General features: G+C 56.3%; 92 protein-coding genes (1 of these 92 running past the window's edge). 90 read left to right on the forward strand and 2 right to left on the reverse strand.

Annotated elements, in window-relative coordinates:
* From P3T25_RS25340 to P3T25_RS25365, 6 genes are all read left to right on the forward strand, one after another.
* On the forward strand, positions 1 to 687 hold the 3' end of the coding sequence (locus tag P3T25_RS25340; RefSeq protein ID WP_429359301.1) for a hypothetical protein. Its footprint begins 1,239 nt before the window's first position; only the last 687 of its 1,926 coding nucleotides appear in the window; its start codon lies off the left edge, out of view; the stop codon is at positions 685 to 687.
* A 138-nt stretch (positions 688 to 825) separates the two neighbouring features.
* Complete coding sequence (locus P3T25_RS25345; protein WP_429359302.1) at positions 826 to 1,242, forward strand: hypothetical protein; 417 nt, start codon at positions 826 to 828, stop codon at positions 1,240 to 1,242.
* A gap of 25 nt (positions 1,243 to 1,267) precedes the next feature.
* Positions 1,268 to 1,834, forward strand: a complete 567-nt coding sequence (locus P3T25_RS25350) for a hypothetical protein (RefSeq protein WP_429359303.1) — start codon at positions 1,268 to 1,270, stop codon at positions 1,832 to 1,834.
* 38 nt (positions 1,835 to 1,872) lie between these two features.
* Positions 1,873 to 2,415, forward strand: a complete 543-nt coding sequence (locus tag P3T25_RS25355; protein ID WP_429359304.1) for a hypothetical protein — start codon at positions 1,873 to 1,875, stop codon at positions 2,413 to 2,415.
* A 411-nt stretch (positions 2,416 to 2,826) separates the two neighbouring features.
* Entirely contained in the window at positions 2,827 to 3,120 is a 294-nt protein-coding gene (locus P3T25_RS25360; RefSeq protein ID WP_429359305.1) for a hypothetical protein, read from the forward strand.
* A gap of 135 nt (positions 3,121 to 3,255) precedes the next feature.
* Positions 3,256 to 3,825, forward strand: a complete 570-nt coding sequence (locus P3T25_RS25365; protein WP_429359306.1) for a hypothetical protein — start codon at positions 3,256 to 3,258, stop codon at positions 3,823 to 3,825.
* Positions 3,826 to 4,895: 1,070 nt separating this feature from the next.
* On the opposite strand, the gene P3T25_RS25370 is transcribed toward P3T25_RS25365, so the two are convergent.
* Positions 4,896 to 5,105, reverse strand: a complete 210-nt coding sequence (locus P3T25_RS25370) for a hypothetical protein (RefSeq protein ID WP_429359307.1) — start codon at positions 5,103 to 5,105, stop codon at positions 4,896 to 4,898.
* Positions 5,095 to 5,580: a hypothetical protein gene (locus P3T25_RS25375; protein ID WP_429359308.1), complete on the reverse strand. Its 486-nt coding sequence runs from the start codon at positions 5,578 to 5,580 to the stop codon at positions 5,095 to 5,097. Before P3T25_RS25375 ends, P3T25_RS25370 begins: the two co-directional genes overlap by 11 nt.
* A gap of 79 nt (positions 5,581 to 5,659) precedes the next feature.
* Between P3T25_RS25375 and P3T25_RS25380 the strand changes: the two genes are divergently transcribed.
* The 84 genes from P3T25_RS25380 to P3T25_RS25795 all read left to right on the forward strand — a co-directional run bounded on the left by P3T25_RS25380 (position 5,660) and on the right by P3T25_RS25795 (position 44,941).
* Positions 5,660 to 6,508 (forward strand): tyrosine-type recombinase/integrase, encoded by an 849-nt coding sequence (locus P3T25_RS25380; RefSeq protein ID WP_429359309.1) that lies wholly within the window; start codon positions 5,660 to 5,662, stop codon positions 6,506 to 6,508.
* Between the two features lie 87 nt (positions 6,509 to 6,595).
* On the forward strand, positions 6,596 to 6,928 hold the full coding sequence (locus P3T25_RS25385; protein ID WP_429359310.1) for a hypothetical protein: 333 nt from the start codon (positions 6,596 to 6,598) through the stop codon (positions 6,926 to 6,928).
* 16 nt (positions 6,929 to 6,944) lie between these two features.
* A complete protein-coding gene (locus P3T25_RS25390) occupies positions 6,945 to 7,310 on the forward strand; it encodes a hypothetical protein (RefSeq protein WP_429359311.1) in 366 nt (121 codons plus the stop codon).
* 30 nt (positions 7,311 to 7,340) lie between these two features.
* Positions 7,341 to 7,598 (forward strand): hypothetical protein, encoded by a 258-nt coding sequence (locus tag P3T25_RS25395; protein WP_429359312.1) that lies wholly within the window; start codon positions 7,341 to 7,343, stop codon positions 7,596 to 7,598.
* A gap of 67 nt (positions 7,599 to 7,665) precedes the next feature.
* Entirely contained in the window at positions 7,666 to 8,082 is a 417-nt protein-coding gene (locus tag P3T25_RS25400) for a hypothetical protein (protein WP_429359313.1), read from the forward strand.
* A gap of 358 nt (positions 8,083 to 8,440) precedes the next feature.
* Complete coding sequence (locus P3T25_RS25405) at positions 8,441 to 9,658, forward strand: hypothetical protein (RefSeq protein WP_429359314.1); 1,218 nt, start codon at positions 8,441 to 8,443, stop codon at positions 9,656 to 9,658.
* A 79-nt stretch (positions 9,659 to 9,737) separates the two neighbouring features.
* Positions 9,738 to 9,902: a ribosome modulation factor gene (locus P3T25_RS25410; protein ID WP_429359315.1), complete on the forward strand. Its 165-nt coding sequence runs from the start codon at positions 9,738 to 9,740 to the stop codon at positions 9,900 to 9,902.
* A gap of 41 nt (positions 9,903 to 9,943) precedes the next feature.
* Complete coding sequence (locus P3T25_RS25415; RefSeq protein ID WP_429359316.1) at positions 9,944 to 10,096, forward strand: hypothetical protein; 153 nt, start codon at positions 9,944 to 9,946, stop codon at positions 10,094 to 10,096.
* Between the two features lie 15 nt (positions 10,097 to 10,111).
* On the forward strand, positions 10,112 to 10,297 hold the full coding sequence (locus tag P3T25_RS25420; RefSeq protein ID WP_429359317.1) for a hypothetical protein: 186 nt from the start codon (positions 10,112 to 10,114) through the stop codon (positions 10,295 to 10,297).
* A gap of 189 nt (positions 10,298 to 10,486) precedes the next feature.
* Positions 10,487 to 10,846: a hypothetical protein gene (locus P3T25_RS25425; RefSeq protein ID WP_429359318.1), complete on the forward strand. Its 360-nt coding sequence runs from the start codon at positions 10,487 to 10,489 to the stop codon at positions 10,844 to 10,846.
* Positions 10,847 to 11,210: 364 nt separating this feature from the next.
* Positions 11,211 to 11,465 (forward strand): hypothetical protein, encoded by a 255-nt coding sequence (locus tag P3T25_RS25430; RefSeq protein ID WP_429359319.1) that lies wholly within the window; start codon positions 11,211 to 11,213, stop codon positions 11,463 to 11,465.
* An 18-nt stretch (positions 11,466 to 11,483) separates the two neighbouring features.
* The gene (locus tag P3T25_RS25435; RefSeq protein ID WP_429359320.1) at positions 11,484 to 11,771 is read left to right on the forward strand and encodes a hypothetical protein; all 288 of its coding nucleotides are present in this window, start codon (positions 11,484 to 11,486) and stop codon (positions 11,769 to 11,771) included.
* Between the two features lie 310 nt (positions 11,772 to 12,081).
* The gene (locus P3T25_RS25440; RefSeq protein WP_429359321.1) at positions 12,082 to 12,354 is read left to right on the forward strand and encodes a hypothetical protein; all 273 of its coding nucleotides are present in this window, start codon (positions 12,082 to 12,084) and stop codon (positions 12,352 to 12,354) included.
* Positions 12,355 to 12,457: 103 nt separating this feature from the next.
* Positions 12,458 to 12,913 carry a hypothetical protein gene (locus tag P3T25_RS25445; RefSeq protein ID WP_429359322.1) on the forward strand — a complete coding sequence of 152 codons (456 nt, stop codon included), beginning with the start codon at positions 12,458 to 12,460 and terminating at the stop codon, positions 12,911 to 12,913.
* Between the two features lie 23 nt (positions 12,914 to 12,936).
* Positions 12,937 to 13,419, forward strand: coding sequence for a hypothetical protein (locus P3T25_RS25450; protein ID WP_429359323.1), 483 nt, complete (start codon positions 12,937 to 12,939; stop codon positions 13,417 to 13,419).
* A gap of 77 nt (positions 13,420 to 13,496) precedes the next feature.
* Positions 13,497 to 13,736: a hypothetical protein gene (locus P3T25_RS25455; protein WP_429359324.1), complete on the forward strand. Its 240-nt coding sequence runs from the start codon at positions 13,497 to 13,499 to the stop codon at positions 13,734 to 13,736.
* Between the two features lie 686 nt (positions 13,737 to 14,422).
* Positions 14,423 to 14,782 carry a hypothetical protein gene (locus tag P3T25_RS25460; protein WP_429359325.1) on the forward strand — a complete coding sequence of 120 codons (360 nt, stop codon included), beginning with the start codon at positions 14,423 to 14,425 and terminating at the stop codon, positions 14,780 to 14,782.
* Between the two features lie 189 nt (positions 14,783 to 14,971).
* Positions 14,972 to 15,283: a hypothetical protein gene (locus tag P3T25_RS25465; protein WP_429359326.1), complete on the forward strand. Its 312-nt coding sequence runs from the start codon at positions 14,972 to 14,974 to the stop codon at positions 15,281 to 15,283.
* 12 nt (positions 15,284 to 15,295) lie between these two features.
* On the forward strand, positions 15,296 to 15,550 hold the full coding sequence (locus tag P3T25_RS25470; protein WP_429359327.1) for a hypothetical protein: 255 nt from the start codon (positions 15,296 to 15,298) through the stop codon (positions 15,548 to 15,550).
* Positions 15,551 to 15,873: 323 nt separating this feature from the next.
* Positions 15,874 to 16,122, forward strand: coding sequence for a hypothetical protein (locus P3T25_RS25475; protein ID WP_429359328.1), 249 nt, complete (start codon positions 15,874 to 15,876; stop codon positions 16,120 to 16,122).
* A gap of 15 nt (positions 16,123 to 16,137) precedes the next feature.
* Positions 16,138 to 16,524 carry a hypothetical protein gene (locus P3T25_RS25480; RefSeq protein WP_429359329.1) on the forward strand — a complete coding sequence of 129 codons (387 nt, stop codon included), beginning with the start codon at positions 16,138 to 16,140 and terminating at the stop codon, positions 16,522 to 16,524.
* Between the two features lie 19 nt (positions 16,525 to 16,543).
* Positions 16,544 to 16,756: a hypothetical protein gene (locus tag P3T25_RS25485; RefSeq protein ID WP_429359330.1), complete on the forward strand. Its 213-nt coding sequence runs from the start codon at positions 16,544 to 16,546 to the stop codon at positions 16,754 to 16,756.
* 130 nt (positions 16,757 to 16,886) lie between these two features.
* The gene (locus P3T25_RS25490; RefSeq protein WP_429359331.1) at positions 16,887 to 17,069 is read left to right on the forward strand and encodes a hypothetical protein; all 183 of its coding nucleotides are present in this window, start codon (positions 16,887 to 16,889) and stop codon (positions 17,067 to 17,069) included.
* Positions 17,070 to 17,132: 63 nt separating this feature from the next.
* Positions 17,133 to 17,477: a hypothetical protein gene (locus tag P3T25_RS25495; RefSeq protein WP_429359332.1), complete on the forward strand. Its 345-nt coding sequence runs from the start codon at positions 17,133 to 17,135 to the stop codon at positions 17,475 to 17,477.
* 34 nt (positions 17,478 to 17,511) lie between these two features.
* Entirely contained in the window at positions 17,512 to 17,709 is a 198-nt protein-coding gene (locus tag P3T25_RS25500; RefSeq protein ID WP_429359333.1) for a hypothetical protein, read from the forward strand.
* Between the two features lie 103 nt (positions 17,710 to 17,812).
* Entirely contained in the window at positions 17,813 to 18,190 is a 378-nt protein-coding gene (locus P3T25_RS25505) for a hypothetical protein (protein WP_429359334.1), read from the forward strand.
* A 24-nt stretch (positions 18,191 to 18,214) separates the two neighbouring features.
* Positions 18,215 to 18,502, forward strand: a complete 288-nt coding sequence (locus P3T25_RS25510) for a hypothetical protein (protein WP_429359335.1) — start codon at positions 18,215 to 18,217, stop codon at positions 18,500 to 18,502.
* A gap of 41 nt (positions 18,503 to 18,543) precedes the next feature.
* A complete protein-coding gene (locus P3T25_RS25515; protein WP_429359336.1) occupies positions 18,544 to 18,771 on the forward strand; it encodes a hypothetical protein in 228 nt (75 codons plus the stop codon).
* 18 nt (positions 18,772 to 18,789) lie between these two features.
* A complete protein-coding gene (locus P3T25_RS25520) occupies positions 18,790 to 19,071 on the forward strand; it encodes a hypothetical protein (protein ID WP_429359337.1) in 282 nt (93 codons plus the stop codon).
* A gap of 44 nt (positions 19,072 to 19,115) precedes the next feature.
* On the forward strand, positions 19,116 to 19,397 hold the full coding sequence (locus P3T25_RS25525) for a hypothetical protein (RefSeq protein ID WP_429359338.1): 282 nt from the start codon (positions 19,116 to 19,118) through the stop codon (positions 19,395 to 19,397).
* A 193-nt stretch (positions 19,398 to 19,590) separates the two neighbouring features.
* Positions 19,591 to 19,785, forward strand: a complete 195-nt coding sequence (locus P3T25_RS25530; protein ID WP_429359339.1) for a hypothetical protein — start codon at positions 19,591 to 19,593, stop codon at positions 19,783 to 19,785.
* A gap of 55 nt (positions 19,786 to 19,840) precedes the next feature.
* Positions 19,841 to 20,431, forward strand: a complete 591-nt coding sequence (locus P3T25_RS25535) for a hypothetical protein (protein WP_429359340.1) — start codon at positions 19,841 to 19,843, stop codon at positions 20,429 to 20,431.
* Between the two features lie 361 nt (positions 20,432 to 20,792).
* Positions 20,793 to 21,239, forward strand: coding sequence for a hypothetical protein (locus tag P3T25_RS25540; protein ID WP_429359341.1), 447 nt, complete (start codon positions 20,793 to 20,795; stop codon positions 21,237 to 21,239).
* A gap of 287 nt (positions 21,240 to 21,526) precedes the next feature.
* A complete protein-coding gene (locus P3T25_RS25545; protein WP_429359342.1) occupies positions 21,527 to 21,892 on the forward strand; it encodes a hypothetical protein in 366 nt (121 codons plus the stop codon).
* Positions 21,893 to 21,935: 43 nt separating this feature from the next.
* On the forward strand, positions 21,936 to 22,220 hold the full coding sequence (locus P3T25_RS25550) for a hypothetical protein (protein ID WP_429359343.1): 285 nt from the start codon (positions 21,936 to 21,938) through the stop codon (positions 22,218 to 22,220).
* Between the two features lie 50 nt (positions 22,221 to 22,270).
* Complete coding sequence (locus tag P3T25_RS25555) at positions 22,271 to 22,480, forward strand: hypothetical protein (protein ID WP_429359344.1); 210 nt, start codon at positions 22,271 to 22,273, stop codon at positions 22,478 to 22,480.
* A 235-nt stretch (positions 22,481 to 22,715) separates the two neighbouring features.
* Complete coding sequence (locus P3T25_RS25560; protein WP_429359345.1) at positions 22,716 to 22,886, forward strand: hypothetical protein; 171 nt, start codon at positions 22,716 to 22,718, stop codon at positions 22,884 to 22,886.
* 67 nt (positions 22,887 to 22,953) lie between these two features.
* Positions 22,954 to 23,226 carry a hypothetical protein gene (locus P3T25_RS25565; protein ID WP_429359346.1) on the forward strand — a complete coding sequence of 91 codons (273 nt, stop codon included), beginning with the start codon at positions 22,954 to 22,956 and terminating at the stop codon, positions 23,224 to 23,226.
* Positions 23,227 to 23,376: 150 nt separating this feature from the next.
* Complete coding sequence (locus P3T25_RS25570; RefSeq protein WP_429359347.1) at positions 23,377 to 23,748, forward strand: hypothetical protein; 372 nt, start codon at positions 23,377 to 23,379, stop codon at positions 23,746 to 23,748.
* A gap of 126 nt (positions 23,749 to 23,874) precedes the next feature.
* On the forward strand, positions 23,875 to 24,108 hold the full coding sequence (locus P3T25_RS25575) for a hypothetical protein (RefSeq protein ID WP_429359348.1): 234 nt from the start codon (positions 23,875 to 23,877) through the stop codon (positions 24,106 to 24,108).
* 39 nt (positions 24,109 to 24,147) lie between these two features.
* Positions 24,148 to 24,393, forward strand: a complete 246-nt coding sequence (locus P3T25_RS25580; RefSeq protein ID WP_429359349.1) for a hypothetical protein — start codon at positions 24,148 to 24,150, stop codon at positions 24,391 to 24,393.
* Positions 24,394 to 24,404: 11 nt separating this feature from the next.
* Positions 24,405 to 24,716, forward strand: coding sequence for a hypothetical protein (locus tag P3T25_RS25585; RefSeq protein ID WP_429359350.1), 312 nt, complete (start codon positions 24,405 to 24,407; stop codon positions 24,714 to 24,716).
* Positions 24,717 to 25,382: 666 nt separating this feature from the next.
* Positions 25,383 to 25,907, forward strand: coding sequence for a hypothetical protein (locus P3T25_RS25590; RefSeq protein ID WP_429359351.1), 525 nt, complete (start codon positions 25,383 to 25,385; stop codon positions 25,905 to 25,907).
* Between the two features lie 215 nt (positions 25,908 to 26,122).
* On the forward strand, positions 26,123 to 26,308 hold the full coding sequence (locus tag P3T25_RS25595; protein WP_429359352.1) for a hypothetical protein: 186 nt from the start codon (positions 26,123 to 26,125) through the stop codon (positions 26,306 to 26,308).
* A 20-nt stretch (positions 26,309 to 26,328) separates the two neighbouring features.
* Positions 26,329 to 26,655 carry a hypothetical protein gene (locus P3T25_RS25600; RefSeq protein WP_429359353.1) on the forward strand — a complete coding sequence of 109 codons (327 nt, stop codon included), beginning with the start codon at positions 26,329 to 26,331 and terminating at the stop codon, positions 26,653 to 26,655.
* Positions 26,656 to 26,833: 178 nt separating this feature from the next.
* Positions 26,834 to 26,995, forward strand: coding sequence for a hypothetical protein (locus P3T25_RS25605; protein ID WP_429359354.1), 162 nt, complete (start codon positions 26,834 to 26,836; stop codon positions 26,993 to 26,995).
* A gap of 190 nt (positions 26,996 to 27,185) precedes the next feature.
* Positions 27,186 to 27,575: a hypothetical protein gene (locus P3T25_RS25610; RefSeq protein WP_429359355.1), complete on the forward strand. Its 390-nt coding sequence runs from the start codon at positions 27,186 to 27,188 to the stop codon at positions 27,573 to 27,575.
* Between the two features lie 26 nt (positions 27,576 to 27,601).
* The gene (locus tag P3T25_RS25615; protein ID WP_429359356.1) at positions 27,602 to 27,964 is read left to right on the forward strand and encodes a DUF6283 family protein; all 363 of its coding nucleotides are present in this window, start codon (positions 27,602 to 27,604) and stop codon (positions 27,962 to 27,964) included.
* Between the two features lie 19 nt (positions 27,965 to 27,983).
* Positions 27,984 to 28,166: a hypothetical protein gene (locus tag P3T25_RS25620; protein WP_429359357.1), complete on the forward strand. Its 183-nt coding sequence runs from the start codon at positions 27,984 to 27,986 to the stop codon at positions 28,164 to 28,166.
* Between the two features lie 18 nt (positions 28,167 to 28,184).
* A complete protein-coding gene (locus P3T25_RS25625) occupies positions 28,185 to 28,361 on the forward strand; it encodes a hypothetical protein (protein ID WP_429359358.1) in 177 nt (58 codons plus the stop codon).
* A gap of 14 nt (positions 28,362 to 28,375) precedes the next feature.
* Positions 28,376 to 28,537, forward strand: a complete 162-nt coding sequence (locus P3T25_RS25630) for a hypothetical protein (protein ID WP_429359359.1) — start codon at positions 28,376 to 28,378, stop codon at positions 28,535 to 28,537.
* 72 nt (positions 28,538 to 28,609) lie between these two features.
* Positions 28,610 to 28,765 (forward strand): hypothetical protein, encoded by a 156-nt coding sequence (locus tag P3T25_RS25635; protein ID WP_429359360.1) that lies wholly within the window; start codon positions 28,610 to 28,612, stop codon positions 28,763 to 28,765.
* Positions 28,766 to 28,778: 13 nt separating this feature from the next.
* On the forward strand, positions 28,779 to 29,054 hold the full coding sequence (locus P3T25_RS25640; protein WP_429359361.1) for a hypothetical protein: 276 nt from the start codon (positions 28,779 to 28,781) through the stop codon (positions 29,052 to 29,054).
* Between the two features lie 21 nt (positions 29,055 to 29,075).
* Positions 29,076 to 29,333, forward strand: coding sequence for a sulfite reductase, dissimilatory-type subunit alpha (locus P3T25_RS25645; RefSeq protein WP_429359362.1), 258 nt, complete (start codon positions 29,076 to 29,078; stop codon positions 29,331 to 29,333).
* 182 nt (positions 29,334 to 29,515) lie between these two features.
* A complete protein-coding gene (locus tag P3T25_RS25650; protein ID WP_429359363.1) occupies positions 29,516 to 29,704 on the forward strand; it encodes a DUF1737 domain-containing protein in 189 nt (62 codons plus the stop codon).
* A 19-nt stretch (positions 29,705 to 29,723) separates the two neighbouring features.
* Complete coding sequence (locus tag P3T25_RS25655) at positions 29,724 to 30,233, forward strand: hypothetical protein (protein ID WP_429359364.1); 510 nt, start codon at positions 29,724 to 29,726, stop codon at positions 30,231 to 30,233.
* Between the two features lie 182 nt (positions 30,234 to 30,415).
* Entirely contained in the window at positions 30,416 to 30,625 is a 210-nt protein-coding gene (locus P3T25_RS25660; protein WP_429359365.1) for a hypothetical protein, read from the forward strand.
* Between the two features lie 61 nt (positions 30,626 to 30,686).
* The gene (locus P3T25_RS25665; protein WP_429359366.1) at positions 30,687 to 31,265 is read left to right on the forward strand and encodes a hypothetical protein; all 579 of its coding nucleotides are present in this window, start codon (positions 30,687 to 30,689) and stop codon (positions 31,263 to 31,265) included.
* A gap of 257 nt (positions 31,266 to 31,522) precedes the next feature.
* The gene (locus P3T25_RS25670) at positions 31,523 to 32,008 is read left to right on the forward strand and encodes a hypothetical protein (protein ID WP_429359367.1); all 486 of its coding nucleotides are present in this window, start codon (positions 31,523 to 31,525) and stop codon (positions 32,006 to 32,008) included.
* A 166-nt stretch (positions 32,009 to 32,174) separates the two neighbouring features.
* A complete protein-coding gene (locus P3T25_RS25675) occupies positions 32,175 to 32,606 on the forward strand; it encodes a hypothetical protein (RefSeq protein WP_429359368.1) in 432 nt (143 codons plus the stop codon).
* Between the two features lie 20 nt (positions 32,607 to 32,626).
* Positions 32,627 to 32,842: a hypothetical protein gene (locus P3T25_RS25680; protein WP_429359369.1), complete on the forward strand. Its 216-nt coding sequence runs from the start codon at positions 32,627 to 32,629 to the stop codon at positions 32,840 to 32,842.
* Positions 32,843 to 33,017: 175 nt separating this feature from the next.
* Positions 33,018 to 33,260 carry a hypothetical protein gene (locus P3T25_RS25685; protein WP_429359370.1) on the forward strand — a complete coding sequence of 81 codons (243 nt, stop codon included), beginning with the start codon at positions 33,018 to 33,020 and terminating at the stop codon, positions 33,258 to 33,260.
* Positions 33,261 to 33,487: 227 nt separating this feature from the next.
* A complete protein-coding gene (locus tag P3T25_RS25690) occupies positions 33,488 to 33,910 on the forward strand; it encodes a hypothetical protein (RefSeq protein WP_429359371.1) in 423 nt (140 codons plus the stop codon).
* A 192-nt stretch (positions 33,911 to 34,102) separates the two neighbouring features.
* A complete protein-coding gene (locus P3T25_RS25695) occupies positions 34,103 to 34,231 on the forward strand; it encodes a hypothetical protein (protein ID WP_429359372.1) in 129 nt (42 codons plus the stop codon).
* Positions 34,232 to 34,290: 59 nt separating this feature from the next.
* Positions 34,291 to 34,572 (forward strand): hypothetical protein, encoded by a 282-nt coding sequence (locus tag P3T25_RS25700; protein WP_429359373.1) that lies wholly within the window; start codon positions 34,291 to 34,293, stop codon positions 34,570 to 34,572.
* A 447-nt stretch (positions 34,573 to 35,019) separates the two neighbouring features.
* The gene (locus P3T25_RS25705; RefSeq protein WP_429359374.1) at positions 35,020 to 35,361 is read left to right on the forward strand and encodes a hypothetical protein; all 342 of its coding nucleotides are present in this window, start codon (positions 35,020 to 35,022) and stop codon (positions 35,359 to 35,361) included.
* 493 nt (positions 35,362 to 35,854) lie between these two features.
* Complete coding sequence (locus P3T25_RS25710) at positions 35,855 to 36,160, forward strand: hypothetical protein (RefSeq protein WP_429359375.1); 306 nt, start codon at positions 35,855 to 35,857, stop codon at positions 36,158 to 36,160.
* A gap of 22 nt (positions 36,161 to 36,182) precedes the next feature.
* Positions 36,183 to 36,416, forward strand: a complete 234-nt coding sequence (locus tag P3T25_RS25715) for a hypothetical protein (protein WP_429359376.1) — start codon at positions 36,183 to 36,185, stop codon at positions 36,414 to 36,416.
* Between the two features lie 33 nt (positions 36,417 to 36,449).
* Positions 36,450 to 36,962: a hypothetical protein gene (locus P3T25_RS25720; protein ID WP_429359377.1), complete on the forward strand. Its 513-nt coding sequence runs from the start codon at positions 36,450 to 36,452 to the stop codon at positions 36,960 to 36,962.
* Between the two features lie 709 nt (positions 36,963 to 37,671).
* On the forward strand, positions 37,672 to 38,052 hold the full coding sequence (locus P3T25_RS25725) for a hypothetical protein (RefSeq protein WP_429359378.1): 381 nt from the start codon (positions 37,672 to 37,674) through the stop codon (positions 38,050 to 38,052).
* Between the two features lie 97 nt (positions 38,053 to 38,149).
* Complete coding sequence (locus tag P3T25_RS25730; protein ID WP_429359379.1) at positions 38,150 to 38,356, forward strand: hypothetical protein; 207 nt, start codon at positions 38,150 to 38,152, stop codon at positions 38,354 to 38,356.
* An 87-nt stretch (positions 38,357 to 38,443) separates the two neighbouring features.
* The gene (locus P3T25_RS25735; protein ID WP_429359380.1) at positions 38,444 to 39,373 is read left to right on the forward strand and encodes a hypothetical protein; all 930 of its coding nucleotides are present in this window, start codon (positions 38,444 to 38,446) and stop codon (positions 39,371 to 39,373) included.
* A 191-nt stretch (positions 39,374 to 39,564) separates the two neighbouring features.
* A complete protein-coding gene (locus P3T25_RS25740; RefSeq protein ID WP_429359381.1) occupies positions 39,565 to 39,741 on the forward strand; it encodes a hypothetical protein in 177 nt (58 codons plus the stop codon).
* A gap of 12 nt (positions 39,742 to 39,753) precedes the next feature.
* A complete protein-coding gene (locus P3T25_RS25745) occupies positions 39,754 to 40,203 on the forward strand; it encodes a hypothetical protein (RefSeq protein WP_429359382.1) in 450 nt (149 codons plus the stop codon).
* Between the two features lie 20 nt (positions 40,204 to 40,223).
* Positions 40,224 to 40,553: a hypothetical protein gene (locus P3T25_RS25750; protein ID WP_429359383.1), complete on the forward strand. Its 330-nt coding sequence runs from the start codon at positions 40,224 to 40,226 to the stop codon at positions 40,551 to 40,553.
* A 32-nt stretch (positions 40,554 to 40,585) separates the two neighbouring features.
* On the forward strand, positions 40,586 to 40,855 hold the full coding sequence (locus P3T25_RS25755; RefSeq protein ID WP_429359384.1) for a hypothetical protein: 270 nt from the start codon (positions 40,586 to 40,588) through the stop codon (positions 40,853 to 40,855).
* Between the two features lie 54 nt (positions 40,856 to 40,909).
* A complete protein-coding gene (locus tag P3T25_RS25760; RefSeq protein ID WP_429359385.1) occupies positions 40,910 to 41,080 on the forward strand; it encodes a hypothetical protein in 171 nt (56 codons plus the stop codon).
* A 325-nt stretch (positions 41,081 to 41,405) separates the two neighbouring features.
* Positions 41,406 to 41,747 (forward strand): DUF3876 domain-containing protein, encoded by a 342-nt coding sequence (locus P3T25_RS25765; protein ID WP_429359386.1) that lies wholly within the window; start codon positions 41,406 to 41,408, stop codon positions 41,745 to 41,747.
* Between the two features lie 50 nt (positions 41,748 to 41,797).
* Positions 41,798 to 42,028: a hypothetical protein gene (locus P3T25_RS25770; RefSeq protein ID WP_429359387.1), complete on the forward strand. Its 231-nt coding sequence runs from the start codon at positions 41,798 to 41,800 to the stop codon at positions 42,026 to 42,028.
* A gap of 35 nt (positions 42,029 to 42,063) precedes the next feature.
* Positions 42,064 to 42,333 (forward strand): hypothetical protein, encoded by a 270-nt coding sequence (locus tag P3T25_RS25775; RefSeq protein WP_429359388.1) that lies wholly within the window; start codon positions 42,064 to 42,066, stop codon positions 42,331 to 42,333.
* Between the two features lie 11 nt (positions 42,334 to 42,344).
* Positions 42,345 to 42,605, forward strand: a complete 261-nt coding sequence (locus P3T25_RS25780; RefSeq protein ID WP_429359389.1) for a hypothetical protein — start codon at positions 42,345 to 42,347, stop codon at positions 42,603 to 42,605.
* Complete coding sequence (locus tag P3T25_RS25785) at positions 42,595 to 42,918, forward strand: hypothetical protein (RefSeq protein ID WP_429359390.1); 324 nt, start codon at positions 42,595 to 42,597, stop codon at positions 42,916 to 42,918. The genes P3T25_RS25780 and P3T25_RS25785 overlap by 11 nt, the downstream gene beginning before the upstream one ends.
* A gap of 227 nt (positions 42,919 to 43,145) precedes the next feature.
* On the forward strand, positions 43,146 to 43,523 hold the full coding sequence (locus P3T25_RS25790) for an H-NS family nucleoid-associated regulatory protein (RefSeq protein ID WP_429359391.1): 378 nt from the start codon (positions 43,146 to 43,148) through the stop codon (positions 43,521 to 43,523).
* A gap of 401 nt (positions 43,524 to 43,924) precedes the next feature.
* Positions 43,925 to 44,941, forward strand: a complete 1,017-nt coding sequence (locus tag P3T25_RS25795; protein WP_429359392.1) for a CAP domain-containing protein — start codon at positions 43,925 to 43,927, stop codon at positions 44,939 to 44,941.
* Positions 44,942 to 46,776 lie beyond the last annotated feature (1,835 nt).

Genomic DNA, 46,776 nt, shown 5'->3' on the forward strand with positions numbered 1-46,776 from the left:
CCGCGCGTGTTTCGCATTACCCGTTTCGGCATCGACAGCGAATTCCTGTCCAGCCCCGAGGGCCTGGACGGCGAACGTATCGCCAACTATCTGTCTCACGTGGCGATGGAGTTGTACGGCCCGAACATCATTTCGACGTTCGCCGTCGCACAGGTGATGAAGACCTGTTACGGCTTCAACCGTGTGGCACCCGCAGTCGCGGCCATCGAAGTTGAACTGACGATGACCTACGACAGCGAGTATCGCGCGGAACTGATGGACGACCTGACGTTGCCCCGCGACAATCTGGCAGCGGCCCTGGCCCCGTACATGGGTCGCCCGTTTGAACAGGCATACCCTTGCGGCAACTACCCGGCTTTGGGCTACGGTACGGCAGAGCAACAGCGCCAGGCAATCGTCAACCGCACAGGACAAGACCAGCGCCCGCCCGCGATCAATGCGGAGCAGGCGGCACGTATTGCACCGAAGACCAAGGCCGAACGTTGGGTGACGAATTTCGTTTTGGGGATCGCCGCACTGGCCCTTGCCATGCTTGTTTCCGGTATGTGGATCGACCTTGCGCTATTCGAGTGGGCGGGTCTCGACCGCCTACACCAGATTCGTGACGGCTGCATTCTTCTGGTGATCGCACTCACGTTGAATTTCGCGACCGGACGCGTGGCCGAGCGGAACGACAAACCGGCGTGACCATACCACCGCAGAAAACGAAAAAGCCCCTCCTCAGGGGCTTTTTTTTGTGACGGCGAAATTAACGAATAATCGCAACGGCAATATGTGTCCGATAGAATAATAAAAGCATCACGCAAACTATTGGAGAGACGGGACATGAGCAACGGCAAGCAGGATGAGCAGCAGGGGGAAGAAGCGCGACCGCAGGCATCGACCACAAACGCTCCGCAATCACTGGAACGCCTGACACTACGCACGATTCGCTACCTGTGTCTGGTAGGCGAGTCCATGTTGCAGTACGTCGAATACCGGGGCGACACCGGTTTTCCGTTCAACCCGAAGCAAGCGAAGCATTGCGCCGACCGAGCGGAACACGCAGCACAGTACGCTCTCGAAGACACCGTTTCCGGCCCGCGTTTCGCGCTCGAAATGCTGATCGGGGACATTGACTGGCTCGCGCAATTCGACCTGTCCGAACTTTGGTCCGTCGCCAGCCTGGAACTCCCCGGTGTTGCCGATCTTTCCGCACTGCGCTCAGACGTGGAAACAGCACTAGCCGTCGCCCGCGCGTGACCTTCAAACCATATCCGATACTGAAATGACCACCGAACAGAACACGGACCCCATCACCCCGAGTCTCCCGGTTTTCGCAGTCGATCCCACGCAACTGCACCTTGTCATCATCAACGGGCAGGGCGGCGAACTGGCGCAAGTGCCTGTATGGCGTGCGCCGTCGCAACAGGCGGTGCTGGACGAAGCCGCTGCCCGTGGCTGGACTGTGAGTTTCGCGGTCGATATGCCGACCTTTGCGCGACTCACGCTTGTGGCACTCGACTCCGTGATGAACAAAAAGCGTGAACGCTTGCCACCGGGCGTGACGAAAACGAATCACGAATTCATGGCCGAGGGCATCGCCGGTTTCGCTGAATTCTTCATGGCGTGGGGCACCCGCGACGGCAAGCCCACGAATCCGGCATTGGGCTACGCCCGAAGCGACGACGAGCGAAACCAGGTCGTGGGCCGGATGCAGGCCGCTGGCTTCGAACCCGGCATCGTTATGCCCCTGCAACTGATCCTGGCATCGCAAGCGAATCTGCTACTGGTCCGCGACGGTCAGGCGGTCCCCGACTATGAAATCGTGTCCACGTCACAGGCCCCACTGTAAGAACCGGCAACGCGCGAACCGTTTAACAGGAGGCCCCTATGACGAGTGGCAAGGAAAAGGAGCAGTCTCAGCCGGTCACGCTTTCAGACCTGAACCCGACGCACAATCCGGCGCGGAGTCCGAACCTGTACAGGTGGATGCGCAAGCGGGTCGGGGGCACCGGCCAACTCGCGCACGTGTACCGGGTCAAGGCAGGTTCGACGGCAGAACGCCTGTTCTCGCCCGGTGCATTGCTGATCGGCCATCAGGGCGATTACGCCGGTTGCCCCGATTTTTTCGGATCGCGACTGAATGGCGTTCTGTGCAACGGCAGTCAGGAACAGGTCATGTGCTACCCCGGCCTGGCCCGTTACCTTGAATGGGTTCCCGACTTCTGGACCCGATACATCAAGGTCGGACGGTGCGCCATCGACCCCGAACACACACAGAATTTTGTGGATGCAGACCGGTTCGCCGTATCTTTACCGGGAACGCGCAGGACGTGCAAATGGTGCGGGGCGGGACAGGAGCGCCACCTGATTCCACGTCAGGTCTTCGATGAACACTGGAAAACCGTGGGCGAACGCTCACCTGATTTGTAACAGAGAGTAAATATGCGTAAAAAACGATTTTCTGGCGGGCGAGTCATCGCATTTTCGTTAACCATAGCGTTCGCGATAAATTTCGCCGTGTCAGCACCCGCGCTGGCTCAACAGCGCGTAGAAATCGCACAAACTGGCGTCGATTGGGTTGACAAAATGGGGTCGATTGTTCAGATAATCATAAATTGGGGTCAGGATTCCGTAGCGGAGAACGCAAAATCTGTAACCCCCGGCACCCCGACTAGCGCCCAGGAAAGCCTGACGCAAGTGCTTCACGCTATGATCGGTTTTTCGCAGCGGGTTGAGAACGGGGCCTCATCACTACCAGCAACACCGACGCCACCCTCAAGGAGTACCGGGCCGTAAGATAACAGTTGATAAACAGACCAGAACAAACGGGAACCCAAAAAAATGAACTCGATGCTGATGCAAGCACTATCCGACAGAACCCGGCGCGCAAGACCACTGACGACCAAGCCCACGTCCAAGCCCGTTGCAAGACCGAAAGCCACGCCCGCGCAGATCAAGAAGGCCCCGGCGAAGAAATCCGAGACCGCCGAGGAAAAGAACAGGGGCGGTCGCCCCCCGAAGCCCGACGATGAAAAACTGATTCAGAAGTCCATCCGAATGACCCGCAAGCAGTGGGCGAAGGTCAAGAAAAACGGCGGCATTGAGTGGGTGCGCAAGGTCATCGACGCGCAGTAGCAGTGCGACGCAGCAACGGCATCAGCAGGACCAGGAGGCTCCACACGGAGCCTTTTCTTTTCTTGTCGTGTAATCAAAGGTCTGCAATAGTGTGAGTTAATTCGACAACGCAGCGTAAGGCAAGGAGCCACAACGATGAAAACCAGCAGCGCCCGTACACACGGGCAAGTCAGCGAGCATCCCCGTCAGGCGGCGGCACGTTCGCCCCTTTTCGTGGTCGTGAGCCGCACGTTTTCCGGTGCGATGAAGCACGAAATTTGGGAAGCACCTGACCACGCGGCAGTGCTGGCCGACGCCAACGGTCAACGACTCGATACGCGGTTCGTCATGGATGCCAACCATTTTGCGACCATGACACAGGCAACCATGCGTTCGACCCTGGAGGCAGTCCGCGAAACCGATCCGGTGCGTCGCAACCTGCCCGACCGGGAAATCGTTGAGCAAGGAACGCTCTATCTGGTGTTTATCGTCAACGACACGCAGGCCGGGACCGGCCACTACGAGACCGGGGCTTTCGAAGCCAGGGCCGGTGAGTACGACGCGGCGGTCGCGCGGCTCAAAGATTCGGGGATCGCAAATCCCGTGGTCATACCCCTGATGCTGGCCGTTGATCTTATGGGCCACGCGTACCTCATTGAAGATGAGAAGTCGGAGCCGCATCACAGGATCGACAGTCAGACCGTCAGCCACGGTTTGACACACTAGCGCAGGACACAGGACGCGGCCCGCCAGTCGAAAGATTGGCGGGCTTTTTTGCGTCACGACGCCGCCGCGAGCCACAAAGCAAAAAGCCCCTGAATGCGGAGATTCAGGGGCTTCGTGTTTGGTGTTGTCCCGCGTGGAAGGCCCAGGCAGGTTTTCGACAACGCAGCGACAGGGAGCAGAGGGGAAGGGAGTGAAGCGAGCCGGAAACGAGTTCCGCCGTCCACTGTACCCCTCAGACGCGCTACCACGGGGACAACGGAAACCAGTTTACCCGGATGATGACATGGTTGCAAGCTCAGACCAGACGCATTGTGACAAATGCGCGTTACCGGATGCAGTTGACGTGGACGCGATGCCGCTTGACCGGTAGTTGCATTTTTTGTTTCGAATAACAGGCGAGGCTAGACGGTGCGCTCAAGGCTCGCCACCCTCCTTCATGGTGCGAAGGCCGGGGTAGTAGACGTCACATCGTTCCCACACTGACGCGTCTTTTTTCGGGCAATCGGATATGCGCGCGGCAAGGTCGGGAAGCGGAAAGTCCTCGCCATGCGAAGCAACCAGCTTCGACAGGCTATACCGTCCGCGTCGCTCGCAACGCGTGCAGGCCACGTCGAGATGACTCGCGCGAGCCGCCACTTGCCCCAGGGTAACGCATCCCTTTTTCATCGACCCAATGTGAGTATTCAACCGAGTGCCAGGAACAGCCCAATGCTCGCCCGACACATTACCGGAGAAGGAATAAAAAAAGGCCAGCATATTCGCTGGCCTGCAAAAAGTCCCGGCATTTTTGGTTGGCCGTACCGGAACCTGAGAGACACGCAGGATAGCCGGGATCGGCGCGGGTCAATCTGCCGAAATGGTGCCGTTCCCCGCCGCTAAGCGCGTTTTCGGTACACCGGTATGCGTGCTACCCGCGAATTCGCATCACGGATACCCCGTGACCGGTTCACGAATCACGGATTCATGCCCGCGTTTTCCAGTGCGCAGTCGAAAGCACAAATACAAAAAGCCCGCAAAGGGCTTTTTGTGTGCTGGATATACGGTTGTCCCGTCGCTCGCAGCAGCAGGCGTTAGCCGTTCTCTGCAAGCGCTTTTTCGAGAGCCGCGACCGCCCACGCTGGACACTCGCGCGAGCTGGCCTTTGCCGGATCGTTCAGCCATGAACGCACTGCACGCACCGAGCAGGGCCGCTGCGTCTGTTCACAGATCAGCGCCGCACTCACTGCCTGCGTGATGCCGTGGTCGGCAAGCAGTTGTTGGAAACGCTCCCTATTGCCCATTGTTCCCATCGTCCGCAACGACCACCATCATGTCGCCCTGTGCCGGTACTTCCAGCAGCGAACGAACCTGATGGTTGATCTTTCTGTCGAATTCATCCACGACGCCAGAAGGATAGGCACCCAGGTACATGCAGAAGGCAACCACGATCATGGAGACCAACGAACCGGCCCCGAGCATCCAGCAGATTGCGTGATTCACTTCGGCGGGCGTAGCCTGCCTCATTGCAGTGATAAAGTCGGTCACGTTCGACGGCCCGAGAACTTCGCACATCAGCAACGCGACAAACCAGAAAACCGGCACCTGGAGAATCGAACGGGCGAGGAAGGCGTAGGCGACGCAAATGTAGTTCCACGCCTGTCCAAGATACAGCCGTCGATCCGCGCGCACGTCCTTGACGATCTTGTTGTACACATCGGCGGGCAGCGTGCCGACCTCGATTTTGTTCACGTACACCCGCGCCACAGCATTAGTCATGGAAGCCCCGAGATTGGTTGGATTTTCGAGTAGGCACATGTGCCTATCCGTAGACGCATAATAGGCACACGTGCCTATCATGTCAAGCATCCTCGCGAACCTGCCGGTCGGGCCGTTTCGCCTGCCGCTGCGGGCCGACACCGGCACTGCCGGTTTTTCCGAGGAATCGAGGCGGCAAGCCGTGATACGCTTGAAAAAGACCCCGACCAAATCTCTCTCTGAATACGTCCATTGTCCGACCCATTCAGAGGAACACATGCCCCAAGCCGCAGCACTTCGACCGGCTCAAATCCGGCACTTACTCGCCGTCACGTCTGCAACATCGCGCCATCCTGAGCGTGATTGCCTCGTACTCCTGCTAGGTATTACGTGCGGTATGAGAGTCAGCGAAATAGCCCAAATCGAGGTTCAAGACGTGCTATTCCCTTCGGGGGCGATCCGTTCAGAGGTCAGTCTTCGCGCTGCAATCACGAAGGGTTGTCGTCAGCGATGCGTCTACCTCACGCATCCGAAAACCGTTTTGGCGCTGGAGTGCTATTTGAACCATCGCATTTCGCGGGGCATGGGAACCGAGCTATCCGCAGAGCGCTATCGCGGTCTCGCGCCACAAAGTTGCCTAGTACTTGCTGGCAAGGGCCGCAAGTTTGCGATGAACACCAAGCGACGCGTCAACGAAGCCGGGGAGCAGGTTGATTACTCGGCGTGTGACAGCCTCCAATCCCACGTCACAAAGCTCTACAAGGATGCGGGGATACGCGGTGGTTCGTCCCACTCGGGACGCCGTTCGTTCGCCAGCAACCTCGTTGAGCAAGGGCACGACATTGAGACGGTGCAGCAGCTTTTAGGTCATGCGGAACTGGAACACGTTCGGCCCTATCTGGCCGTGTCCGATAGAAAGCTACGGCAGATGTTTTGCGAAGTGTTATGAGAGCCGTCTGATGTTGGCATCCGGCGCGGCCACAGCCGAACATAAATAGGGCTTGACACCGTAACCGGCTACGGTATAATGTGATTCATGATTGGCGCACGCGTGCCGATAACAGGTACAGGGAAAAAGGAACAGGGGCGCGGTATGTACACGAAGAATCAAGATGACTTGTCCGAGTTGAACCGGCTTGTCGCCCGAGATACGGCGAATGCGGAGCCGGTGACTCGGAACGAGCGGCGGCAGATCAAGAAGCGCATACGTGAGCTTCGGGAAAGTCTCTCCGGTGCCGCTGTCGTGTCGTTGCGACAACCGGCCCGCGCCGCGACCAAGAATCACGAAGAACCCAAGCGAGGGAGCGGCTGGCCCTATCTGTTTTTCGGCGTACTGCTTGGCTTGATGTTTCTGGTTTTGATTCGATAACAGAAGGAAAATGACGATGAGAAAAATGACGGAGAAGGTAGCTGAACGCGTAACCAAAGTAGAAGAAGCAGCCGTTCGAAAGAACAAGTGGATTCGGTATGTGGGCTTCGTCGCCGTCATCGGTGCGTTGGAACTGTTGTGGATGTTGCATGACCGCCAGGCGTTCAACTATTTCTGGACGCTCCCGGCGCTTTTTGCTGCTGTCGTGATGGCGACCGGGACGCTGGAGACTGTCGAACCGTCGAGCGATAAGCGATTTGTCATCAAGGCGGCTGGATTCATCGCGACCGTAAGCCTCGTTATCGTCGCCGCGCTCGGCGTGTGCCTTGCACTGATGTCCTTCGATAATCCGATGTCAACTTTGGTGCACGCTTTCCGCTAATGCTGCGGCGACGAAACAAAGGAAAATAAAATGGCGACTTGGTATCGAGTAGCGCGCTTTCACGACGACATTAAGCCCGTCGAGGTCCACAAGGAAAGTGAAAAGACGCTGGAAATCAACAGCGGAGGTTACGTAGGCCGCCGTGCAAAGGTGTCGAACGACGAACAGTTTTTCCCAACCTACGACGAGGCCCGCGACCACCTGTTGCCGAAACTGAAACGGGCGCTGAACGCAAGCCGCAAACGAACTGTCGAGCTTGAACAGGCCATTGCCGCACTGGAATCATAAGCAGCACAAAAGGAAAAGCGCTCGCGCCGGTCTCGCGGGCTAAACAGGAAAAATCAGGCATAAAAAAATGAACAACAACACTATTTCGCAAGTACCTTTTGTGCGGAAGTCCATCGCCGGAATTCTCGCGTGGCTCTCACCAGTAGCGGGCCTGTATACGCTTTTTCTGATTGTCCCAATTGTCCGGGGCGAAGATGGCTACGTTGGTCTGACGATCATTCGCGCGATCACAAATGGAATCGTCTACGTGACAGAACGCGGAATCGGCACCGGAATGAATGCGGCGTTCGGTCAGGCTCCAGACCGGTTCGACGGCTTTGGTCACACCGTCCTGTACTGCGTAGATGGATTCGCAATCTGCGTGCTCGCGGCGTGCGTCGTCATGGCTTCGTGTTTAGCTGCAAGCCGCGCGCTGTCAGTCGGATGGAAGGGGTTTCTGCGGGAAATTCGGACGGTCGGCTTTGTGAAAGCGGTCACGCACTGACCAACCATCGGAAAATCGATATGTCATTTCATTACCTACTGCTGGTCAAGTTTGCCTGCGCAGCACTGAGCTTATGTCTTGCGGTCGCGGCAGTTCGTCGTCGGAAAGTGCGGAGTATCGCGTGGATCGCCGTTGCAGTTACAGTCGTTCCGATGCTGTGTGCTGGCTGGATCGAATGGACTCAATGGAAAGTGGTGCTTCCGAGCGACAAGGTATTTGGGCCGCTTGGCGGCTTCCTTTGGCTTTGCGCCGTGGCCGCGTTGATGGCGAGCAAGCGCCCGCCATCACTACAACACGATTGATCGGAAAATGAACACAGGCCGGTCTGTATGACGGCCCGCAATAACAGGGATAGCACATGCAAAAAGATGCTTCGGGATACGGCGACGGAATCGCCTATGTACGCGTTCAGGAAGGCTTGCACGGCGCGACCATGACGGATGCGGGGCTACGCTTGCCCTACACGCGCGAGGGTCAGTTTGGCGACGCCCGCAACACAAGTCATTGGTCCGTCAACTCCGTTGTTGCGGATCATGCGTATGGCCGCTTCAACGAAAACGCAGACGGCTCGCTGAAAGGCAACATCGTTGTCATTGGCGACCCGCGCGAAATGCCCGTCCCGGCTGGATTGGGTCAGGTCGATACGTGGTTTCGCATGGACGCCACACAGCGGGCCGATGGCTCATTGGATCGCGGCTTGACGGTCGGACACGGCGCGGTAGTCGTTGCACCTAGCGGCTTCAACGTTCCTGACGGCATCAATGTTGTGCGCTATGACGGGGGCCTTGCAGAGCGAAACGCAGCCGTAGAGGGCGTGTTGCGTGACCGGAACATCGAACCGCACCAAGCCGGTATGCGGGGCTGGACGGACGGCCAGAATCACGATGCGTGGGCGGAAAACGTCACGCGAACCCTGTACCCCGGTCAGGAAAAGGATATTCATACCGGGAGCCACGGCGGCAGCGTAGACGAATCGCTCGAAAGCAACTCAAACCGCATTGCCGCGCTAGTGGACAAGTACCGAACCGAACGCCTTCACGCGATGGGCGACGGTTCGGAAGTCCCGCTTGATAGCGTCATTCGTGAAGCAATCACCGAGCAGCGGTCGAAACTGAATGAACTGACCGCATCCCTTCCGGGGCAGGAGTCGGATCGCATCGGCGCGTTCTATGCCGCGCAGTCTGACGCGCTCACCGCGCAGGAAGCAAAGGTTTCGGGAATGTCGCTCAAATGGGAGGCCAGCTTGCGCGAGCTTGACGGCCCCGCAACCGCACTGCCGCCGCCGTTGCCTGGCATGGACAAGTCTGCGTCGATCATCGGCACAGCACTCCCGCCCCCACTTCCGAAGGAAATCGCGGGCGCGACCGTGCAGCAGCAGGCGAAGGGGCAAGACCACCAACAGCAAATGGATCGGTTGAAGGCTATCGGAAGCAATGCACTTCAACAGGCGGGCCGATCCAAGGACGGAGCCGAAAAAGCCGCGCACGCAGTAGAGAAACAGCGAGGCATGGCCGAAGGCGGCAATGCAGATCGCACGCGCGAGCGTGTGAAGACGGGCAATCAATTCGCCCTGTAATCACTGTCCGGTCTGTATGACAGCCCGAACGCAACAAGAACGTCAATCAGCACCACGGAAAATTCGGAAGCGCGCCATCATGGATGAGTTTGAGAGGCAGCAACAAGCCTACGAACGCGGCGAAACGGCATACGCTGCGGGCAAGCTGCGCGACACAAACCCGGAAGCCGACGAACTCCTTCGCGACGCATGGTTTGCAGGATGGGATCGTGCGCGCGAGGTTGATGATAATGAGAGGGGCTGATATGCGGTGCTATTGGCTCACCACCACGGAAAATGACTGCGATGAAATGGTTTGTAGAGATTGTCGAGTACGCGACCGACAAGGTTGAAAAGCGAATCGAGTGCGCAAGCGAGCATCTTGTCGAAAAGACGGACTCGGGCGCGAACCGCAACCTTGACCACGAACATTTTTTCACTCGCGTTGTCAGCGAGTAAGCAACGGAAAATCGCATGTCGAATTATCTTGAGCTAAAAGCACAGCTTGCGACGTTGGAACTCAAGCTGGATTTCGCTCGGGCGAGCGAGAAGGCCACGGCGATTCGTGAGATACGCGCAAAGATGGCCGAGTGGGATATGACAGCCGCTGATCTTCACGACAGCGCGGCTGAGAAGGCACAGGCTCGCGCAAGCAAATAAAACGGAAAATCAGCCAAGGCCGCGTCAGCGGCCTTTGTTTCAGGTATCGCCGGTTCGCGGCGTGTGGCATCGACGCATCTGGCGCAGCAGCCACCCTAATCGGGGAAAGGCTTGACACCGTAACCGGCTACGGTATAATGTGATTCATGATCGGCGCGCGTGTGCCGATAACACGGACAGGAAAAGCTCATGGACTTACTCAATGACCGCGTCTACCCGAGACAACACATCGAGCAATGGCTTGTTGAGCAAGCCAACGTCACTCGGGGAAGTCGAACATGGATGCAAGCGCTCAAGAACGCTGGGGAAACGACCTTGGGCGGCGACACTTATTTATTCGAACGCGTGAGCGACACGCATTACCGGGTACACCGGGCAAATGCTGAGGATGTTGGCGAAGTGATGGCCGTTTTGAACCAAGCTACCTCGTCGCGTGGCGAGCGTTTCCAGATGATCGCGATGGCCTCTGTTGCGGTGATCCTCTGCGCGTTCGGTCTTATTGGGATGACCGTATCGCTTGTTCGTCACTTCATACTCCATAGCTATTAAAGGTCGGAAAAGCGGCGAGGCCGCACGACAAGGAAAACGGAGAAACGATGTCTGATATTGCAAAGAATCTAATCGAAGCTGCTGCGCAGTCCCCGTATGACGCGCCGGATGTTTGGTTGCAAGCGTCCGATTTGCCCCCGCCTCCAGCGCTTGATTGGGCGCATGCCGCAGCACGCGGAATCTTGGAGGACCTGAGAGGACGAAGTGGGGTCGGCAACGAGCTTGAAGCCCTCGATGAAGACGTGCGGACTGAGCTTGTTGAGTCGGTTGCAGACATTATCCGTACAGCCCACTCAGCAGGCTAATTGCTTACACCCCGGAAAAGCGGCTAGGCCGCACGACAAGGAAAACTGTGGAGCTTCATATGAGCGAATTGACACAAGCGGAAAGGAAGTGGGTTCAGGACGTTCAGAAGGTTCTCAACAAATGTCCGTCCGAGCGCATTGGGTTCTACACGATTGGCGATTGCAATGTCAGCCTGTTCGATAAAACCAAGGAGGACCAGATAGCCGCCCGGCAGGATCGCGGCGAGGATTTTGGTCCTGCGGCCACGGCTGTTGGTGCTGTCTTCGATGAGGACTTGCTGTTTCCGAACGGCGTTTACAGTACCGCTGGCTAACACCAAGGAAAATCGGATATGGCTGAAAAAATGGAAATGCCGGTAGGCGAGTGGGCTTTTCGATTGATGTGCAAATTGTTCGCGCTCGGCGTGGCGATTTTGGGCTTCGGTGGTAGTGCGCTGATCTATTTCACTGTCCTTGGCCCACTGATCGACGGCACGCACTACAGCGAGGCCGTTTGTGTAGGAATCGCGCTTATCGCCGCCATGATGTTCGGTTCTGCACCGATGGCCGTAATGGTAGAAAAGGTGCTCTTGCGGCTACTCGGCGGGTTGCAGCCGCTTCCGCGCTCGGACAAACAGTAAGACGGAACGGAAAACAAGGTGATGACTCTGGCTACGATGATTATTTCGATTGCAACGTTGCTTACGTTACTGGCCGCGATGAGTGTTGCGCTAGTGAATCGTTGGCACGGGGAGCATTTTTCCTCGGCTGTGGAGCGCAGAAAGGTCATGGAAGCGGACGGACAAGAGCGCGATCACTATTCATTCTCGGCTTCTCGCTCGAATACGTTTATCGGCCACACCGTGGGGCGAGCCTACATCGCAGTCGCGGCAGTTCGCTATGACCGCTTGATGCGCAAGCATCGACCGGCCACAAGCGCATAGGAAAAAGATGAATAGCCAGCGACGCAAGGCCATCGAAGCAATCAGGGCAAAAATCGAAATCCTTCATGGTGACTTAGACGGTCTGATGAGTGACCTGGACCAAGAGCGGGCAGACGAACAGGGGGCCTTTGATAACCTCTCCGAAGGTTTGCAGCAGAGCGAGAAAGGTCAGAAGATCGAGGCCGCAGCCGATGAACTTCAAAACGCCGTTGATTCCCTTGATAGCGCCATGTCGTCACTAACCGAAGCAGTGGACCACATCAACACCGCAAGCGAATAACCACGGAAAATTGTCGGCGCGTGAGCGTCCTGCACCGGCCAGTAGCCGGAACCACCACTTACGGAAAATAGATCGAATGAACAAGAGCAAACTGATTGCGTCCATGTTGGCGATTGCCGCCACGTTCGGCACCGCGCACGCTTCACAGGTCATGGACGCATCTTGTCCCATCGAGAACAGCGGCACGTTTGGTGAAACCGCCACGCACAAAGCGGTGGTCTGTGCGAACGACAAATGGCAAGACCCGGCATCGCTGCCAATGACCGGCCTCCGCGTCGAAGAATTCGATGCGGGTAAGCAGACCCGGAGTATCGAGACGATGCAGACACTTGGCGTCCGCAGCGTCCACCAGTCCAGCGACGGGCAGAACCTCTTTGCGGTGATCGCGACCGTTGCATCCATCAACCCGGATAACACCGCGCACGTTGTAATGGACCTGGACGAAGGCCGCGTGAATCATCACATCGACACCACCGTGGCGCTCTCCGCTCCGACGATTGTTGCCAAGAGCGAGGACGGACACGAATACCGCATGACCGTTAAGCGCATCGGGTCGTAAATCGGAAAATCAAGGAACTAAAAATGTCGGAAGCGACCTTGTTCCACAGCACGCCCATCGAAAACCTTGAGGCTATCCTACGAGAAGGCCTGCTTGCTGCAAAGAGCGAAGCGATTGAGTGCGGCATTTTTTTGACCAACGTTAAACCCGTCAGCAGCGAGAACTTCGTCGCGTTTGAGATTGATGCACGCGGCCTAGAACTCAATGAGGACTGGACCACGGCACCGGATCAGGAAGGCGAAAAGTGGTTTGTCGTGTACGACGATATTCCGCCATCGCAGATCGTGGCCGCCCATGTCGGTTCGGATCGGAAACTGCTGGAAATGTCGGAGAACGCAGGGCAGGTCCATCAACAGCCAATGCAACAGTTGAAGGCCATCGAGCAAAAAGCGGTTCAACAGACCGGTCCCGCGAGAGAGTATTTGAGCGTGGAAAAGGCCCCTGCCGTAGCTGGTAAAGCAGCCGGATCGCGAGAGCGCGAATCACGTCCCGATCTAGCTATGTAATTGAACACGTCGCCGGTCTTTATGACGCCCCACACAGACAATCGCAGCAGACTCACCAAACAACGGAAAATTACGCCATGAGCAACGAAAACGATGATCTGTTGAAGGCCGCTCAAACCGGACACCCTGGCGGGCGCACTTCGCTCGCGCAGAGCGACACTGTTGGGCACACCGCCACTATCGGACCCACGGGCAGCGGCAAGACGTGGTTCCTGGAAAGCCTGCTGGAAAGCCGCAAGGTGAACAGCAGGGCGGCAGTCAGAGCGGCGCAGACGCCGAGCGCGCCTTACTACCGCCAATTCGATAAACGTAAGTAGGCCGGAAAATCGGAAAACTCGACACTTCTGTACCTACCGCTGAAGTTGATTCTTGGTACAACGGGCGCGGTGTTGCCACCACTTTCGAATCGATAGAGGCGTTGATGGGTAAGCGTAAGTACACCCTTGGGGACATGCAGAAGCTCGCCGAGAAACACGGTGGCCGATGTTTGGCAAGCGAATACCACAGCTCGGGGCGCAAGCTACCTTGGCGTTGCTCAATCGGCCATGAATGGGAAACCACGGCTGACAAGGTAATTGAGGGTCATTGGTGCCCGAGGTGCGCCGTCACACAGGGCGGACAGCGTAGACGGCGCTACTCGCTTGATGACATGCGGACGCTAGCCGCCGCGCGCGGTGGTGCTTGCCTGTCGGCGTCGTATCACGTGAGACGCGACAAACTCTTATGGCGCTGCGCGAAAGGACATGAGTGGATCGCGGAAGCTGGATCAGTAATCGATGGGAAATGGTGTCGTGTCTGTTCGTTGAACACACACACACTTGACGCAATGAAGATGCTCGCCCGCGACAAAGGCGGGGAATGCCTGTCAACGGCGTACCGGAGTGGTAAAGACAGGCTCCGATGGCGGTGTGCCGCTGGACACGAATGGACTGCTTTCGCGACCACTGTTATCTCTGGCGGTTGGTGCGCCAAGTGCGTAAGCCTGTCTCAGAGGAAGTACACCTTGGGCGTACTGCGCGAACGTGCCAGACAGAAAGGCGGCACGGTTCTTAGCTGTATCGATCAACCGGACAGTGCGTCTATTGCCACTGGCGACAAATATCAGTTCAGGTGTTTCGATGGGCACGAGTGGTCAGCAAGGGCGGACGGTGTTATACGTGGGAAATGGTGTAGCGAATGTCGTTATGAAGCGATGCGGCTCGGCAGGAATGCCAAATCCGTCATCCGTGGAATTGCGATTGACGTTCAATCCGGCATCGTGGCAAAGCGCCGAACGCAGGTAATCACCGAGGTCATGAAGGCGATCAGCGGCGGCGACCTACCAACGTTAGACACCCCCATCTTTGACGACAACCCGAAATGATGTTCGATCCCGAGTGTTGCGTGGCTCGACACACGATTGCCGTTCGGAAACGGCACGCGTGGCGAAGTGCATCTTTGCGAGGCGAAGCTGAAAGAGCTTGGCCTTGAGGACGAAAGCTGCGCAACGAAGCGTCGTTGTCGCAGCTACGAGCCGGTAACGGTCAAGAACTGAAATAACGGAAAACAGAATATGCCTATTAGCTTGTTGGAAATGGCCCGTTCGGCACTCGCTCGCGGTGATGCTCGCCCGTTCGATGCAAGTCAAGAATGGCATCGGGAAAATTGGCACAACGACCCGGCAGAAAATCCGCCGCCCGCCGATGATTGGGCACATCGAGCCGCGCGTGGGATTGTTGATGAACTGAGTGACGACCACGGCGCTTTGCTCGAAGATGCCCTTCATCTGGAGAGGATCGGGGAAGAAGATCGACGTGCCATTGTTGAGACGATGGCTGCAATCATCCGGCAAGCCTGGCAAGAACGCGACGCCAAGCAGGCATAGGAAAATCGGATTATGAAAAAGCTGACATTGGTATCCGGTGGTTCTCCGCCCGCGAAGGGCAGAAAGCTAGCGGGCGCACGTCGCCTTGCCGCATTGGTCTTAGTGCTGGCGATGGTTCTTATGCTCTACCTCATGGCGCATTGGGCGCTGACTGAAAGCGATCCGATTCTAAGGGCCTTCGCCGCACTTGGATTTCTGGCATGCGTGGCGGCGACCGTTATTCCGGTCGCAATGTCGCTGCGCCGATGGTTTCAGTCTGCACGCTAAAAAGATCGGAAAATCGGGGAAACGCATGCTCTCGTTGATACGTGAAGTTCTGCAAGCGGGTTCATTAGAAGACCGCCTTTACTTCGTGGGGTACAAAGGGCTTTGCCTGTCACGTCGTCTCCGCAGGCTCCTCGCGGGAAGCGCATGGCATCGAGCGTGGCTGTCTGGATACATGGGCATGTACGAGGAAGACGGAAAGCCGTTCGGGGTCTGTGATCGGCAGTGGCATCAGTATCGAAGCAGGAATGCCCCGACTAGTGTTGCAATCAAGGTTCTGCGTGTCGTTCTTCGCCCACACGCCCATTAACCACGGAAAATTGACCATGCCAACCGAAAAATTGTCCGCGACGCAACTAGCCCGGAAGTGCTACACATCGACGGGCGAAATCCAGAAGAAACTCATTCACCTCGGGTACATCGAGGTCCACAGCGGATTGCACTACTTCACGGCGCTAGGCCGAAGCGTTGGCGGCGAATACCGGAAGAATCACCCCGGCGCGAGCGATGCGGACGGACACATGGTATGGCCTATTGACCTACCGCTAGAGGCGGATGCTCCGTCCTGCCAGTAACCAACGGAAAATCAGATGAGCGAACGATTGCGTGCCCTTGGCCTTGAGCGTGCAAAATCAGACGCGGATCGTGCGCGCGTGCTTGGCGCAATCCGCCGCTTTGCCGAGTCGATTGGCGACGCAGCACTGGTAGCCGAGGTTCAGGCCGTCATGCCAGCGGCAAACCCCTTTGTGCCGCCCGAAACGTGGCGAGTGAAGTACGAGGAAGGCTTCGCGGTCGAGGCCGACGAGGGGCGCGGAACGTATATCGAAGAATCGGAGCGCTACGCTATCGAGTATTGGCAGATGTTGAGTGATGCGGAGCGACAGACCCGCATCGAAGCGCCATCGTTGGGATATGACGATGGCCGCAAGGACGCCGATGGTCTCAATTCCGTGGACACCACGACCGAACCGAATTGACGAAGGAAAATCGCACTCCATGAACAAGCGACAACTTGCAAGAGCCGTGCGCCTCTATGGCCTCGCGATGCTGTCAAATCAAGACTGCGGCGGGGCAGAGTCGGAGGACGAACGGGCGGTGATGTTAGGGGCGATTGACGCTGCTGGTGACGCGCTTCGCCGCCTGGGATACACACCGACCGAACTGCTTACCATCGGCCAGTGCATCGAGGCCGCTGCGCGCAAACAATAGACCGGAAAATCGCCCAAGGCCGCGTCAGCGGCCTTTATTTCGAGCCGGGGGAAAGGCTTGACACCGTAACCGGCTACGGTACAATGTGATTCATGGTCGGCGCACGTGTGCCGATAACAAGGGGATGACGATGACAACTGCGCAAAAGCCCGTGAAGAACATGAACTGGCACGATGACGTCAATATTTACTACGACGCCGATTCGGGAGGGCACGTGTTTGAACTGCGCACCATCGACGGTTGGGTGAGACAAGGTGTGTGGGGCGACGCCGCTATGGCGCACGAAGCCGCAGCCAAGGCGCTAGGGCTGTAACGGCGATTCGAATACTAGGAAAAGCGCTCGCGCCGTTCGCGAGCCACACAGGAAAACAGGACGATGAAAAAACTGATATTCATGCTCGCCTTGGCGAACGTAGCAACCGGCGCGATGGCAATGGACGTAGGCGGCGTCAGCGACGGCGGCGCATACGATGCTGAAGTTGCTCGGATCGTGGCGAGCGCCCCGGTGAATCATCCCGTTACGGTCATTACGCTTTCTAGTACAACGCTTCCGGGGACCGGCCTCGCAGCCACTACGCGCCCGGTTGTCGCGCAACCGATTCGGGTTGTCGATGGTGGCGTGAAAACGCCGGACGGGACGTGCTTTGACCTTGATGCTCAAGGCAACGTCAAACCTCTGAGCGGCAATTGCGTAGTGCTTCGTTCGGTGGATTCGCATTAACTCACCCCGGAAAATCATGGGAACGAGGACAAATATGATGGAAACGAACGAAGCCAACTGCGACGACTCGCGTAACGGCGTGCAGTTGAATAGTGGCTTGGGAGCACCGGAGAAAATCGCTCTTACCACCTTGATCCTCTTTTTCGGTGTCTCCGCGTTTGTGTACATCGCGAATCACGGTGCATTCATATTCTGGAAGGGCATCTTAGCTGGATTTTTTAAGCCTGATTGACCGTGCGGGTAATCGCCAACCACGCGCCCGCTACGGCGGGCCTCTCAGATCGGAAAAGCGCTCGCGGACTGCGCGGGTTAAACAGAGGAAAACGGGCTGACGGATGAAAACTGGCATTCGCATGACAATGTATTGGCTGTTCCTGTGTGGGACGTTATTTTCGGCAAGCGCAATGGCGTTTACTTCCCAATGCCCTTCCGAAGAGGCCGAACTGAGAACGGGCGGCATCGCATTCTCCGTTCCCCCAAAAACGGCGGCGGACGAGCGGCACTACGCGGCGGAACTATGCCGCATGGCGAGGCACAGCTACGGCACGGTTTTCGTTGACGCCAAGGGATGCTACTGGACGGTTAGGGAAGATTGGGCGGGCAAGCCTGAACTTGAGGAAGCTCGCGGTGTGAATTTTCAGCAACTTTGTGATGCTCGCCTTTCCTCCGCATCAATTTCTATCCATTCGTTCGACCGGTCGCGAGGCCGGTAAGACTGCTGATCGCAACCGAAAATTATGAAGACACTGACAAACGATTATCCGCGCGCCGTCGAGATTGCTGGCGGGCTGTTCGCTGTGGAGCTATCCGCTGGCGGTTGGACCGTCGCTGATGGTCTTGGCATCGTGCATTGCGAGCCGGATGCAACCGAGCTTGCAGGCTGGCACGTTCCCGTCCGCTTTGAGAGCGAGCAAGCGGCGATTACGGCCATTCACACGGGGCCGTCCGCGTGGTTCGATATTGCTGCTGATTCTGTGTGGGTGAAGCACTGCCTACAGGCGGGTGGCACTGCCATCACCGCATAGTAAATCGGAAAACGGAAAAGCCGTCCTTTTCAGAGGGAAGCATGGAATCTAAATTCACGAAGGGCTTAGCGGTACTGATAGTCGGGTTGCTCATTTGCATCGGCGCTATGGCCGAGTTTTTGATCGCATTCTCGGACAACGACGGCTATATCTCGCATTGGCTTTTCGGCTTGGCGCTCGCGATCCCCGGCGCATTCATCAGCGCTTGGGGTATGAGGCTTGAGCGGGAGCGGCGAGTAAAGCTGACGGTCATCAACGGCGGGAAGTAGCGGAAAAGGACATTCACCATGTATGACATTCTTGAAGTACTGTTTTTCCACCAGGACGGCAACGACAAGCGTACCGCGCTGGACAACCTGAACGAGACGTTCGACGGTGATTTCGAGGTCGAACAACATGAGTTCGTGGACGAATCGCGCCAGGTGATCCGCATCATCGCCACAACGGAACAATTCGAGTCGGCTACCGACTTCGAGGCACATCTACGCGAGCTTGCTGACGAAGATGAATTTCAATGGAAACTCATAGGAGCGGTGCCAGTCGGGCAGTCCGAAACCGAGTTGGTCTAACAGGACGGAAAATCACACTCCATGAAGAAACGGATTTTGATGACATGAAGAAATTAGCTTTGATGCTCACGCTGGCGAGCGTGACAATAGCCAACGCATTCGCGCAGAACCACTCGGCGCAATGTAGCCCCGCTGCACTTTCTTACCGGCTGACGACGCCCGCAGCGTTGCTACACGATCAATGTGGCCGCGATGCTGCTTGCGCAAAAAAATTTGTTTCGGATGCGGTCCCTAGCGCGGGCCTTGATCTCTCCGCATGTTCGGAACCCGAGCGGGCAGCGATCAACGATTATGTGGTCAAGGATGCACTGACTTACGGCCAGTAGCTACCCAAACATACCGGAAAATCACCCTTGGGCCGCGTCAGCGGCCTTTATTTCAGGTGTTGCCGGTTCGCGGCGGGCTGCGTTTGGTGCAGCAGCTACCCGTTCCGGGGAAAGGCTTGACACCGTAACCGGCTACGGTACAATGTAATTCATGGTCGGCGCGCGTGTGCCGATATAGCGAAGGGGAGTGGTGATGGCCCAAAGAAAGCCCGCCAAAAAGGTGAAAACGGTTCACGAATTCAACGGCGTGAAAATCGCGGAGTGGGAGAACGCTCGCAAGGGCCAGCAGTTTCAAGTGATAGACCCGCACGGCTACCACTACCGCTATGCGTACACCCTGGAGGACGCACAAGACGTTGTTTGGCGCGTCCAAAAGTGGGGCTGGTAATCACCAACCACGCGCCCGCTACGGCGGGCCTCACAATCGGAAAACGGATAAATCAATGACCATACTGAACAACATCTTGGCGAGGCTCGGACTGCGGCGCGTTGAGACGCGAGGGGACATGCAAATCGTCACCGTCAACGCGCAATCCGAGTTGGACGAGTATCGCGACTACGACCCTGAGTACCACAATTTCATTGACACACCGACATTGCGTGTAATTCGAGTTCTACGAGGGCGTCTTGTTCGAACTCTGGCGGCTGGCAATACGTTTTCGCTATTCCAGCGTTTCGGTGGCGTCGATCTTTCGTGGTACGAGCATATGCGGCAGGGCATGGAATGTTCCCGGCCCATGAGCCGGGACGAATGTGCGCGCGTTGTCGCGGCAATGACGGCATGGCTATCGAGCGAAGAAGCCGATGCTGAAATGCGTGCGGTCGGCACCGACCGGGGCTATGTGCAGACGAAGGTCGATCAGTTCGCCAGTCTGCTCGCACCCGATGGAGAGCAAGCACCGGATCATGTTTTCAATACGTGGTCGTTCATATCGGTCGAACGCTTCACCGATGACGACCGGGGGCTAGACGAAATGTGCGAGTTGGCCGACGAGTACGCTGACCGCTATTGGGGCGAATGCGCCGATCACTAAGCAAGGGAAAGCGGACATGGGCAACGCTTACCACGGAACGGCGGCATACCTGCTAAGTCCGATCTTGCCGGAAGGGTACGCGGGGTTCATGAAGCCGCACCTTGGGCAATGCTCGGTGTGTAGCAAGCGCGTGGTGACGGAACTGAAGTTTGGAAACGGGACGCATGGTGAAGTCCACCTGTGCGAAGCGAAACGAAAAGAGCTTGGTATCGAAGACGAACAGTGTGCAACACGGCGGCGCTGCCGGGTCTTCCAGCCACGCGAAAAGGTATAGGAAAAACGTTATGCACAGGTCTATCAACAGATTCTGTGGATAATCGCACCAGAGAAACGGACTACTGAGAACGAGAAAGGTGGGTATGTGAATCTTACAGATGAGGAAATTTTTCGAAACGGTATTGAGGTCGCGAACGATCTTCAAGCGCAAATACGCGACGGCATAGAGAAGTACACGTACTTCTTGTTGACGGCTGCTGGTGCATGTATTGGATATTCGGTCGAGAAGATTGCTCGCTCACCTATCGGATGGCAGATGATTCCGTTTGCTCTATCGCTGACAGGATGGTCGATTAGCTTCTGGCTCGGCTGTCGGGCGATAAAGCACCGCGTAGTCTGGTTGCGCCACAACTACGCTTCTTGCTTTTTATCAATCGCGCATCCGAAACCAGATTTCCGAGACGTTAACTCACTCATTGGCAAAGCTGCACGCGTAGCCGACATTTCTAACAAATGGCAGTTTCGGTTCTTCGTCCTTGGTGGAGTGGCCTTCGTCACTTGGCGTCTTCTCGTACTGTTGCCTCATGGATAAGCGTGAGATACCCGCGCTCGATGGCAACGACAACTGATTCGTGAATCGGAAAACTCGGGGAAAACATATGTCAAATTGGATTCCAGTTCAGCAAGCGACCGTTGACGGTGCGCAGTGCGAACTGCGGTTTCGTGACCGGTTGGGAAGTTTCGAGGATAAAGGGCCATTCTTTTTGCACGACGATGGACATTGGTATCGCATCGATCCGCCGATGCAACTGGCCGTCGAACCATCGCATTTTCGATTGTTGTAGGACCAAGGAAAACGCATTTTTGAAGGAGTGTGCAATGACAACGTTTGGTCAAAAACAACCCAAAGAGCTAGTTCCTGAAGGCTGTACTTTCGACAGTGCGCGCCTTCTACGTTTTTCGTTCGAACCGGATTCGCCCGATCTAGCGAAGGACTTCTATCAATTCACGGTCGAGGTGCTTGCGAAGATGCACTACGACCACATCACGATTAGCTGTGTGAACGGCGTACCTGCCTGGCTGACGGCGTACTTCCGTTCTCTTGCTGGTTATGGACTGCCAGTGGAAGTGTCCCCCGCGCCATCACATCCTGATCTGCTTGCCGCGATTGAAGACGCAAGCCGTTTCACACGGTTCTCATGGCCCGCTGGACGTGAACCATTCGTTCCGAGCGAAGTATTCTAGGAAAATTCGCCGCCACGCGCGGCACTGAAAAACAGGAAGCACCATGAACAACATCAGTTTCACTTACGCAGAATTGACGCGGCACGTCGAACTTCAAGTTGGCGCGTTTATGGCGCAGGCCAAGGGCAGCAAAGACAAGCGCGAGCGTGAGGCGTTTGAGAATCAGGCCAAGGGCGTGATGATGGCTTGGGCGACGCTCGTCTACAAGCCGGTAGTCGCCCAAGGCGACGCGGCCCAAGAGGCGCACAGAGAGGACTACGCTCGGATGCTCGATAGCGCTGGCCTGTCCGGGCTGGCCGCCGACATGCGCAATCACACTGCGAAGTGAACCTGACAGCTAACAGCACGGGAAATCCGAAAACGACGAGGAGTTGAACGATGGCCGAAACCAAACCGATGAGCCTTGCTTTTAACGTCGATATGCCGAGCGATATGTCCGCAGGGCGTCTTGGCTTCACAGATGCCGTTACGGTCACAGTGGCGAGCGGCGATCCGGGTGGTGAAGCTGGCGAATTCGCACAGTACATGCGCGACTGCCTAGCCGAATGGTTCGACGGCGCGGGAGTCGTTCAGGTACAACAGTCCTAACGCAATGCACTGCGTTACATCTATTGACGAATCTCAGCAAGTCGGACAGAATGTCTTTTATCGACAACGCAGCATGACGGGAAAAGTTTAACCGTGGCAGCTACCCTGCTGCGCGGCGTGTTGGCCGGCTCGCCTAGCGGCCCTTTTTAAGCTCGGCAATCATCACACAATCTCGCCACGCTTCGGCCCAGGCGCACGGAAAAGCGGCTAGAAACCACCGAAAACGGGGATCACAATGGCAACCGAAGAAAAGGCGGAGCGAAAAAGCCCCATAGATTTGAGCGTCGTGGCGGACTACTTTCTGATAGCGGCGTCGGCGGCTTGCGCAGGCTATGGGGCATCGAATTTTTGGATCGGCGCGAGCGTCCTGTTTGGGTTGATCGCGATCTACAAGCCCGAACGTTGACCAACGGAAAACTAGGCGCGGAAGCGCCCCGACTGAGGGCCGGTAGCCTTCATCAAAGGAAGCATGAATGGAACGAGGAATTAAAGACGAAGGCTTTGTCCGAAAGGCTCTGGATGACGCGAAAAGTGACGATGGCCGGTGGATCGCAAACCAAGCGTGTTTCAACGGCGCGAGCGATGCAACGCTGGATGCGACCGCTAGGGCTGCTCTCGTGACTGCCGTTGCGATCTACAAGGAGCATGACAAGTTGCAGGACGACCACCTGAAGGCCGCACTCGACGTAACGACCGTGGGCGAAGCTCGGGCGCTTATCGACCAATTGAGTCCGCTAGTCGCCTAAACGTTTTGCAAGCGGCTGACCCGGAGACCATCCATCGGGTCAGCCGCTTGCAACCGAAGTGAAGGAAAACGCTGGACGCTTGATCGTTGCCGCTTCGGGCGGCAACCGCGAGTCGTCCGACTCGATCACACGCATACGGAGAAAGAAAAAATGAAGAAGAAGGTTCTGTTGGTTGCCTTGACTCTAGCTTGCACGTCAGCATTCGCCGGTACGGCTTCGGAGCAAGCCGCGTCGGCCCCGAAGGAGTTGTCCAATGCCGAAGTGACGCAGATCGCGCAACTTGTGCAAATCAACAACACTCTGCTGCAACTGTTGTCCGCCGAAAAGGCCAGCGCCGCCGCTCCAGACGATAGCCGCTTCTGCTATCAGGACGGCAAATCGTTTTCTGAGGGTGCAGTCCGCGACGGCCTGACATGCTACCGCGATGGCGTCCGCGTGACGATTGCAGGCAAAACGCCTACGATTGACCCGCTGCGTTGGGCTAAGGTCAAGCAAGACCGCATCTCGATGAAGGCCGATTAACTCCCCACATCACCGGCCTCCCTAGCCGCGCTTTGAGTGTCCATCGGACGCGGCTTGGTGCCGGGTAACTACCGACAACGGAAAACGCTCGCGGCTTGCGCGGGCCACACACAGGAGGAACAAACCTTGAAGATTATGGACAGCATCAAAGAGAGTGTCGAGTCGGACCCGCATTCCCAGTGGGCACTTCTAGCCGGGTCATTGGGGGAGGCGATTATTCAGCGTGCGCTCGCAATGTCGGTCGATGAACTGCGTGAGTTCATTGCGAGTACAGAAGCAGGGAAGCGGATCGCGGATGCGGCCACGGACGAAAGACTACTTGCCATCGCGGCTGGCATGGTGGGAACAGCATTGCTGTAGCTCGGTAAACGGGAACCCGGCAAGCCCATGGAGGTTGCCATGAAACGCGTAAATCGGTTCGCGGAGTACGCGGGTTGGAAGATCGAGGCGTCACCGACTATTTTGGCGACTCAGCGGCTTTTCGTCTCGGGCGTGATCGTTTCGCGTGGTGGTGACCGCTTCATTTTCACTGACCTCGGCAACCGGGTATATCGTTGGCAAGCATACGAGCGCGGTATCGAGTGGGCGAAGCACTGGATCGACAACAACTACCGACTCGGCGCGCAGAAGTCATCGAACACATAACGGAAAAGACCATGCCCATATCACTGCACTACGTCCACTGGACACCCGCTGAAATGCGCCGTGAGGCTAGAACTGTCGCGATGGTAGCGGGCGCATCTGCGAGCGCTCTGGCGGCAGGAGTCGAGCAGTTGGGAGTGACATACGGAATCGGCATCGAAGCGATCACATTCGCGGTAGTCATCGCGATAGCGTTCACGGTCCCCGCTCTCGCGTGTTACGTGTTGATGAGGCGCGGACAGGCCAAGGCTGTTGCGAACTACGATCCGGCGCGAGACCCAGCGAACATGCGTATCGGCTTCGATAAACAACAGGCTCATAACTGATCGGAAAACAAGGTGAGCGAGAAATGAGCCGAGGCCAAGACGTGCCTACGTCTTTGACGCTGATCTACGGCGTTTTGAGAGACCATTGCCGCGTGCTAACTTCTGATTGGCAGGACGACCCTCATGAATCAGCGAAAGCGCTTCAATGGGAAATTGACCACGAAGCCGTCCGACGCGCGTCCTTGGCCGAACACAGCGACACAATTCCAGCCCGTTCCGCTGCGGAGTTCGAAATCGCACAGCAGTTCTTTCGGAAGGGTGTTGTGACTGCGCTGGCATATCGTAGAAGCGACGTGCCACGACCCGCGCCATCGTGCCCGTGGCCGGTAGAGGGAAAGCTGGTCCAGTTCACGACGACAAGCAAACTTGGGGACGCAGAAGTACAGGGAGCAGCATTTCGATGCGCCAACCGGGTTTTCGCAGCGCACCCGGACCCCGATGCCTCTGGTGCCAAATGGCGCTATGTCGTCACCGATGTTGCGACCGGACAGCCCCTAAAAGGGGCGAGTGGTCTAACAGCAGAAGATGCAGAGGCAGCAGCACGTAAGTTCCTAGAAAGCGCAGAGCCGCTGAACTAACAGAATAACCAACGGAAAATCAATCGGCGCGTGAGCGCCCCGAAGTCGGGCCGGATGCCTGACCAAACGAAGTGGAGAAAAACTAATAATGAAACAGCCGCACGCCATTGTTTTTGCCCGCCGCGAAGCAGCCGCATCTATCGCATGGCCGGAAAAGACCTCGTTTTTGGTAAACCCCGATCCGGCCATTCGCAAGAAGCTGATGAAGGTCGCCATCTTCGCGGGGGTCGCCGCCGTGTTGTGGCTCGTTGTCGGCAGTGAGCATGGCCCGCTCCAGCATTGGGCGCGGTCGATGGACGCCAAGCGGGAGCGACCAGCGATGGAAGCGGCGATGAGCGCCGGGAATCGCACCGCAGGGACGTGGCTGGCGATGCACTTCTGGAAAGACTATCCTGGCCTGCTGCAAACGGAGGCCGAAGCTGGCGAACCGACTGCAATGTTCCTCATGGGGCGCGCATTGATGCTCGATGACCATTCCTCGCAATGGTTCAAGCTCAATCCGTCGCTGACCGCGCAGCAAGTCCACGCACAGGGCCTTCAACTGGTCCGCAAAGCGGCGGCGTCAGGGAACGAGGAAGCGCTGAAGTTCGCGCTCGATCACGGCGGCGTATAAGCACGGGAAATAATCATGAAGCGATCATCAATCGGGTATATCGGTTTGGGCCTTGGCCTCGCGTGCTGGATGGTCGGCGCTATCCTCTTGGTTCTGAGTGACAGGTCCACGCCGTATCTCATCGCCTCCGGTACTTTGTGTGTCGTCGCGGTTGTTGTACAGACGGTCACGTACCGCCTACAAGCGCAGCGCCTTCTGGAACGATTCCGAAAATCATGAACATCACCAAGATCGACCCGGCAGTGGTCGAAGCACTGCGCAAGCGCGGGCACGAAGAATCCGATATTGCGAAGATGACGCCGGAATTCGCTTTCACGGAATATTGTGAATGGCATGGCCTCATTCGTTGGGGCGATACGCTCATTCGTACTCTCGATAGCCTCCGCGCATCTGCGGCCTAACACCGGAAAATAAGGCAGGTATGGGACAAGCAAAACAACGCGGTACGCAAGAGCAGCGCATCGCACAAGCGAAAGCAAAGACAGATGCACTGCGCCCCGAAAAATTGGTGTGTGGCGCTTGCAAAACAGCTTTCACCGACTTTGATGCTATGGACACCCGGAACATGAAGGGCATCCGTGCCGCATTCGGCGGCATCTGTCCTTCATGCGGTGAAACCGTGCTGGCGTTCAGCGGCGATCAGGATGCAGTCGCAGACGCGATGATCGCATGGCAGGACGCGATGGGGAGCGAGGGTAAGCTCGGGATGCAATCGCGCGGCGGTGAGCATATCCCCTTCGAAGACTAGGAAAAGTACGGGTTAATGCCCGTCAAATGAAAGGAGTGATAGATCGTGGAAATAGTAACGTGGGAAAACTTTATTAACCTCTTGGGTCTTTCTTGTGGCGTTTTCGCCATTTTGTTCCTCGCCCTTCCGCCGTTTGGCAACGAAAAAAACACGAAGGACGGCCAGTAGGCCACGGAAAATGACTGCGATGAAATGGTTTGTGGAGATTGTCGAGTACGCGACCAACAAGGTTGAAAAGCGAATCGAGTGCGCAAGCGAGCATCTTGCCGAAAAGACGGACTCGGGCGCGAACCGCAACCTTGACCATGAACATTTTTTTACTCGCGTGGTCAGCGAGTAAGCAACGGAAAATCAGCCAAGGCCGCGTTAGCGGCCTTTATTTCATGCGTCGCCGGTTCTTGGCGCGCAGTCTGATGCGGCAACCATTCGGCCAAGCGAAAGGCTTGACACCGTAACCGGCTACGGTATAATCTGATTCATGGTCGGCGCACGCGTGCCGATAACACGGATAACGGAAAAGGAGAGTGACGATGCGCCTGCACTACGAAATCACCGAGGACGAGCAAGAGGCTATCGCGTCCGAAGCGGTGGACATTCTGCGACGCAAATTCAAGTGGGAAATTTGTTCCTGCTGCCGGGGTAGCGGCGTCGTCGATCACCCGGCTTTCTCCAACGGCATCACGTCTTCGGAATGGGCTGATATGTCGCTGGATGAGCAAGGCAACTATATGCGGGGCGACTACGATGTGCAATGCGATCCTTGCAAGGGATCGGGAAAGGTCAAGGTTGCGGACGTGTCACTCATGACGTTTGGTGAAAAGCGCGTCATGGCGCGTCATCGCCAGGTGCTGCGCGTAGAGTCCGAACTGTCGCGGCAGTTCGCCGCTGAAGTCGCCGCCGAACGGCGCATGGGCTGCTAAACAACCACGGAACGGAAAATAGGATCGTGAACAAGCTCGACAAGCCGTGTGCGTCGTGCCCGTGGCGTCGCGAAGCGAGAGCGACGGACATTCCAAATTTCGACATGGCACTGGCCAAAAATCTGTCAGCGACGTGCCCGGATGGCAAGGGTATGGGGCCTGACTTCGGCGCAAGCGTCTTTGCCTGCCACCAGTCGAAACCCGGTGATGAATTCGCGTGCGCAGGATGGCTCGCAACGGTCGGCCATTGTCATCCTCGCGTGCGGCTCGCGGTCTCGCTGAAACGCCTAGACGCGGCGGCGTTGGAGCCGGGTAAGGACTGGCCCGCGCTGCACGATAACTACCAACAGGTTTTGGACAAACTACGCGCAACGGGCGCAGCCGAATAACGGAAAATCGGAAAACGCGATGTGGAAGCCCATTGAAACTGTTCCGCAGACACTTGAGAAGTTCCAGGTGGCGAGGCGGTACACCGAGCGGATCGATTTTCTTGAGGGACTACATGCCTTCAATGAACTAGCAGCAAATGGCAAGCCGTTTTACGCCTACTGGCTCGATGCTCCGCGTCGCCCACCAGTAGAACTGGCTTGAACGGGAAAGGGAGCAACGATGGACGGCTTTATCGTCAAAGCGAGGACCGGCGAGACTTACTTGAAACGCGAGGGTAGCGGCTTTGCTTGGGATTCGAGCAAGCACGCCTTCGTGGTCGCGCACGTCTTTGAATATGAAGGCGAAGCGAATGCGGTAGCCGCGCAGTTCGATGGTCGCGTGCTCTTTCAAGACTAACTAGGAAAAAGGTCATGCCCAAGAAATTTGACGTCTATTTTGCAATCGGTTTCCCGTTCCGGGTATTGCAGGGTGTGTCGCAATCTGACCTTGACGCGTTCTGTGAGAATCGAGGCTACAAGGTTGTTCGCGTTGAGCAGATCGGCGCGTTTTATCACGACGCCTTCATCAAATAAACGCGTCACTATCGGAAAACACTTTGCGCGATTCGCGCCCGCATGCGTCCGGTTGACGCGCGAGAACAGACCATGAAAGAAGATTTTGCTTATTCGAAGCGTATGCACCTTGAGAAGACGGTCGCTCCTGCGAAGCGAAAGGCCCGGATGGAACTGGCCGCTGCGATTGCAATGGTCGCCGTGCTGGCCTTCCTCGGCGTGAACGGCTACTACCTCCACTGGTTCTGAGTCGGAAAACAATATGAATAAAATCGTCAGAACGAGAAAAATCGTTATCGACCTTCTAACGTATGTGCCCGCAATACTCGTGGGCCTTGTCGTGAGCTACCAGTGCCAAAAGCGGTTCGGATTGTCACTGTTGCAAACCAACGTTATGACCTTTGCTTTTGGCGGCGTAACGTATTACGCCATCACTGCGCCTCTGGTAAATCGTTATCTGGAGTGGAGCGTTAGGCGCGATTTTCGCTCGAAATTTCCTTCACGCGTCAGCGCCACTGACGAATCGCACCACAACTGATTTACGTATCGGAAAATTGCTATGTTTCGCGCTACTCAAGGCTCGATGGAGTTCAAGTTCGCCACAGATTGCCCCAATGACGTCAAGGCCAACATCATGCACCGATGCCTTGCAGCGATTGAGACGGGGCGCGCAGCGACCGTGCCGCCGCTCTATCAACAGTGGGTCACCGTGATCGACACGCGAGTCCACGGGCTCATGCTGCCGGTCATCGGGTTCGTGTCCGACGAGCGCATCGCCAGCATTAGTGCGCGCGTTCGTCGTATCGTCAGGCTGTAAACACACGGGAAAACAGGAGCGAAGCGGCTATGTACGAAAGGATGATGTTCGCGCTACACCTCGCGGGTTTTTTCAGTGTGCTTGGAGCCATTCTCACGCTGGGCGTGCAGCTTCGGTGGTAACGCGTAAAACAAACACGGAAAACGAGGTAAAGCCGGTCAACGCCGGATCATGGAAAAAATATGAAATACAAAATCATCAAGGCCGCGAACACCGAATTGAATATTGCGCTCGGTGATGCAGTCGAACAAGTCAACGCGGCAATCGCTGACGGCTGGGAGCCTGTAGGTGGCGTCTCCGTGACGTTCGTTGGTGAGGTCGGAAGCCTCATGATGCACATCGTATGTCAAGCTGCAACGAAGGTGGCATAACGCCAAGGAAAAGCCACGGATGCCGAACCATTCACTCCATAAAATCGTCTTAACGGCAATGTTCACGTTTGTTGCGGCTGCTGCGCGTGCAGGGGATCTTCCAGATCCGCGGTTCACCCCCGGCGCGATTAACCCCGACGTAACTCAAGCCAATATTCATCAGACGGTGTGCGCCAAAGGCTACACCAAAACAATCCGCCCTCCGGCGTACTACACAAATGCTCTGAAGAAGCGCCAGATCGAGCAATTCGGCTACGCTGACCGCAAGGCGCGTGACTACGAGGAAGACCATCTTGTGGCTCTTTCGATTGGCGGCGCACCCACCGACGAACGCAACTTGTGGCCGCAGCCACGCAATAGCGAGTGGAGTGCTGATAAGAAAGATCAGCTTGAGTTCGTGCTTTACAAGATGGTCTGCAATGAGGAAATTTCGCTGAAGCAAGCACAACGGGAAATGGCAACGGACTGGATTGAAGCCTGGAAGCGATACGTGCCGACACACCCTGATTACCGGTTCAATGGCGAATAGGAAATTCCGCCAAGGCCGCGTAAGCGGCCTTTATTTCAGGCGTTGCCGGTTCGCGGCGTGCGGTCTGGTACGCCAGCTACCCGAGTAAGCGAAAGGCTTGACACCGTAACCGGCTACGGTATAATCTGATTCATGGTTGGCGCACGTGTGCCGATAACACGGCCAGGAAAAGAGAGGGTTTTATGCGTACCGAGCGAGTTGCTGAGGCCGAAAACCGGTTTTTTGACGTAACTGTTGGCGGCATCGGTCGTAAGCAGACCGTTCTGCGGATTGACCTGTACCAATGGTCGGTCGCTGACGGCGCATCGGTTCAAACGGTATGGAGTCTCAAGGGTGACAACCCGATACCGGACGCCCTTCAAAACGTAGCCGAGCGGGCGCTTAACGCCTAATATCCGTGCCCGTTTCTGTGGGCGCTTCATCATTCGAAAAGCTTAAATGAGCAGGATACAAATGAACAGAAAACACCTTAGCTACGCTATTTCGATAGCTAGTCTTGTTGCCACGCTGTACTGCTTCTGGCTCGCCGTCGAATTCTTCCGTGGAGAAGCTGCCTTTTGGCCGATTTCTATCCTGAATGGCGTGCTGCCTGCGAATGCACAGTTGACCGGTTCGTTAGCTGTGGCGTTCGCGTCAAACGGCCCCGGTCTTGCGGGGTTCGTTCCCTACTACGCCGTGGGTCTCGTCGGCTACGTCTGCCTCGCGGGCATCGTGACGACAGCCGGAAGCGCCGTATCGCGAATAGCACTCGTCGGCTGGACGAAGTACCAAGAGGAACAGGAAGCTGCCGGAAAAGCCGAACAAGCACGTCAACTGTTCACGTCCGTAGGAGAACTGGTGACGATCCGCACTACGGTCGCAAGCGGTTTCTTGAGCAGCGAGCGATTTACAGAGGTTGAGACAACCACCGGAGTGTTTGTCGTAGACGGCGAGGTCGGTACTGTTAGCAAAGGCCTTGCAGTGTCAAAGAACGACGACCAACTCCGCATCGGCGGTCTGCATAGCAGGACATACCCGCTTCGCTCCGTATGACGCCACGGAAAAGCTCATGAACACGTTGACGACCGGAACCTGTAAATCATGTTGCGGGTCCGGGAAGTTGACGGTAAGCACTCTGCCTCCCATCGTCATCGAATGTCGCATTTGCAAGGGAGTAGGACGCGGCGAGTACGTTGAGGTCGCGTGCGGTCCCTGCCAAGGCGCGCGTGGACTTCCGTGTGCCCGTTGCAATGGGAGCGGTCGGGTCACGGTGTTCAAGCCAGCTTCAAACTAACGAATCGGAAAACAGCATGACCCGAGAAATCAATATTTTCCTCGATCCGCCTACACAAGCTGAGATAGATGAAGCGCTACGCGAGGATAATGAGTACATCAGCGCAAACCGGGACAGTGGCCTCACATTGGGTCAGAAAATCGCACTTGGCCCCGGCTTAGGCGGGTTAGAAGTATTGGTAGGCGCTGCCGTTCATGCGTTTAACGACAAACCGCAGCAAGCAGTTTGCTCAAGTTCGATTTGGGAATCATGGCCGGGATCGCTCGATTGGGATTGGACGCAATCGATGTTCACCGAGAGCTACGCCAAGAAAGTACGCGCTATGGGCCGTCATCTAGCGCGCTGCGAGGTCACAGCACTCGCAAACCAACTCAGTATCGAACGAGAGGCTAAATCAGCAGCACAGCGAGCGAGCGAGCGCGTGTCGGTCTTGAAGGATGCTGGCGCTATCGTCGGCAACATAGCGGATACGATCATTTCCAAAGTCTTCCGGAAAAAATGATTCACGGCGGAAAATTAGATGAAAAAATCACATTGCATCCAGCGGCGCTAGTGGGCGCGCTACTTCTGGCCGGGGTTGCCGCAGCGGCTGTCGAGGATCATGTAGCTTTCAACAGGGGATAGCGTCGTGCTACCCATAGCGTGACGCTACACACAGGAAAACAACGATGAAGCTGAAACACAAGTTGACGATGAAATTAGGCACTGCCGCCGCAACACTCTTGCTCTTTTCGGTTCCGGCTTCCGCTGCTGATTTGATTTTGCTGAACGGCATAACATCGGCCAACAAGGATGGTGATCCGGTGCAACTGCGCGAAACCGGCCACGATGGTTGTTCATACATCGGAACGTTTCACGATACGTCTCATACAGCTTCGTCCTGGATAGAAAAGGTTCTCGTTTCTGGCGGGGAACGGCTGACGGACTGGTCAATCGAGTTGACGCGCAAGCGTTGCGACCGCACCGTATCTCCGTTTAAAGGAGTTGTAGGGCTGAGTAAGGCACACACGTATTTCGATGACGATGGGAAAAAACGCCCCGGATACGCAGCCGGGGATCGAGTTGGTGTTACGACGCCTATACAAGCACCGGCTCATTGAATGTGACGGATAGGAAAACAATGCTTACTACCGATCAACGAGACAACGTGCTTTTTTCGGCTGTCGTGGCCGTCTGCATCGCTTTGTTGGCCCTTCAAGTCCACTACACAAAATCAGAAATTCTCGGGCTGGCATCGAAGGGCGTACCGAGCGGCATGGTCTTGTTCCTCGTAATCTGCGCGCCTGTGCTGCTGGCGTTGGCACTGATTTATGGCATTGTGCGTCTCCGCTCCTAACAACGGAAACACGATGGCGGAAGCGGCGGCACTCGTTGAAAGCGCCGGTTACACCCTGGTCAAAGTACCGGACTGATCGGCAAGCGGTTGCTGTACCCCGCACGTTCCCGCTACTCGTAGGCGAGCGGCGCGAACAGGGAGCGTGCGGCCTCCTGACAAACTGGAAAACACGACGATGGATGCGAAGACAATGATTGATGATGCGCGTCGCTATCGCGAGCGGGAAGCGCTTGTCGGCAAGGGTGGCGTCGTGGTGTTTTTCAAAGGTGAAGTGCAAGGGTGGGTGGATCAACTGCGCAACCCTGAGCATTGGCAACCCGGCTGCATCGCGGTCGATGAGCAAGGTCACATGTGGACGACTATCGCGGGTAGCGAGCGCGACGGCGCGCTCATGTGGCTCGCGAATCACGAACTGTAGGAAAACGTTATGCACAGGTCTATCAACAGATTCTGTGGATAACCGGACAGGAAAACGGGATGAGTCTGAGTAAGTTCGACGCGACGAATAGCGCTGCCTCCAACACCGACTTTGAAGGGCGGTGGATAGTCTTACTGGAATCGGTTCGCGCTGCCGTGCCTAGGGCGTAGCGATCGGCTGCGCCTGCTTCGAAACACACCGGAAAGTAGGAAAGAGCCGCAAACGCGGTGAAACGACAAAAGAAGGTTGCTGGAACCACCACTCTATTTGAGAAAAATCGCATGAGATACAAACGCCCCATTCAATCTTTGGTCGGTATCGCCGTGGCTGTAACGGCGTCAATCGGTTTCGCGCAAATTCCCGGCGTCGCTTCCAATGTCGGCCTCCAGCCCGTGCAATTGAAACCGTGGTCCGGTCCTGCCGGTTCGCCGGAAGCCGCCAAGGATGCAGGCATCGCCTATATGAGCGCCCTCACCGGCGTCCCCCAAGACAGTCTGACCGCCGAGCTTGAGGCTGTCGATGCTAATTCAGCGACGGTCGCAGTCGCAGCACCGAACAACGGTCAAAGCTGTCACTACCAGATGCTCAAGAAGGCAGAACAAAACGCATTCGGTTGGGAAATCCAGAATAGCGCCTGCACGCGGGGCTGAGACGGCATCTGAACGGAAAATCGCCCAAGGCCGCGTCAGCGGCCTTTATTTCAGGTGTTGCCGGTTCGCGGCGGGCCGTACTGTATCCGCTGCAACCCCAGCCGGGGAAAAGGCTTGACACCGTAACCGGTTACGGTAGAATATGATTCATGGTCGGCGCACGTGTGCCGATAACACGGACAGGAAACAGCGATGCCGACCGATCTTTACTTCGAAGCGCTGTACCGTGCGCGGTTGACCGTGGATGACTTCGGGAGCGTCGTTTGGATCATCGCGCCGCAATATGCGCAGGTAGTTGAGTTCTACTGCGAAGAGGTTTAACCGGCCACCAAGCAAACCAACACGGAAAAATCTTCGCCACGCGCGGCACTGGAAAACGAATGAACAAGATTCTCTCTCGCATCGCATCGCTCGATGGCCCGACCAAGGTGCTTTGGAGCGTTGGTGTTTTGATTGTCGTCATCACTTGCGCGCTTTCTGCGCTGACGCATAAGAAGTCGGTCGAGTTGGCCGCAAGGCCGGTGAATTGCACGGTGGACGCGGACCATTACAAGCAGCAAGGGGACGGGACCGTGACTATCCTAAAGGGCGCAATGGTCGTTTGCGACCGATACGCTTCCGCCGACACGCCCATTCGCTTTACAGTCAAAAAAGCGGGCTAATCGGGCCTGCAATGACCGAGAAAAAGAACTCCATAACGAGAAGGAAAATAAATGAACCCGAAAACGATCCTATGGCTGCTTAGTGGGGTGGCGCTGATTGCTTTTATTTATTGCATCATGCTCCCATTCGGCCAGTACCTGATTCGCATGAACGGCTAACTACTCGGAAAAGGCAGACGGACATGAGCAAGTTGAAAGCACTTTTCCTGGCCGCTGTTGTCGGGATGAGTCTATCCGTTAGCACACACGCGGCACCTGGCGAACGCGGCACTCAAATCGGGTGGAAGGTGCATCAACCGACGCGGTTCATGGTATCCGGCATTCTGCGGAAAGATGGATCGACCGACGAACAGTTGTATCACGTGATTGTGGAAGCGCCGACCGAAAAGGTCGCTGTCGATACTTACGTCGCGTCCGCTTTGGCTTCGCATCCTGGTTACAAGCTCGTTGGCACACTGGCGACGCCCGTTCCGCCTGCTGGATCGTGCGAAAACAACATCTGAAACGGAAAAGCGGCTCCTGCCGCGCAACGAGGTAAAGGACGTGACAAAGGCACAGCTTCAAAAGCGGCTCGACGCGATGGCCGTCGAAATCCGGGCGATCACTACCGAACTGACGAAGCAATACGGCGAAGGCTCAAACCTTTATTTCGAAGCGGGCGGAAATATCTGCGCCATGAAGCCTGAGCAGGCGTTGAGGCCCGGTCGTGATGCAAGCCTCAAGGAGCGTCAGGCGCTTGTGATCGCAACGAACAGCGAACACTGCAACTTTGACTGTGGGGCGTGGTAATCACGTCTTCGCGGCTACCAAGGAAAAGCGCTCGCGCATGTTTGCGCGGGCCAACAGGGAAACGAGGAAAACGGAAAATATGAACATGATTCGATCCCATGTGTTGGCGTTGTGCCTATCGACCTGTGTGAGCGTCGCGTGGATGATCGCGTTGTGCGCGGTCGTTGTGTCTGCCGGTCTTCTGCTTACGTTGCCCGATGACGGAGCGTACTGGCGCGCTGCCATGTGGGCGAGCATCGGAGTCGCATGGGTCGCGCTTGTCGCAGGTTTTGTTCTGCAACGCAAGTTTGTTCAACGAGTCCGCGCAAGCGCGATGCTCGCAAAATTGGACGGAGAACTGCGCAGCGATTTTCGCGTGCGCGAAACAAGGAAATCGAAATGGGAAAGAAGGTTAGCTTGCCGCTGAACAATATTGAAAAAGCGGTCACAGCGGCCATCGTGGCACTTGTCGTCGTCGGCATCGCCTATCTCATGCACATGTAGGAAAACGACCATGAATACATCAATTCTGATTGCAGCCGACAAAGCCGTTACGCCCGTCGAACGTAAAGCGTTTTTGGGGCATTTCCCTCGCCAGCAGGGCGCGCATGTCGCTGACATTCTCGACATGCTCGACAACAGCGACGCATATCTGGAAGTCGTGGAACCGATGTATGAAATGCACGGCGACGAGGTTTCGGAGCCGGGATTGTTGCGCATCGCAACGCTGCTGCGCGTAGGCATTCTTGGGAATACCGACAACGTGACCTGGGAAGCCGTTCAAGAACTGGTTGGCCGGATTCGTGCGCAGTTGAAATAGAGCGGAAAATGGGAGCAACGTTGTGAATCGAAGAATCGTTGCCGAACTCTTGACGTGGACGCTCGCGTTGATAGTCGCTGTGGGAGCCACGTTGCTGTGCGCACAGGTTTATCGGCTGGCCGTGTGGCAAACGATGTTAGTAACTCTTTTCCTCGGTGGCGCTACTTGGTCCGTGATTTCGTTTTTCGTGGATCGCTATCTTGCGTGGAGCTACCGGCGCGAATTCCGCGCCATGCGCGACAACGACAACTACTAGCTAACCTCAAACAGTTTTGATCGGAAAATTACTATGAGCATTTGGCACCACGACAAAGAGAATCGGACGCTAGTTATGTCGTCCAATCCATGGCAACTCATATTGTTGATCGTGGTGATTGTCATCATGAGCATCTACGTCGCTGCGGGTGATTTGCGGTTGCGGACCGAGGCGTGGCGAGTCCATCACGCCCCTCTGTTGACCAGCCAGGCAGAGCGCGATTCGGTCAAGGCGTGGGACGAGCTTCATCAAAGCCTTGTTGACGTAAACCGGACATTCGCAGCGATGAAACCCGACTACACCCGCATCGAAAAATGGCTTCTTACAAGTGAGGTCGAGAAGCGTGAACATGCTTCGGTATCTGAGGTTCAGATAAAAGAGCCGGATAGCGCGACCGTTTCTTACCGTGGTGGCGTTGCATCGGTTCGATTCCGCTTCGTTGACCCTATGGCGTGCAAGGGTAGCGCCGACGAATGCTTTAAGAGACTAAAGGACAACCCGACCGGATTTACGGTGTTGGCCTATGAAGCGCATCCGGCCAAGTAATCGAACAACAGGGAAAATTCATGGCGACGATTCCACGACCCCGCAAGCCGCGTTATGTCGTTCGCGATAGCGCAGGGCGAGCGTTGCGCGAGACTGATTCCAAGCTGACCGCCTGGTGGGTCTGGTTCAGAAATCGACGCAATGGCGCAACCGCACATGACCGCCTTAGCTGGATCGAGGACGAAAAAAGCTGGCTGCGTTGCGGCGATCTACCGCCCGAGAAGCGGGCAAACTGAGAACGGAAAATCGCATGTGCATGTTTGAATACGATGACGGCGGACGATCTGCTTCCGGCTTCAAAGGCGAAGCTAGGGATTGTGTTGCTAGAGCGGTCGCCATTGCAACCGGCAAACCGTATGCGGACGTGTACCGTGACCTCAACGAGCTAGGCCGGGGGCGAGCGCAGCGGGGAGGGCGCGGCAAAACAGCGGCCCGTACAGGTGTGCAGAAAGATGACACGCGGGCTTACTTGGCCTCGCTAGGATGGAAATGGCACCCCACTATGGCCGTGGGAGCCGGTTGCTCGATCCATCTTCGTGCCGATGAATTGCCTCGCGGGCGTATCGTCGTGCAACTCAGTCGGCACGTTGCGGCTGTGGTCGATGGTGTGATTCACGACACCCACGATTGCTCGCGTGGCGGGACGCGGTGCGTGTACGGTTACTGGACTGAACAGTAGAACGGAAAAAGAAAAACGGACGGAACAACCATGACAGAGAGCTATCGAGAAATTCGCGAGTATGGGATTGGCATGGCGCTATTCCTCGGCGTCAGCCTACTCATCACCTTTCTGATAATTTCGCACACTTCCATTGACGATACCGTTCCGGTCGGCACGGTTTCCACAGTTGAAAGGTTTCCGGGAAGCGACATGAGCGGGGTCGCTGTTGTCGGGGGACGGCTTGGGGTTGTGTCGGCGGGTTCACCAGATCGCGCGCTTGTCGTTACGGACAAAGGGCGATACATGGTGGACGGTCTTGCCTCATCACTTGCGCCGGGGATGGTGGCGCACCTGCGCACGTCAGCCGACCACACACGATATCTGTGCCCGGCCAGTGATTACCAACACTGTTATCAAGTACAGCAATAAGAGCGATTTGCCTTGAGGACGAAAGCTGCGCAACGAAGCGTCGTTGCCACTGCTACGAGCCGGTAACGGCGAAGAACTGAGAGAACGGAAAAAGATCATGACCACGACTGCACGCATGACGACAGAAGCGCAGGCCCGCGAGGCAGGTTTCACCCGCGAGGTTATCGCCTCATCGTCGCAACAAGACCTGAACCTGCTGATCGCGCCCGATACCGACCTCGACAGCGAGTTTGCGGCGTTCGACCTCGACGCGCTTGAAACTGTTTCGGTAAAGGGCTGGCTTGGTGTGTTTGAAGACGCCTAACAGCACGCAAAATCACACCGCGAAGAAACGGATATTTGGCGTCGCTTGCGGCCCCGAGTCAGACCCGACCAAAGAGGATTGTTAAGAATGGCGAGCCAGTATGTCCCGATGGCCGAACTGCTGAATTCGGACTGTTTCGAATTTCCGCAATATCTTGATGATGTGCGCTTCGACTACAAGGGCATTCATTTTCACGTCTTTGGCGTCCTGCATGGATTGACCGGCGGAACGAACTCCAGCTACAAAGAATTCGTGAATAAAACGATCACTCATGCACCGGGCCTGCGACTCGGAGAAATGGGATTCCGAAGAATTTACAAAGGTCTTCACGGTGAGCTTGACGACTGGATGCCGATACGAGCGCGCGATGCTTTTCGGTTTTCTTTCGCCCTTTACCTGACTCCGCTTCGCATAGCGCGCCTCATACGTGCGTGCTTCCGCGAGCGACGCACGAACCGTGACCGCTTTGGCATGGCGAATGTCAAGCGCTTGCAGGACATTGGCGGCTCGCCCGCATTTCACGCCATAGCGCCGGATGAACGACGCCGCTTTGCCGGGTTCCCCGATCCCGAACGGTATCTCAAAGAAAACATCGCGCGTCGCCACGGGCGGGGCACGATGCAGGCACCGATCTTTCCCGACAAGGATTGGGCATGGTTTACGCTCGTTGAGCCGTTCGCAAACATTCCTCTGCGCAGTGTTCACATGCTCGAATACGCTGTCGGTCTTGCGCAGAAGGCCAACACCCCTGACGTGTCTCTCTTTGTCGGTGAGATTCACAACAGCGATATGGCGTGGCACGCGGGCGCAGGCATTGGTAGCGAACTGAACTCCAATCCGATAGTCTCGGCAGTCGCGGCCCGTGCCGTCGAACACGCGAATAATCCGCGTTTGCGATCTACATGTATGCGCCGATTCAGATTTAAGGCCGCTACTGCGGCGGGCGCGATCATCCCAACATTCGTTTGCATGTCCTTCGCCGTATTGCTGGTGCAGAGCGCGCTTTCTCTGCTCTGAAAACGGAATATTGCCCAAGGCCGCGTTAGCGGCCTTTTCAGTTGTTGTCGCCGGTTCGCGGCGTGGGGCATTCATGTATCTGATGCAGCAGCTACCCGAGCCGGGGAAAGGCTTGACGCCGTAACCGGCTACGGTACAATGTGATTCATGGTCGGCCCACGTGTGCCGATAACACGGACAGGAAAAAGATCATGGCGCGCAGTTTCGATGATTGGGCCGCTGACGTGGCGCGGGAACTCAAGAATCTAGGGATGGACATGCTTGAGGCAAAGCACGTGCCCTACGATAACGAGGAATGGTTTCGCCGGGAGTTTGAGACGGGCGAAAGTGCTTCGCTGACGGCTCAAGACTGGATGAGTCACAACTAGGAAAAATGATTCATGACACGTATTGACGCCCGTAGATCGCGGCCAGCCGGTTTCGCGAAACGATCCCGGCATAGGAAAGCACTCTTTCTGCCGATGGATCGCGCAACGGCAGACGATCTCGTACTCCCTGTCAGAATTGCTTTCGAGCGAATACGTCAGGGGGAGGCTGATCGAGACGCGGCTGTGTGCATGGCGCAGATTCTGCTGCTGACGGGATTTCTGACCGAAGGTGGTTTCGGACTACTCGACACGGCTTTTCTGGACAGCGTGGAAAAGCGACTGTTGACTGAGTTGAACCAGGCTGGCGTAGTCGAATGGAAATTTGCTGCCGAGTTAATCAATGACCTTGGCGTCGTTGTCAACGAATACGACAGACTGATACGAGAAACCCGGCTTCAAGCAATCTTTGAAGCAAATGAGAGTTGTTCACGGCTGAAACCAACAACAGCGCGACAAGGCTGAAACCATTGCAACGGAAAATCGTGAAGCCTACCAAGACGCCGTATCGGGTTGTTCCGATGGACAACAAATATGGCTACCAAATCCACGCCGGGGAAGGGCGCGGCAATTTGCGCATCATCGCAACATGCACTTCACCGCACGGCGGCGCTGGCATAAAAACGATGACACCCCAAGCGAAGGAAAATGCTGAATTTATCGTCCGAGCGTGCAATTCGCATGAGTTGCTTATGGGGCTGATTCAACGAGTCGCCAGCCTGAACCCGGATTGCGCTGAAATCGGTGCGGGTATGTTGGCATCGCTGGTAGCGGACGCAAAAGAGGCGCTAAAGAAAGGCGAGCTACCCCTATAAATGGGCTAACGACTAAACAGCGTGGAAAACATATGGAGAAGTTTTTTCTGGTGGTGATGATCCTCAGTCTTTCTATGTTGGTCGCGTCGTTCATTCAGTATCGCTCAATGCCTAAAACAATCTTTGGCAAGCTATGGTGCATAGTTGTAGCAACTACCGTGATGCTTTGCGTTGTGGGTCTCGTACTGGCGCGTCATGCAAAGGTCCAAGAACATCAGCCAGGGCCGCGTGAGCGGCCTTTAGCAGCGGCTACCCGAGTCGGGGAAATGCTTGACGCCGTAACCGGCTACGGTAAAATGTGATTCATGGTCGGCGCACGTGTGCCGATAACGCGGACAGGAAAAAGGAGAGGGGCCATGAAGGTGCGAGGACTCAAGGTAAGCAACCCCAACGGGGTCTTTATCTACGATGTATCGGTCATATTCTGTGACAGCGAAACGACCGTGGAGGTTGCGGCAAACACCATGACGGAAGCGGCTCGACTCGTTGAGACGGCGGGCTACGCCCTTGTCAAAGTGCCTGATTAAGACGATGAACTCGGCTTCGTTGTATCCGCCACTGACGCTGCCTGCGGTAGATGCCGCGTTGCTCAAACGTGGTAGCGCAGTGCAAACTCGTTATTTTTTCGCGGACAGCGCTCCGGGTTCAAGGGCGACGGTCGTGCGTGTGAGGCAATCGAAGACTGGTCCGATGGTGCGGTGTAACTACGGCAAGAACCTATCGGGGCAGTCGTTGTTGAAATGGATGTGTGCCGACGCGCTCGCGCTGGCCTGAATAACGGAAAAACGAATATGTGGATGCGCCTAACCACAGCGCCCGCCACGGCGGGCATTTAAAAAGGAGAAGTAGAGTATGAAACGGGGATTGATTTTTGCGGCAACTGTTTGCGCTATCTCAATGCTTGGTGGCTGCGGCAAGAAAGACGGCAACGAGTTCATCGGCAAATGGGAGAACCAAGGACGTAAGGAGACCGTCGAGATTGCGAAAAATGGCGACGGGTTCCTGATTGCGGACACGCATCCGAACTATCTCGTCGGCGGCATGAAGACCGACAAGATTCCAGCCACCTACCAAAACGGGGTGCTCCAGGTCGCGACGGGTTTTGGCACCGCGAATGTCGGCTACGACAAGGAGCACGACACGTTGCTAATGCCGACAATGGGCGGCAGCGCCGAGCTAACGCGGGCCAAATAACCGGAAATCAGCCAAGGCCGCATCAACGGCCTTTTATTGTGGGTATGAAGATGGCTTCGAAGAAACAGGTTCAGCCGAAATACGACTACACGGGCAAGGATCGCGTTGAGCGACAGCGCAAGGCGCTGGCTGACGCGGGCGGTGCGCGCGTGGAAGCTCATCTTGACGCGGGTGAACTGGCGAAGCTCGATGCGCTGGTTGCAAAAGGTGTTGCAGGTTCACGCCGTGCGGCCTTGAAGTACCTTGTGCAGCAGATACCCGAGCCGGAAAACGAGTCTTGACAGCGTAACCGACTACACCTTTGGAAATACCACCTATGAGCATCTACGAAGATAAATTGGCCCGAGTGTGTGCAGACGCAGAATCGTTGACGGGAACCGGTGGAGGCCGTGCCCTGCGCAAGATCATCATGGACCTGGAGGGCGATGGACCGGTTGGCGAAATGCTGCACACGCTCGATGAGGAACGGTTTCTTCGCGTTATCGACCTGCTGACGGAGTTCCGTCGAACCGGTCGCCATGAGGGATACAACGCGATTCACTCGGCGGCACGGCTGCGCCTCTCTCCACAGGCCGATGAAGGATAACGACCGCCGACATGAGCCAGAGCCTTTTCACACTGTACGTGGCCGCGATGTGTCCGGTTGAATACGCCGCCATGAAGCTCGCAAGGGATCGTCATACAGACCTGTTCACGCGCTATATGGACGGCGACCCGGCAGTGAGCGAACAGGATGCGATCAACGCAAAACACGCGTCGGACGCTGCTGAACAAAACGCGCGCCGAGCGTGGCGCGAGAAGATGGATAAGGAAGGACTGCCACCGGTTAGGCAACGGGAGCAAAACGATGAGCATTGATTCGGGCACGAAGATTCCGGTATCGTTCGATCCCGGCAGCGTGACGAGCGCGATACAACTGTGGCGGGACGCCACCGACATGAAAATGCCGCTTCGCGATGACTTCAAGATTCACTTCATGAAGAACCGGCGCAAGTTGCTCGACGGATTCGAACGCACAGCGAACGCAATGTCGATAGTGCTGGCCGGAATGACCGCGACAGATGATGCGGGCGCAGCCGAACTGGCGAAGGTCCGCGCGGAACTTGACGCATTCTCGCAGTGGGCCAAGGACGGGTTGAGGGAACTAAGCGAACTCGCCCAAAAAGGTTGATTCTTGGTATGTATGGGATGGTGTTGCGTGACATTGGCGAGTCCGGACGACAGCGTTTGTCAAGGTTTTGAGTTGTCTTCAAAGAGAAAATTGGCGAATCACCGTTGCGCGTCAAGACTTACGCTTTCTGTTGCGCAGAATCTGGCTGGAAGCCTTGAGCTACCGTCGCCGGATGCCCGAAAAACGCAACAGTCCCAAACATACCAGTTCGGTTGATTAAAAGCATTATGTCAACTTCAGTACAAACCAAGGGAAAAATTACTGTGAAAGTATCTAGTGCAACCGCCATCGAGAAGGAAATCCAGGCACTTCGTGCGCTGCAAGTCGGGAAGTTCTACGAGCTAATGGCCGCTGTCGGTCTGACGCTGGAGGACTTGCAAGCGCACGCCCCCAAGCACACGCGTAAGGCACCTTCTACAGCAGCCACGAAGAAATCCGCCAAGGCCACCCATACTACGCCTGCTGACGCGCCCGCCAAGCCCCGTAAAAAGATCGAGCCGAAGTATCAGAACCCCAAGACCGGCGAAACGTGGACAGGCATGGGTCGCTCACCGCTGTGGATTCGCGATGCGAAGAACCGTGACCGCTTCCTGATCGCAAAATAATCTGTCATAGCTACGAGCGCGTGAGCCGCAACAAACGGCGTCAGCGTCAAGACCTCGCAATGCAAGCCGTGAGTCCTCCAAGCAAAAAGCCTGCTTATTTGAAACTGCTAATCGAATCGGATATATTCGTTTCGCACTGAGGCACCCCCGCATGGGAAATCCCGCCACGGTGTACGTGGATTTGTGTTATTGCGCTCCCCAAGGCTTTTTTCTCGGCCTTGGGTTTTTTTCGTCTGCTAGACGGTCGCCCGCGCAGCAGTGCGGGGGCTTTCCTCTCCCACGAAACTGAATCACAAATACCTGTTGACATGTCATCATCAGCCTGGCACAATAGATTCACGGTCGCAGGAAAAAGCGACTCATCGAAGTCAAACCCACTTGCTACATCGAGGAATAAAAAAATGAAGGCCATCCCGCTTACTGTTTTTCGTACCGGCATCGCAATTGCAGCTTTTGCGGCCCTCGCAGCATGCGGCGGTGGCGGCGGTGGAGGTAGCTCGCCCGCTTCGTCCGCACCCGCAAGTGCGCCCGCTTCGGCCAGTTCACCCTCTAGTAATCCGGTGACGGGCACGCAAACGACGCCGCAATACGCAGCTAACACCGCGCAACTTGCGATGTTTAATCAGGTGAACGCCTACCGGCAGCAATGCGGTTTCCCGGCAGTTCAGCAAAACACGGTTCTCGATCAAGCTGCGCAGGCGCACGCGATGTATCTCGGTCTGAACAGCGTCGTATCGGATACGGAAACGGCTGGACAGCAAGGCTTCACGGCTGTCAGCTACCTTGATCGTGCCGTTCATTTCGGATTTCCGTCTGGTGCAATTGGCGGTGGCGTGAGCGCGAATTACTACACCACATCGGCACTCTCGGAAACGCAGTACGGCCAGAATCTGGTGTACGCATGGATTGCGGGCGTGTACCACGCGCCGATTTTGTTGACTCCGGTTACGACGATGGGCGTTGGCGAATATGAGACGGCGATCAACGGCTTCCCGGCTGCATGGGGATCGTTGAGCCTTCTGAATACGTCGATGCAGCAGCTAACCACAAGCGGACCTCTGACCTTCCCGTGCCAAGGCACGACCGGCGTTCCGTACAAGGATGCCGCTGAATCGCCGACGCCGCCGAATACATCGGGCGCATGGGGCACGCCTGTTGTTGTAATGGGCAACGCTACCGATACGATTGTTCTGCAATCCGGAACGATGACGGACCCGTCCGGCAACGTCATCAACCTGCAACTGCTCGATTCGGCCAACGACCCGAACAAGCTGATTCAGCCGTATGAGGCCGTGGCTTATCCGGCTACGCCTTTGGCTCCGAACACCACGTACACGGTATCCGTGACCGGCACGGTGAACGGTGCTACTTTCTCCAAGCCGCCGTTCACGTTCACGACAGGTAATATCGTCGGCTAACGCTACCGTGCAAAAAGGGTTCGCGCGCGGCCCTTGATCGAAACCGCCAGTTCGCGCTGGCGGTTTTTTTTGGAAAATCGTTTCTGACATGCTCCAATAAAAAAGGGGTGCAGCCTCTGCGGACTGCACCCCTTTTTTCTGCCACCAACCTGTCAGCGAGGTCAGCCTTTGCCCGCTGCTAAAAAAAGCGACCGAAGGCGCCCTTTTTTGCAGATTTAGTTCACCCCACTACACTGCGAAGCACTTTGCGCACCATACGGACTCCCCGTGAGCTGCCCCATAACGCTCCCGTCCGTGGGGCTGACTGTGCAAGACATCACCCATGTGTTGCCGGTGTTAGCGCAAACGTCGTTCCAGACCGGCCCGGTTGCCAAATACTCGACGTTTTTGTACGTGCCATAGCCATACGAGCCGTCGAATTTTGTATAGTATCCCGTGAAGGGGCCCGATGTGCCATAGCCGTTGGTTAGCGTGTATCCCTGCGACTGTGCTTCGCTGGCGCACGTTACTGTCGGTGCCGACTTGCACGAATAAACCCACGCACTACCGTTCCACGATGGCCCACTCGCAAAGCCGTACTGACAGGTATTCGGACCCGGTTGCGCTGGTATCTGGCATGACATACCGACCCAGGCACTACCATTCCATGACGGGCCAACGGTTTCAATCCAGCCACTCGGACAACTCGGCGGCGCTTGATAGTTACATTGCGGCGATGAGAAGTGCGAGCCTTGCCATTGTGCAGCCGCGCCAGTCGTCCAACCAGGCGCAGTAGAACACGCTGGAGGCGACTGAGCAGCAGTCCTGATAACGGACCCACAAGACGAATCCTGAAAGTTATACGAGCAGTGTGTACGCTGTGCCTGTGCCTGTGCGCATGCGTGAGTCCCGAGGACCAGACCCACGCACAGAATTACAAACTTCAAAAGTTCTTTCATCGCCAAACCTCCATATTTTTTTGTTTATTAAAATAGTTAGGCCCCGCACCAGGGCCAGCAAAAGTCTCACTACCGGCAACATTATCGGTTAATCTTTTTGCCGAAGCTCATTAGAAAAAAGCGCTCTCTCGGGCGCTTTTTTATTGCCGACGCTGCAACCTCAGTTACTGGAATACCCTTGGCAAAAGGACCAAACCATCGGTTGGTCGGCCATGACCTGTGTGTTCTATCCGCCGTTACCGCCAGAAGAAACACCTTCCAGATTGTATTGTCCAATCAGGTTGGTAGTTCCCGGAACGAACCAACAGACGTCCACAGCCGCACCGGACACGACGACCATCTGAGTTGGCGCACTCCCCGGCGGGGAGAAACTTCCCTTTCCACTCCAGATAGCTTCACCTGAACTCGGGTCAGTAAACGCAAGGAGCGGGACCGATGGGCTGTACGCACTTGCTCCCGTGCCATCGTACGGTCCGTTGTACTGGTAACCGAAGGCCCAAGGCCGGATCGGGTAAAAGTCGTGGGCAAATCCATAGGTCAGGCAAGCCTGCTGCTGATCGGCGGGGGTAACGGACGCCGGTGCCGAATTGCAACTATAAACCCACGCACTACCGTTCCACGATGGCCCACTCGCAAAGCCGTACTGACAGGTATTCGGACCCGGTTGCGCTGGTATCTGGCATGACATACCGACCCAGGCACTACCATTCCATGACGGGCCAACGGTTTCAATCCAGCCACTCGGACAACTCGGCGGCGCTTGATAGTTACATTGCGGCGATGAGAAGTGCGAGCCTTGCCATTGTGCAGCCGCGCCAGTCGTCCAACCAGGCGCAGTAGAACACGCTGGAGGCGACTGAGCAGCAGTCCTGATAACGGACCCACAAGACGAATCCT

The sequence above is a fragment of the Paraburkholderia sp. GAS32 genome (assembly GCF_050434225.1).
Lineage (GTDB): Bacteria > Pseudomonadota > Gammaproteobacteria > Burkholderiales > Burkholderiaceae > Paraburkholderia > Paraburkholderia madseniana.

Coding starts and splice junctions, on each gene's coding strand:
- P3T25_RS25775 (WP_429359388.1), top strand. CDS start 42,064: ATGAGCATCTACGAAGATAAATTGGCCCGAGTGTGTGCAGACGCAGAA.
- P3T25_RS25580 (WP_429359349.1), top strand. CDS start 24,148: ATGAAACGCGTAAATCGGTTCGCGGAGTACGCGGGTTGGAAGATCGAG.
- P3T25_RS25345 (WP_429359302.1), top strand. CDS start 826: ATGAGCAACGGCAAGCAGGATGAGCAGCAGGGGGAAGAAGCGCGACCG.
- P3T25_RS25415 (WP_429359316.1), top strand. CDS start 9,944: ATGAAATGGTTTGTAGAGATTGTCGAGTACGCGACCGACAAGGTTGAA.
- P3T25_RS25465 (WP_429359326.1), top strand. CDS start 14,972: ATGCCTATTAGCTTGTTGGAAATGGCCCGTTCGGCACTCGCTCGCGGT.
- P3T25_RS25730 (WP_429359379.1), top strand. CDS start 38,150: ATGACCACGACTGCACGCATGACGACAGAAGCGCAGGCCCGCGAGGCA.
- P3T25_RS25710 (WP_429359375.1), top strand. CDS start 35,855: ATGAATACATCAATTCTGATTGCAGCCGACAAAGCCGTTACGCCCGTC.
- P3T25_RS25645 (WP_429359362.1), top strand. CDS start 29,076: ATGTTTCGCGCTACTCAAGGCTCGATGGAGTTCAAGTTCGCCACAGAT.
- P3T25_RS25630 (WP_429359359.1), top strand. CDS start 28,376: ATGCCCAAGAAATTTGACGTCTATTTTGCAATCGGTTTCCCGTTCCGG.
- P3T25_RS25395 (WP_429359312.1), top strand. CDS start 7,341: ATGGCGACTTGGTATCGAGTAGCGCGCTTTCACGACGACATTAAGCCC.
- P3T25_RS25440 (WP_429359321.1), top strand. CDS start 12,082: ATGAATAGCCAGCGACGCAAGGCCATCGAAGCAATCAGGGCAAAAATC.
- P3T25_RS25610 (WP_429359355.1), top strand. CDS start 27,186: ATGCGCCTGCACTACGAAATCACCGAGGACGAGCAAGAGGCTATCGCG.
- P3T25_RS25635 (WP_429359360.1), top strand. CDS start 28,610: ATGAAAGAAGATTTTGCTTATTCGAAGCGTATGCACCTTGAGAAGACG.
- P3T25_RS25390 (WP_429359311.1), top strand. CDS start 6,945: ATGAGAAAAATGACGGAGAAGGTAGCTGAACGCGTAACCAAAGTAGAA.
- P3T25_RS25510 (WP_429359335.1), top strand. CDS start 18,215: ATGAAGACACTGACAAACGATTATCCGCGCGCCGTCGAGATTGCTGGC.
- P3T25_RS25550 (WP_429359343.1), top strand. CDS start 21,936: ATGAACAACATCAGTTTCACTTACGCAGAATTGACGCGGCACGTCGAA.
- P3T25_RS25585 (WP_429359350.1), top strand. CDS start 24,405: ATGCCCATATCACTGCACTACGTCCACTGGACACCCGCTGAAATGCGC.
- P3T25_RS25405 (WP_429359314.1), top strand. CDS start 8,441: ATGCAAAAAGATGCTTCGGGATACGGCGACGGAATCGCCTATGTACGC.
- P3T25_RS25785 (WP_429359390.1), top strand. CDS start 42,595: ATGAGCATTGATTCGGGCACGAAGATTCCGGTATCGTTCGATCCCGGC.
- P3T25_RS25735 (WP_429359380.1), top strand. CDS start 38,444: ATGGCGAGCCAGTATGTCCCGATGGCCGAACTGCTGAATTCGGACTGT.
- P3T25_RS25455 (WP_429359324.1), top strand. CDS start 13,497: ATGAGCAACGAAAACGATGATCTGTTGAAGGCCGCTCAAACCGGACAC.
- P3T25_RS25365 (WP_429359306.1), top strand. CDS start 3,256: ATGAAAACCAGCAGCGCCCGTACACACGGGCAAGTCAGCGAGCATCCC.
- P3T25_RS25385 (WP_429359310.1), top strand. CDS start 6,596: ATGATTGGCGCACGCGTGCCGATAACAGGTACAGGGAAAAAGGAACAG.
- P3T25_RS25795 (WP_429359392.1), top strand. CDS start 43,925: ATGAAGGCCATCCCGCTTACTGTTTTTCGTACCGGCATCGCAATTGCA.
- P3T25_RS25665 (WP_429359366.1), top strand. CDS start 30,687: ATGAACAGAAAACACCTTAGCTACGCTATTTCGATAGCTAGTCTTGTT.
- P3T25_RS25350 (WP_429359303.1), top strand. CDS start 1,268: ATGACCACCGAACAGAACACGGACCCCATCACCCCGAGTCTCCCGGTT.
- P3T25_RS25485 (WP_429359330.1), top strand. CDS start 16,544: ATGAACAAGCGACAACTTGCAAGAGCCGTGCGCCTCTATGGCCTCGCG.
- P3T25_RS25500 (WP_429359333.1), top strand. CDS start 17,512: ATGATGGAAACGAACGAAGCCAACTGCGACGACTCGCGTAACGGCGTG.
- P3T25_RS25430 (WP_429359319.1), top strand. CDS start 11,211: ATGAGCGAATTGACACAAGCGGAAAGGAAGTGGGTTCAGGACGTTCAG.
- P3T25_RS25700 (WP_429359373.1), top strand. CDS start 34,291: ATGAACAAGATTCTCTCTCGCATCGCATCGCTCGATGGCCCGACCAAG.
- P3T25_RS25740 (WP_429359381.1), top strand. CDS start 39,565: ATGGCGCGCAGTTTCGATGATTGGGCCGCTGACGTGGCGCGGGAACTC.
- P3T25_RS25760 (WP_429359385.1), top strand. CDS start 40,910: ATGAAGGTGCGAGGACTCAAGGTAAGCAACCCCAACGGGGTCTTTATC.
- P3T25_RS25555 (WP_429359344.1), top strand. CDS start 22,271: ATGGCCGAAACCAAACCGATGAGCCTTGCTTTTAACGTCGATATGCCG.
- P3T25_RS25505 (WP_429359334.1), top strand. CDS start 17,813: ATGAAAACTGGCATTCGCATGACAATGTATTGGCTGTTCCTGTGTGGG.
- P3T25_RS25545 (WP_429359342.1), top strand. CDS start 21,527: ATGACAACGTTTGGTCAAAAACAACCCAAAGAGCTAGTTCCTGAAGGC.
- P3T25_RS25375 (WP_429359308.1), bottom strand. CDS start 5,580: ATGACTAATGCTGTGGCGCGGGTGTACGTGAACAAAATCGAGGTCGGC.
- P3T25_RS25655 (WP_429359364.1), top strand. CDS start 29,724: ATGCCGAACCATTCACTCCATAAAATCGTCTTAACGGCAATGTTCACG.
- P3T25_RS25605 (WP_429359354.1), top strand. CDS start 26,834: ATGACTGCGATGAAATGGTTTGTGGAGATTGTCGAGTACGCGACCAAC.
- P3T25_RS25745 (WP_429359382.1), top strand. CDS start 39,754: ATGACACGTATTGACGCCCGTAGATCGCGGCCAGCCGGTTTCGCGAAA.
- P3T25_RS25765 (WP_429359386.1), top strand. CDS start 41,406: ATGAAACGGGGATTGATTTTTGCGGCAACTGTTTGCGCTATCTCAATG.
- P3T25_RS25725 (WP_429359378.1), top strand. CDS start 37,672: ATGACAGAGAGCTATCGAGAAATTCGCGAGTATGGGATTGGCATGGCG.
- P3T25_RS25530 (WP_429359339.1), top strand. CDS start 19,591: ATGGCCCAAAGAAAGCCCGCCAAAAAGGTGAAAACGGTTCACGAATTC.
- P3T25_RS25490 (WP_429359331.1), top strand. CDS start 16,887: ATGACAACTGCGCAAAAGCCCGTGAAGAACATGAACTGGCACGATGAC.
- P3T25_RS25755 (WP_429359384.1), top strand. CDS start 40,586: ATGGAGAAGTTTTTTCTGGTGGTGATGATCCTCAGTCTTTCTATGTTG.
- P3T25_RS25675 (WP_429359368.1), top strand. CDS start 32,175: ATGAAGCTGAAACACAAGTTGACGATGAAATTAGGCACTGCCGCCGCA.
- P3T25_RS25370 (WP_429359307.1), bottom strand. CDS start 5,105: ATGGGCAATAGGGAGCGTTTCCAACAACTGCTTGCCGACCACGGCATC.
- P3T25_RS25470 (WP_429359327.1), top strand. CDS start 15,296: ATGAAAAAGCTGACATTGGTATCCGGTGGTTCTCCGCCCGCGAAGGGC.
- P3T25_RS25435 (WP_429359320.1), top strand. CDS start 11,484: ATGGCTGAAAAAATGGAAATGCCGGTAGGCGAGTGGGCTTTTCGATTG.
- P3T25_RS25660 (WP_429359365.1), top strand. CDS start 30,416: ATGCGTACCGAGCGAGTTGCTGAGGCCGAAAACCGGTTTTTTGACGTA.
- P3T25_RS25670 (WP_429359367.1), top strand. CDS start 31,523: ATGACCCGAGAAATCAATATTTTCCTCGATCCGCCTACACAAGCTGAG.
- P3T25_RS25520 (WP_429359337.1), top strand. CDS start 18,790: ATGTATGACATTCTTGAAGTACTGTTTTTCCACCAGGACGGCAACGAC.
- P3T25_RS25595 (WP_429359352.1), top strand. CDS start 26,123: ATGAACATCACCAAGATCGACCCGGCAGTGGTCGAAGCACTGCGCAAG.
- P3T25_RS25380 (WP_429359309.1), top strand. CDS start 5,660: ATGTCAAGCATCCTCGCGAACCTGCCGGTCGGGCCGTTTCGCCTGCCG.
- P3T25_RS25515 (WP_429359336.1), top strand. CDS start 18,544: ATGGAATCTAAATTCACGAAGGGCTTAGCGGTACTGATAGTCGGGTTG.
- P3T25_RS25680 (WP_429359369.1), top strand. CDS start 32,627: ATGCTTACTACCGATCAACGAGACAACGTGCTTTTTTCGGCTGTCGTG.
- P3T25_RS25445 (WP_429359322.1), top strand. CDS start 12,458: ATGTTGGCGATTGCCGCCACGTTCGGCACCGCGCACGCTTCACAGGTC.
- P3T25_RS25790 (WP_429359391.1), top strand. CDS start 43,146: ATGTCAACTTCAGTACAAACCAAGGGAAAAATTACTGTGAAAGTATCT.
- P3T25_RS25535 (WP_429359340.1), top strand. CDS start 19,841: ATGACCATACTGAACAACATCTTGGCGAGGCTCGGACTGCGGCGCGTT.
- P3T25_RS25475 (WP_429359328.1), top strand. CDS start 15,874: ATGCCAACCGAAAAATTGTCCGCGACGCAACTAGCCCGGAAGTGCTAC.
- P3T25_RS25570 (WP_429359347.1), top strand. CDS start 23,377: ATGAAGAAGAAGGTTCTGTTGGTTGCCTTGACTCTAGCTTGCACGTCA.
- P3T25_RS25625 (WP_429359358.1), top strand. CDS start 28,185: ATGGACGGCTTTATCGTCAAAGCGAGGACCGGCGAGACTTACTTGAAA.
- P3T25_RS25650 (WP_429359363.1), top strand. CDS start 29,516: ATGAAATACAAAATCATCAAGGCCGCGAACACCGAATTGAATATTGCG.
- P3T25_RS25425 (WP_429359318.1), top strand. CDS start 10,487: ATGGACTTACTCAATGACCGCGTCTACCCGAGACAACACATCGAGCAA.
- P3T25_RS25360 (WP_429359305.1), top strand. CDS start 2,827: ATGAACTCGATGCTGATGCAAGCACTATCCGACAGAACCCGGCGCGCA.
- P3T25_RS25495 (WP_429359332.1), top strand. CDS start 17,133: ATGAAAAAACTGATATTCATGCTCGCCTTGGCGAACGTAGCAACCGGC.
- P3T25_RS25720 (WP_429359377.1), top strand. CDS start 36,450: ATGAGCATTTGGCACCACGACAAAGAGAATCGGACGCTAGTTATGTCG.
- P3T25_RS25450 (WP_429359323.1), top strand. CDS start 12,937: ATGTCGGAAGCGACCTTGTTCCACAGCACGCCCATCGAAAACCTTGAG.
- P3T25_RS25560 (WP_429359345.1), top strand. CDS start 22,716: ATGGCAACCGAAGAAAAGGCGGAGCGAAAAAGCCCCATAGATTTGAGC.
- P3T25_RS25355 (WP_429359304.1), top strand. CDS start 1,873: ATGACGAGTGGCAAGGAAAAGGAGCAGTCTCAGCCGGTCACGCTTTCA.
- P3T25_RS25565 (WP_429359346.1), top strand. CDS start 22,954: ATGGAACGAGGAATTAAAGACGAAGGCTTTGTCCGAAAGGCTCTGGAT.
- P3T25_RS25590 (WP_429359351.1), top strand. CDS start 25,383: ATGAAACAGCCGCACGCCATTGTTTTTGCCCGCCGCGAAGCAGCCGCA.
- P3T25_RS25640 (WP_429359361.1), top strand. CDS start 28,779: ATGAATAAAATCGTCAGAACGAGAAAAATCGTTATCGACCTTCTAACG.
- P3T25_RS25600 (WP_429359353.1), top strand. CDS start 26,329: ATGGGACAAGCAAAACAACGCGGTACGCAAGAGCAGCGCATCGCACAA.
- P3T25_RS25770 (WP_429359387.1), top strand. CDS start 41,798: ATGGCTTCGAAGAAACAGGTTCAGCCGAAATACGACTACACGGGCAAG.
- P3T25_RS25400 (WP_429359313.1), top strand. CDS start 7,666: ATGAACAACAACACTATTTCGCAAGTACCTTTTGTGCGGAAGTCCATC.
- P3T25_RS25420 (WP_429359317.1), top strand. CDS start 10,112: ATGTCGAATTATCTTGAGCTAAAAGCACAGCTTGCGACGTTGGAACTC.
- P3T25_RS25780 (WP_429359389.1), top strand. CDS start 42,345: ATGAGCCAGAGCCTTTTCACACTGTACGTGGCCGCGATGTGTCCGGTT.
- P3T25_RS25480 (WP_429359329.1), top strand. CDS start 16,138: ATGAGCGAACGATTGCGTGCCCTTGGCCTTGAGCGTGCAAAATCAGAC.
- P3T25_RS25525 (WP_429359338.1), top strand. CDS start 19,116: ATGAAGAAATTAGCTTTGATGCTCACGCTGGCGAGCGTGACAATAGCC.
- P3T25_RS25620 (WP_429359357.1), top strand. CDS start 27,984: ATGTGGAAGCCCATTGAAACTGTTCCGCAGACACTTGAGAAGTTCCAG.
- P3T25_RS25410 (WP_429359315.1), top strand. CDS start 9,738: ATGGATGAGTTTGAGAGGCAGCAACAAGCCTACGAACGCGGCGAAACG.
- P3T25_RS25685 (WP_429359370.1), top strand. CDS start 33,018: ATGGATGCGAAGACAATGATTGATGATGCGCGTCGCTATCGCGAGCGG.
- P3T25_RS25695 (WP_429359372.1), top strand. CDS start 34,103: ATGCCGACCGATCTTTACTTCGAAGCGCTGTACCGTGCGCGGTTGACC.